The organism is Streptomyces sp. NPDC020747 (assembly GCF_044334695.1).
Lineage (GTDB): Bacteria > Actinomycetota > Actinomycetes > Streptomycetales > Streptomycetaceae > Streptomyces.
In genome coordinates this window covers 1-57,671 of sequence record NZ_JBIRTJ010000023.1, presented here as the reverse complement: position 1 = coordinate 57,671, position 57,671 = coordinate 1, and the positions used below count along the sequence as shown (strand labels likewise).

The window sequence follows — 57,671 nt, the reverse complement described above, 5'->3', positions numbered from 1 at the left end:
CGGCAACATCATGTACAACGCCGAGCGGCAGCGGACCGGCCTCGCGCTGCCCGAGGCGCCGGTGTACTTCGCGATGGCGCCGCTGTTCCACATCACCGGGATGGTCTGCCAGTTCGTCGCGTGTCTCAACAGCGCGGGCACGCTCGTCCTCGCGTACCGCTTCGAGTCGGGCGTCGTCCTCGACGCGTTCGCCGAGCACCGGCCCCACTACACGGTCGGCCCCTCGACCGCCTTCATGGCGCTGGCCGCGCACCCGTCCGTCACGCCGGACCACTTCTCCTCCTTCGTCAACATCTCCTCCGGCGGCGCGCCCGTGCCACCCGCGCTCGTCGAGAGGTTCCGCGCGGGCTTCGGGCCGTACATCCGCAACGGCTACGGACTCACCGAGTGCACCGCGCCCTGCGCCTCCGTGCCGCCCGGCCGCGAGGCCCCCGTCGACCCGGCCTCCGGGACGCTGGCCGTCGGTGTGCCGGGGCCCGACACGGTCGTCCGGATCATCGACGACCAGGGCGCTGAGGTGCCCTTCGGAGAGCAGGGCGAGATCCTCGTACGCGGTCCGCAGGTCGTGCCCGGCTACTGGCGCCGGCCCGAGGCCACCGCGGAGACCTTCCCGGACGGCGAGCTGCGCACCGGCGACATCGGCTTCATGGACGCGGACGGCTGGCTCTACGTGGTCGACCGCAAGAAGGACATGATCAACGCGTCCGGCTTCAAGGTGTGGCCGCGCGAGGTCGAGGACGTCCTCTACACCCACCCGGCGGTCCGTGAGGCGGCCGTCGTCGGCGTGCCCGACGGATACCGCGGCGAGACCGTCAAGGCGTACATCAGCCTCCGGCCGGGCGCCGATGAGGCCCCGGATACGTTCGCCGCGTACTGCAAGGAGAGACTGGCCGCCTACAAATACCCGCGCCAGGTCGAGATCCTGGCCGACTTGCCGAAGACGGCAAGTGGGAAGATCCTCCGTCGGGAGCTGCGTTCCCGGTCGCAGGACGGTCAGTAGACGGCCGGTGGGTGACCGCCGGGCGGCCGGCGGACCACGTACACAGAACTGCACATTGAACACTGGAAGGCAGGTGGCGGCAGTGCCCAGAACGACGGACGGGGACGGTACGCCCGTTCCGCGGCGGCTGTTGGCGGCCGCCACCCGGCTCTTCGCCGAGCGCGGCTACGACCGCACCTCGGTCCAGGAGATCGTCGAGGCGGCCGGAGTCACCAAGGGGGCGCTGTACCACTACTTCGGCTCCAAGGACGACCTGCTCCACGAGGTGTACGCGCGTGTGCTGCGGGTTCAGCAGGAGCGGCTCGACGCGTTCGCCGGTGCGGACGCGCCTGTGGAGGAGCGGTTGCGGGGGGCCGCCGCCGACGTCGTCGTCACGACGATCGACAACCTCGATGACGCGGCGATCTTCTTCCGGTCCATGCACCACTTGAGTCCCGAGAAGAACAAGCAGGTACGGGCGGAGCGGCGCCGGTACCACGAGCGTTTCCGTGCGCTGATCGAGGAGGGGCAGGAGGCCGGGGTCTTCTCCACGGCCACCCCGGCCGACCTGGTCGTGGACTACCACTTCGGTTCCGTCCACCACCTGTCCACGTGGTACCGCCCCGACGGCCCACTCCCTCCACAGGAGGTCGCCGACCACTTGGCGGACCTGCTGCTGCGGGCGCTGAGGCCGTAGTCGGGGGCTCCGCCCCCGAACCCCCGCTCCTCAAACGCCGGAGGGGCTAGATTTTTCGCGGCCTGGGCCGACACTTTCAGCCCGTCCGGCGTTTGAGGACGAGCGCGCCAGCGCGATACGGGGGTCTGGGGGCAGAGCCCCCAGGGACGGGACGGGTAGGGGCGGCGGGGGCGAGGAAAACCCTGCCCGCCCCGGCGGGTCAGACGTACCGCTTCAGTTCTCGGCGGGCCAGCGACCGCTGGTGGACCTCGTCCGGACCGTCGGCCAGCTTCAGCGTGCGCGCGCCGGCCCAGAGCTCGGCGAGGGGGAAGTCCTGGCTGACGCCACCGGCGCCGTGCAGCTGGACCGCCTTGTCGATGATGTCGACGACCGTACGAGGCGTGGCGATCTTGATGGCCTGGATCTCGGCGTGAGCGCCCTTGTTGCCGACCGTGTCCATCATCCAGGCCGTCTTGAGGACGAGCAGACGCAACTGCTCGACAGCCACCCGCGCGTCCGCGATCCAGTTGTGGACGACCCCCTGCTGCGCCAGCGACTTGCCGAACGCCGTACGGGACACCGCCCGCCGGCACATCAGCTCGATCGCCCGCTCGGCCATCCCGATCAGCCGCATGCAGTGGTGGATCCGGCCCGGACCCAGCCGCGCCTGCGCGATGGCGAACCCGCCGCCCTCCTCACCGATCAGGTTCGAGACCGGAACCCGCGCCCCGTGGAAGACCACCTCGGCGTGACCGCCGTGGGAGTGGTCCTCGTACCCGTAGACCTGCATCGCGCGCTTCACCTCGACACCGGGCGTGTCCCGCGGCACCAGCACCATCGACTGCTGGCGGCGGATGTCCGACCCGTCCGGATCCGTCTTGCCCATCACGATGAAGATCTTGCAGTCGGGGTTCATCGCGCCGGAGATGTACCACTTGCGGCCGGAGACGACGTACTCGTCTGTGCCGTCGGAGGCTCGCTCGATCAGCGTCGTGATGTTCGTGGCGTCGGACGAGGCCACCTCGGGCTCGGTCATCGCGAACGCCGAACGGATCTCACCGGCGAGCAGCGGCTCCAGCCACTGCTTCCGCTGCTGGTCGTTGCCGAACTGGGACAGCACCTCCATGTTGCCGGTGTCCGGCGCCGCGCAGTTCAGCGCGGTCGGCGCCAACTGCGGGGAACGGCCGGTGATTTCGGCGAGCGGCGCGTACTGGAGGTTCGTCAGACCGGCCCCGTACTCGGAGTCCGGGAGGAAGAGGTTCCACAGGCCCTGGCGGCGGGCCTCCGCCTTCAACTCCTCCACCACGACCGGGGTGTCCCACGGCGAGGCGAGCTGCTCGCGCTGCTCGTGGGCGACGGCCTCCGCCGGATAGACGTACTCGTCCATGAAGGCGAGCAGCTTGGCGCGCAGCTCCTCGGTGCGTGCGTCGAATGCGAAGTCCATGGCCGGTCAGCCTTCCTGAAGAGTGGTCAGGCCGTGCTCGATGAAGACGGGGACCAGGTCGCCGATACGGTCGAAGCCCGCGCCGACGGTCTGGCCGAGTGTGTAGCGGTAGTGGATGCCCTCCAGGATCACGGCGAGCTTGAACCACGCGAACGCCGTGTACCAGGCGACGGCGGACACGTCGCGCCCCGAGCGCGCGGCGTACCGCTCGATCAGCTCGGCCGGCTCCGGATGCCCGGCGGCCCTGGCCGTCGTGGAGACCGGCGAGTCGTGCAGGCCGAGCGGGATGCTGTACATCACCAGCAGCCCCAGGTCGGTGAGCGGATCGCCCAGCGTGGACATCTCCCAGTCGAGAATCGCCTTGATCTCGTCGTCCTCGCCGATCAGCACGTTGTCGAGGCGGTAGTCGCCGTGCACGACGGTGGCCGTGGGGGAGTGCGGCAGCTCGCGCCCCAGCGCTGCGTGCAGCTCGTCGATCCCCGCCAGGTCACGGTTGCGGGAGGCGTCCAACTGCTTGCCCCAGCGCCGCAGTTGCCGGTCCAGGAAACCCTCCGGCCGGCCGAAGTCGGCGAGGCCCACCTCGGCGGGGTCCACCGCGTGCAGCTCGACCAGCGTGTCCACCAGACCGAGTACCGCGCCGCGCGTGCGCTCCGGGCCGAGCGGGGCGAGCTGCTCGGCGGTCCGGTAGGGCGTGCCCTCCACGAAGTCCATGACATAGAACGGCGCACCCAGCACCTCCACGTCCTCGCACAGCAGGCGCGTACGCGGCACGGGTACGGCGGTCTCGTACAGCGCGCTGATCACCCGGTGCTCGCGCTTCATGTCGTGCGCGGTCGCCAGGACATGGCCCAGCGGGGGCCGGCGTACGACCCACTTCGAGGTGCCGTCCGTCACCGCGTACGTGAGGTTCGACCGTCCGCCCTCGATCAGCCGGCCGGTCAACGGGCCGTCGACCAGTCCGGGCCGCTCGCTGTCGAGCAGGCCGCGCAGCCGGTCGAGATCGAGACCTGGCGGGTGGTCTGAACTCATCGTGTTTCCTCCGTACGCCGGAAATCAGGACTTCCCCACATGATGCCGACCGGTCGGTATGCAGTCCAGTGCGGGGACAAAACGTGATCGGCGTCTCGGTCACGAAGAACCCCCCGAGTCGTCGATGGCGACTCGGGGGGTTCTTGGTCTTCCGTGCCCGGCGGTCGCCTAGTGGTCGTCCCAGTGCCCGTCGTGCTGGGCGTGGCGATGACCGTCATGAACGTAGTCCACGTGGTCGCCGTGCGTCACGGCCGGGTGCCCGCAGTCCGCGCCGTGCTCGTGGCCGTGCTCCTCGTGGGCGACGTGCCCGCCCGGCTCGCACTCGTCCCAGTGTCCCGAGTGCTGCCGGTGCAGATGTCCGTCGTGCGCGTAGTCGACGTGGTCGCCGTGCGGCACCTCGGCGTGCCCGCAGTCCGGGCCGTGGGCGTGCTCGTGGGCGGTGTGTTCCTGGTGGAGGGTGGTCATGGTGCTCACCTTCGGAGGAGGTGCTGAGTGTGACGCCGGTCAGGCTAGCCACATGAAAGCCAACATATCCGTCTAAATCGGTGCGCGTGTTGTCCGGATGTCCTGGAGGGGTGAGCGGGCGGGGTGCCTCAGCGGGGCGTCTCAGAGGACGAGGGCCACCGCGCAGGCCGCCAGCGCGACCGTGCAGAGAACGGCGGCGGTGGCGTGCCTGGGTGTGAGCGTGGTGGGCTCGCCGCCCTCGGCCAGTACGCGGATCCGGCGGTGTGCGACGGCGAGGAATCCCAGCCACAGCGCGCAGCAGAGCGCGGCCACCGCGATGCCCGCGGCGTCCGCCCCGCCGTGCAGTGCCGACTTCACTGCCAGCACGGCTGCCACGGTTCCCGCCAGGGTCGTACGCCGCCATGCCAGCCGTGTGCGTTCCGGCTGCAGGCCGGGGTCCCGGTCGTCCGTTGTGTCCTGATGGGGGTTCATCACCCCTCCCACCCGAACAGCACGACCACGATCATGGCGACGGCCACGACGGCCACGCCGATGCTCAGCAGTGCGGGAAACCGTGACACCGGCAGGTCCTCGCCGCGTCGCATCGCCTGCTCGCAGCGCACCCAGTGGTTCACGGCCCGCAGGGCGCACAGGACCCCGGCGCCGAGCAGGCCGAGCGCCAGGCCGGCACGCCAGGCCCACCGCAGATCCGGCAGGAACTGGTCCACGGCGAAGCCGCCGCCGATCAGTGCGAGTGAGGTGCGCAGCCATGCCAGGAACGTCCGCTCGTTCGCCAGCGAGAAGCGGTAGTCCGGCGTGCTGCCGTCCTCCTTGATCCGCTCAGGTGCGAACCACAACCGGATGTTCCGCCTGAAATCGATCACGCGGAGGACCTTACCCATGGCTGGGGTGGCGCCTGTTGTCGGTGGTGGGTGGGGCGGGGCCGTGCCGGTATGTCACGTTCGCGACTTCCGGGCGTACTGCCCTGAGTGCCATCGGCGGGCGTTCCCAGCGGGAGCCGTACGTCGCGAACGCTGACATACCGGCACGGCCCCGCCCCGCCTGCGTCGGCGGCTTGCGGCCCGACATTCACACAGTCGCCGACGAGGGGGGGCGGGGCCGGATCTCCCGTCGCGGCCCCGCCCCTCCACGGGGCCACAGGCCCACAATCGTGGTCCGCGGATGGACGGCGACCCCAGCCCCTCCCACCCAGGGGCGCGGGGAACTGCGCACCCAGCCTCCACCTGCCCGCAGGTGACACTCAGCCCCGTTCCCGCAAAGCCCGCAGCCGCGAATACGCCGCCAAGCCGTCCGGCACCCACTCCCACTCCGTCAAGCGCCGCCGTACCTCCGCCTCCGGCAGGAAGCCGTGCCAGGCGACTTCCTCGGCCTGGGGGTCCACCGGCAGGTCGCAGCGCACCTCGTACACCGCGGACCACCAGGTCCGCCCCGCCCCGTCGTCGTACAGGAACTTGAAGAGGAAGGTGGGGCGGGGAAGCCCGGAGACGCCTAGTTCCTCCTCGGCCTCCCGGAGCGCCGCTTCGTCGTACGTCTCGCCCGCGCCCACGACTCCGCCGACGAACATGTCGTAGAGGGAGGGGAACACCAGTTTGGTGGGGGTGCGGCGGTGGATGAACAGTCGGCCTTGTGCGTCTCTGACCTGGATGAAGGCGCAGCGGTGGCGCATTCCCTGTGTGTATACGTCCCCGCGTCTCGCCTGCCCGACTACCTCGTCGTTCGCGTCCACGACGTCGAGGATCTCGTCGGCGGAACTCATGCCCGGACCCGGACTCGTTCCTTGGGTGCCGCACCGCTCGGCATCGCGGGATGCATGCCCAGCAGCACCACGCCGACCACGATCCCGGCGAGGCCCAGGATCTCCCAGGTCAGAGCGCCCGCGTCGGCGCGCAGCCGGTCCCCGAGGAAGCCCACGCCGCAGGCGATACCGGCGAGCGGCTGCGCCGCGGTGAGCGCGGGCAGTGACATTCGCAGGGGTGCCGTCTCGAACGCGCTCTGGACCAGTACGAGTCCTGTGATGCCGAGCGCCACGACCCCGTAGACCTGCCATCCCGTGGCCAGCGCGAGCCATCCGCCGTCGGAGAACCGCTGGCCGCTCACGCGGGTGAGTGCGTCCTGGACGCCGTAGAGGAGTCCGGCTGCCACCCCGAGCAGTACGGGCCCTGCGCTCAGCAGGGAGCGCTTGGCGTAGGTGGTGAGGAGCAGGGCGAGACCGAGCACCGTGCCGATGATCAGCCACTGGCGGAACGGGTCCGTGCGGGCGTCGCCGCCCTGTGGCTGGCCGGCCACGATGAACGCCGTCACGCCGCCCGCGAGCAGCAGGAGCCCGGCCCAGCCCTGCCGTCCGAGCGGCTGCCGGGTCTGGCGGCGGGAGAGTACGAGTGCAAATACCAGGTTCGTCGCGAGCAGTGGTTCGACGAGGGAGATCTCGCCGTTCGCGAGGGCGATCGCGCCGAGCACCATGCCGGCGACCATCAGCCCGATGCCGCCCAGCCAGCGAGGCACCCGCACCAGGTCGAGGAGCAGGCGGGGGGAGAGGAAGTCGCCCAGTGGCGCGCGCGAGGCGGCGTTCTGCTGGAGGACGAAGCCGAAGCCGAGACAGCAGGCCGCGCCGACGGCGAGGAGGAGAACCGGAACCGACACGCTGCGTACCTCGGGGATTTCGGACGGTGGCGGGCGGGGTGCGGGTATCGACCGACTGTAGCCCGAGTGTGCGGAGCCCGGCAGTTGACTGGGTCACTCCGTTGCCCAAGGATCTGACCGACCAGTAACAAGCCGAGGAGGACCTGCTCATGGCGTACGACGCAGATGTGATCGTGATCGGGGCGGGCCTCGCCGGGCTCGCGGCGACCGCGGAGCTCGTCGACGCGGGGCGCAAGGTGATCCTTCTCGACCAGGAGCCGGAGCAGTCGATCGGCGGCCAGGCGCACTGGTCGTTCGGCGGGCTCTTCTTCGTGGACTCTCCCGAGCAGCGCCGGATGCGGATCAAGGACACTCACGCGCTGGCTCTCCAGGACTGGATGGGCACCGCGGGCTTCGACCGCCCGGAGGACCACTGGCCCCGGAAGTGGGCCGAGGCGTACGTCGACTTCGCGGCCGGTGAGAAGCGGTCCTGGCTGCACAAGCAGGGCGTTCGATGGTTTCCCGTGGTGGGTTGGGCGGAGCGGGGCGGATACGACGCCAATGGGCACGGCAACTCCGTGCCTCGGTTCCACATCACCTGGGGTACGGGGCCGGGGCTTGTCGCGCCCTTCGAGCGGCGGGTGCGGGCCGGGGTCGCGAGAGGTCTCGTGCAGTTGAAGTTCCGCCACCGGGTCACCGGGCTGTCGCGGAGCGCGGGTGCCGTGGACACCGTGAGCGGGGAGGTCCTGGAGCCGTCGGACATCCTGCGGGGTCAGGCCAGCGGACGTGGTGTCACCGGGGCCTTCGAGTTCAAGGCTCAGGCCGTGATCGTCACGTCGGGTGGTATCGGGGGCAACCATGATCTCGTGCGCGCCAACTGGCCCGCGCGGCTGGGGACTCCGCCTGAGCGGATGATCTCCGGGGTGCCCGCGCACGTGGACGGCGAGATGCTCGCGATCGCGGAGGGTGCGGGCGCGCGGCTCATCAACCGCGACCGCATGTGGCACTACACCGAGGGCATCCAGAACTGGAACCCCATCTGGGAGAAGCACGGCATCCGCATCCTGCCCGGGCCGTCGTCGCTGTGGCTGGACGCGCGGGGTAAACGGCTGCCGGTCCCGCTCTTCCCCGGCTTCGACACCCTCGGCACGCTCGAACACATCATGAGGACCGGGTACGACTACACGTGGTTCGTGCTCGACCAGAAGATCATCGGCAAGGAGTTCGCGCTCTCGGGATCGGAGCAGAACCCCGATCTGACGGGCAAGTCCGTCAAGGGTGTCTTCCAGCGGGCTCGGGCCGATGTGCCGGGGCCGGTGCAGGCGTTCATGGACAAGGGCGTCGATTTCGTGGTGGAGAAGGATCTTGGCGCGCTGGTGCGGGGCATGAACGCGCTCACCAAGGAGTCGCTCATCGACGAGGCTGCGCTGCGGCAGGAGATCACCGCGCGGGACCGGGAGATCGCCAATCCGTTCACCAAGGACCTCCAGGTCACGGCCATTCGCGGGGCCCGCGCCTACCTCGGCGACAAGCTGATCCGGACGGCCACTCCGCACCGGATCCTCGATCCCAAGGCCGGGCCTCTCATCGCCGTACGGCTCAATATCCTGACCCGCAAGACGCTCGGCGGCCTGGAGACCGACCTCTCGTCCCAGGTGCTCACCGAGGGCGGCGACCCGCTGTCCGGGGTGTACGCGGCGGGGGAGGCGGCCGGGTTCGGTGGCGGTGGAGTGCACGGATACCGGTCCCTGGAAGGGACGTTCCTCGGTGGCTGCCTCTTCTCGGGGCGTACGGCGGGGCGGGCGGCGGCGAAGGCCGTCGGCTGACGGTGGGGCGAAGGAGACCTCAACTCGGGGCCCTTGACGAGTTGTTGACGCGTGTAAAGCGCTGTCCGGGCTTGACGCGAACCGTTGGCTGGGGGTTGTCTGTCCGTAACTGGACCCTGACAGAATCCAACCTCAGGTAAATGTCAACCAGTTGCACAGAATGCCCACAGAATTACCGCGTCGTGTGAGGAAGTTCCGCGGTGTCTCCACCCCCACCCCCCCTGGGCCGCGGCCGCAAGCGCGCGGCTCAAGCCTTCGACGCCGCGCTCGACGACGCCGAACTCGTCGCCGCCCGCGCCGCGTTGGCCCAGGGCCGGTGGACGGCTGTACGCGGCCTGCTCGTCGCGACCGGCGACGACTGGGACCGCCGCGGTCATCGCCTGACCACCCTCGCGCAGGAGTCCAGCACCCAGGCCTGGGCCCGTGACTGGCTGGTCGCCGAGCCGGAGTCGGGCGACGCCTCCGTGCTGCTCGCCCTCGCCACCGTGCAGCGCGCCCTGAACGGCAAGGACAAGCCGGCCCGGGCGCGCGAGGCATGCCGGGTCGCGGCCGGACTGCTGCCCGCCGACCCCACGCCCTGGCTCGGGCTGCTGATGCTGGAGCGCGTGCTCGGCGGCGAGCAGGACGTGGTCCAGCTCTTCGACGAGGTGCGGCACCGGTACGCCGACCACCACCACGCCCACCATCTGATGGTGGCCCGGCTCGCCGAGCGAAGACCCGAAGCCGGGCAGGACCCGCTGCACGAGGTCTACGACTTCGCGACCTGGTCCGCCGAACAGGCGCCCGCCGACTCGCCGTTGGCCATTCTTCCGGTCGTCGCGCACGCCGAGCGCTATCGCGTCCTGGCCGCCGCCGGAATCGAGCCCGCCGATCCCGTGGCCTCCGGGCACTGGGTCGGGCGCCGGGCCCGCCAGGTGATGAAGGCCGCCTTCGACTGGTGGCTGGAGTGGGAGCGCGACGACCATCCGCGCAGCCAGCTCGACCTCAACTTCCTTGCCCACGCCAAGTTCTGCGAGGGCCGGGGCGCCGAGGCCGCCGCCCTCTTCCACCGCATCGGAACGTACGCGACCCCGGTGCCGTGGTCATACCCCGACCGCGACCCGCACAAAGCCTTCCGTACCGCACGCGACAGCGTGCTCGGCACGGTCTGAACAAACGCCCACACCGCAGCCACTGGAACATCCGAAAGGACAACCCCGCCATGACGACGGGCAGTTCGCATACCTCAAGTGCGTCGAGCACGAGCAGACAGACCGCCGCCGACAGCGGCATCAGCACCTTCAAGGGCCAGGACCGGGCCCTGCGTTCCGACCGGCTCGGAACGGGGGGCCTGCTGCTCTCCGTTCTCGCGGCGACCGCCCCGCTCATGGTGGTCGCGGGTGTCATGCCCACCACATTCGCGGTGATGGGCATCGTCGGCCAGCCGCTGCTCTTCGTCCTCCTCGGCATCGTGCTCCTCCTCTTCAGCGTCGGGTACGCCGAGATGAGCCGCCATGTCCACAACGCGGGCGCCTTCTACGCGTACATCTCCCGAGGCCTCGGCGGCACCGCGGGCTCGGGTGCCGCCGCGGTCGCGCTCGTCGCGTACAACGCGATGCAGATCGCCATCTACGGCATCTTCGGCTTCGAGGTGTCCGGCCTCTTCGCCACCTACCTCGAAGTCGAAGTCGCCTGGTGGATACCGGCGTTGGTGGCCGCCCTGGCCGTCGGAGCGCTCGGCTGGCTGAAGATCGACGTGAACGCGTGGGTGCTCGGCGTGCTGCTGGTCATCGAGGTCGCGCTCGTCGTCATCTTCGACATCGCGGCCGTCGCCGACCCCGCCAAGGAGGGCCTGTCGCTGCACGCCTTCAACCCGGACACCCTCACCGGGGCGGGCCTCGGCACCGCCCTGTGCTTCTGCATCGCCGCGTTCCTCGGCTTCGAGCAGGCCCCCGTGTACGCGGAGGAGACCAGCCGCCCGCACATCCTGGTCCCGCGCGTGATGTTCCTCGCCATCGGCTTCGTCGCCGTCTTCCTCGCGGTCAGCTCCTGGGCGCTGACCGTCGCCGCGGGGCCCTCCGCGATCGTGGGCGCCTCCCAGAAGCAGAGCGCCGGACTGCTGTTCTTCCTCACCGACGAACGGCTCGGCGGGACGTTCACCGACGTGCTCCATGTGCTGTTCGTGACCGGCATGTTCGCGGCGATGCTCAGTTTCCACAACGTCGTCGCGCGGTACGCCTTCGCCATGGGCCGCGAGGGCCTGCTGCCCTCCGTCTTCGGCCGGACCACGGGAGCGAGCGGCGCGCCCGGCACGGGATCGCTGCTGCAGACCGTCATCGCCGTGGTCGTCGTCGGGGCGTTCGCCGTCGCCGACGACAAGCCGACCGGCGACCCGACCACGCCCGTGCTGCAACTGTTCACCTGGGTGGGCAACGTCGGTGCCCTCGGCATCATCCTGCTGATGGCGACGGCCTCGCTCTCCGTCGTCGTGTTCTTCGCCCGCCGGGGCGCCGCGGGAGCCCAGGCCTGGCGCCTCGTGGCCTCCGTGATCGCCGGTGTCTCGCTGCTCGTCATCGCCGTCTACACCGTCAAGGACTTCGACGTCCTCGTGGGCGCGGGCCCCGGCTCCTCGCTGAGCTGGGTACTGCCCGGCATCATCGTGCTCGCCGCGGTGGCGGGCATCCTCCAGGGCCAGTACCTGAAGGCCCGCAAGCCCGAGGCGCACGCCAGGATCGGGCTCGGCAACGAGGCGTTCCAGCTGGAGAAGGCGGCCGAGGGCGACGTGTGAGCGGCTCGGGCAGCGGCATCCTGCCCGTTGGGCACTCGCTCTCGGCGCTCGGCCCACGGGTGCCGCGGTTCTGAGAAAGCCGTAAGAAGTGATTACGGAACTCTGACGGACACCCTTGGCCCCTGGCTTCCGGGGGCCAAGGATGTTCGAATCAGTAGGTGAACACGGAACAACCGACCGCTTCGGATCCGGAGGGGAGCGGCACCCCGGTGGGGCGGCGGCTCATGCTCGGGATGCTCGGACTCGGCGCACTCGGCGTGGCCACCGCGCCCACGCTCCAGAGCGGCCTGGAGTCCTTCCTGGGCAGCGCCGCGGACAAGGACCCGACCGGGCTGACCGGCCTGCTGCCCAACGGCGGCGGCTTCCGCTACTACTCGGTCACCTCGTCCGTCCCGCACAAGAACGAGGACAACTACCGCCTCAAGATCGACGGCCTGGTCGACCACCCCGCCACGTACACACTGGCCGACCTGCGTGCTCTGCCGCAGACCCGGATGGTGCGTGACGTCCAGTGCGTCACGGGGTGGAGAGTGCCGGACACTCCCTTCGAGGGCGTACGGCTGTCCCAGCTGCTGGACGCCGCGGGGGTGCGGTCCTCGGCCGGGGCGGTTCGGTTCACCTGCTTCGACGGTGCGTACTCGGAGAGCCTGACCCTGGCCCAGGCCCGCCGCGCCGATGTCCTCGTGGCTCTGCGTATGCAGGACAAGGATCTGAACCACTCGCACGGTGGTCCCGTCCGTCTCTATGTCGCCCCCATGTACTTCTACAAGTCCGCGAAGTGGCTCTCCGGTATCACCCTCACCTCGGACGTCCGGCCCGGCTACTGGGAGGACCGGGGGTACGACGTGGACGCCTGGGTCGGCCGATCGAACGGACGGGACGATGACGCGACCTGAGACCGAGGTCCCGGACGCGCCCGACCGGGCGGCGAACACCGGGGAGCGGTTCGCGAGTTCGGTACGGGTGCCGCGGTTCTCGCCCGCCGAGCGGTGGGTGCACCGGGCGACGGCGGTGCTGATGGGCGTGTGCGTGGCGACCGCTGCCTGTCTCTACCTGCCGCAGCTCGCCGAACTCGTCGGTCGGCGCGAGCTGGTCGTGCGGGTGCACGAGTGGTCGGGGCTGTTGATGCCGGTGCCCGTCCTTGCCGGGCTCGTCTCACGGGCCTTCCGGAAGGACCTGCGGCTGCTCAACCGGTTCGGGGCGCACGACGGGGTGTGGCTGCGGGCGGCGTTGCGGCGTGACGCCCGGCCCGAGTCCCGGCCGGCCGGGAAGTTCAACGCCGGGCAGAAGGTGTACGCGGCGTGGATCGCCGGGGCCGTTCTCGTCATGCTCGGGACGGGGTTGCTGATGTGGTTCACGCATCTCGCGCCGCTGGTCTGGCGTACGGGTGCGACCTTTGTACATGACTGGCTCGCTCTGACCATCGGCCTTGTTCTCGCGGGGCACATCGGGATGGCCATGGCCCGTCCGGAGGCCCGGCGGGGGCTCCGGACGGGGTCGGTCAGTAAGGAGTGGGCTGAGGAGGAGCATCCGCTCTGGCGGCCGTAGCAGGGGCTTCCCCGCGCCCCTTGATGGCGCTCCCCGATGAGAAGAGTGTGCCGCTGAAGGGGCGCCGCCTCCCGCGAGTTGTCAGGCTTCGGGTGTTCCGAAGTCCAGGAGTACCTTGCAGGACTCCGCGCGGTTCGCCGCCAGGGTGAAGGCCGATTCCGCCTCGCCGAGCGGGACCACCGCGCTGACCAGGTGGTCGAAGCGGGGCTCTCGGGCCAGGAGCGCGAGGGCGTCGTCGAACTCCGTGTCGAAGCGGAAGGCTCCCCGGAGCTCGATCTCGCGGCTGACGACGAGGTTGCCCGCGAAGGGGGACTGGCCCGGAGGCAGCATGCCGAGTTGGACCACGACCCCGCCACGGCGTACGAGGCGGAGGCAGGTGTCCAGGCCGGCGGCGACGCCCGAGGCCTCGATGGCCGTGTCCACCTCGGAGGGCCAGGCGGGAGCGGACGGGTCGTCCGCGCGCAGCGCCTCGTCCGCGCCCGCCGCCACCGCGTACTCCAGGGCGCGCGGGAGCAGGTCCGTGACCGTGACCCGTGCGGCACCCGCCGCCTTCGCCGCCGCGACGACCAGGCAGCCGATGGGTCCGGCACCGGTGACGAGTACGTGCTTGCCGGTCACGTCGCCGGCCCGTCGTACCGCGTGGAGCGCGACGGAGAGCGGCTCCGCCAACGCTGCCCGGCGCAGGGGGAGTCCGGCGGGAATCGGACGCAACTGCTCGGCCGGGACGACGACCTGGGCCGCGAAACCGCCCTGGACGTGGGGTGTGCGGGCCGCGCTGCCGAGGTAGCGGGTGTCGCGGCACACGTTCCGGCGGCCGTCGGAGCACTCCGGGCACACCCCGCACGGTGTCGCGGGGTGCACGGCAACGGGCGTACCGGGTGCGGGGCCTGACGGGCCGTCACCGTCGCCGTCACCGTGGAGAAGTACCGTCCCGACCACCTCGTGGCCGAGGACCATCGGCTCGCGGAGGCGGAAGTCACCGACGCCGCCGTGCCGCCAGTAGTGGAGGTCGGATCCGCACACACCGCCGTAGCGCACGGCGACGAGGGCCTCGCCGGGGCCGGGGGAGGGGACCGGGAGTTCGTCCACGCGCAGGTCGTCCTGGCCGTGGATCACGCAACCGAGCATCAGTACATACCCTTTCGGGGAACTCAGACTTCCGGACAACTCGGACTTTCGGACAGCTCAGGCATTCGGGCAACTCAGGCTTTCGGGCGACTCAGGCTTTCGGGCGACTCAGAGAACGCTGGTCATGCCGCCGTCGACGTACAGGATCTGTCCGCTGACGAAGTTCGCCGCCGGGGAGGCGAGGAACAGGACTCCGCCGACCAGGTCCTCCGTACGGCCCCAGCGGCCGGCCGGGGTCCGTCGGCGGACCCAGGCGCTGAACTCCGGGTCGTCCACGAGGGGTTGGGTCAGCTCGGTCTCGATGTAGCCGGGGCCGAGGCCGTTCACCTGGACGCCCTGCGGCCCCCAGTCGGCGCACATGCCCTTGGTGAGCATCTTCAGCGCGCCCTTGGTGGCGGCGTACGGCGCGATCCCGGGCCGTGCCACCTCGCTCTGCAGGGAACAGATGTTGACGATCTTGCCGTGACCGCGCGCGGTCATGCCGCGGGCGGCCTCGCGGCCCACCAGGAAGGCGCTGGTGAGGTTGGTGTCGAGGATGCGGTGCCAGTCGGCGTCGGCGAACTCCAGGAGCGGGGCCCGCAGTTGCATCCCGGCGTTGTTGACGAGGATGTCCAGCGGGCCCACCCGCTCCTCGACGTCCGCTATCCCGGCTGCCACCGACGGTCCGTCGGTGACGTCGAAGGCGGCCGTGTGGATGTCGCCGGGCAGTTCCGCGGCGGCCTTGGTGAGCCGGTCGGTGTCGCGGCCGTTCAGGACCACCGTGCAGCCTGCCTCGGCGAGGCCCCGGGCCAGCGCGAGGCCGATGCCCCGGCTGGAACCGGTGACCAGCGCCGTACGGCCCCTGATGTCGAAGAGAGGGTGAGTCATCGTCGTACTACTCCCGGAGAGCGAGCTAGATCACTAGGGACAGGAGGAGGACCAGGGCGCCGGCGACCACCGAGATGATGGTCTCCATGACCGACCAGGTCTTGATGGTCTGGCCGACGCTGAGGCCGAAGTACTCCTTGACCAGCCAGAACCCGGCGTCGTTCACATGGGAGAAGAACAGTGAACCGGCGCCGATGGCCAGCACGAGCAGTGCGGCGTGCGTGGTCGACATGTCGGCCGCGAGCGGGGCCACGAGACCGGCCGCCGAGATGGTGGCGACGGTCGCGGAACCGGTCGCGAGCCGGATCGCGACCGCGATCAGCCAGGCGAGCAGCAGCGCGGGTATCGACCAGTCCTTGGATATGTCCAGGATCATCTGGCCCACGCCGGAGTCGATCAGCGTCTGCTTGAAGCCGCCGCCCGCGCCGACGATCAGCAGGATGCCCGCGATCGGGGCGAGGGACTTCTCGACGGTCGAGGAGATCCGGTCCTTGGTGAACCCGGCCGCCCGGCCGAGGGTGAAGATGGCGACGAGCACGGCCGCGAGCAGGGCGATCAGCGGCGAGCCGATCACGTCGAAGACACGCTGCACCATGTTCTCGGGGTCGTCGACGACGATGTCCACCAGCGCCTTGGCCAGCATCAGCACGACCGGCAGCATCACGGTGGCGATGGTGACACCGAAGCCGGGACGCTTCTCCAGGTTTTCGGAGGCACGCTGGGCGGGGGTCTGGGGGGAACCCCCAGTTGAAAGCAGCATCTTCTCCGGCGCCGGTACGTCGACCCAGCGGGCCGCGTACCTGGAGAACACCGGGCCCGCGATGATCACGGTCGGGATGGCGACCAGGATGCCGAGGGCGAGGGTGACGCCGAGGTTCGCCCCGACCGCGTCGATCGCGACCAGCGGGCCGGGGTGCGGCGGGATCAGCCCGTGCATCACGGAAAGACCCGCGAGCGCCGGGATGCCGATCCGCATCAGGGAGTAGTTGCCGCGCTTGGCGACCATCAGGACGACCGGGATCAGCAGCACGATGCCGACCTCGAAGAACAGCGGCAGACCGATCACCGAGGCGATCAGCACCATGGCCCACGGCATCGAGCGTCCGCCCGCCCTGGCGAGGATCGTGTCGACGATCTGGTCGGCGCCGCCGGAGTCCGCGAGCAGCTTGCCGAGGATCGCGCCGAGCGCGATCAGTACGCCCACACCGGCGACGGTCGAACCGAGACCGGCCGAGAAGCTGGCTATCGCCTTGTCGAGGGGTGCTCCGGCGAAGGCGCCGAGCGCCAGCGACCCGATCGTCAGGGCGAGGAAGGCGTGCAGCCTGAACTTGGTGATGAGCAGGACGATGACGGCGATGCCCGCCAGTACGGCGATGCCCAGCTGAGCGTGGCCCGCCGAGGTGATCGGCTCGACCGGATCTGCTGCCAGCATCTCGACGCTGAGTCTGGTCACGGTGGTTTTCCTTGAGGGGGAGGGAAAGTCTGTGGGGGTTGAGCGTGGGTCCGTGGGGGGTTGCTCGTCGGGCCGCGGGAGTTAGTCGCGGGAATTACCGGTCGAGGCCGCTCAGCGCGGTCACGGCCCTGTCGGTGATCTCCTCGGGGCTGCCGGAGACGTCCACGGCGACCCCCGTCTCGTCCGCCTGGAGCGGCTGGAGGGTGGCGAACTGGGAGTCCAGGAGCGCCGTCGGCATGAAGTGGCCCTGGCGGTGCGCCATCCGGTCCTCGATGAGCTTCCGGTCACCCGTGAGGTGGACGAAGACGACTCCGGGAGCGGCCGACCTGAGCCGGTCCCGGTAGTCGCGCTTCAGCGCTGAACTGCTGACCACCCCGCCGAGGCCGGCCCGCCCGTGCGCCCAGGCGCCGATGGCGTCGAGCCAGGGCCGGCGGTCCTCGTCGGTCAGCGGTGTCCCGGCCGTCATCTTGGCGACGTTGGCCTCGGGGTGGAAGTCGTCGCCCTCGGCGTAGGGAACGCCGAGCCGCTGGGCGAGCAGGGGACCGATGGTGGTCTTGCCCGTGCCCGCCACTCCCATGACCACGACGACGTGGGGGGTGTTCATCACTGCCTCGCTGTCTTCCTCGACACTCGGATTCGGCTTCCCTGTGTCGACATCTCGATGCCGGATGTACGTCAGGTGCCGCATCCGTCACGACACTGAAACCCATAGGTCAGATGAATTCAAGAGTCTGTGACGTATAAGTCTGACTTTTTGTTCCCGCCGTTCGCCTCGTAGGCTGCACCTCATGAGCACACCGGGCCGGGGGCTGCACGGCCGTGTACTGGAGAGCCTCGGTCCCGCCATCACCGCGGGTGAGTACCCGCCGGGCAGCGTGCTGCGCACCGACGAGCTGGCGCAGCGTTTCGAGGTGTCACGTTCCGTGATGCGCGAGGCGGTCCGGGTCCTGGAGTCGATGCACCTCGTCGAGTCCCGTCGCCGGGTCGGCGTCACCGTACGTCCCGCGAACGAGTGGAATGTCTACGATCCCCAGGTCATCCGGTGGCGGCTGGCCGGCACGGACCGGCCGCGGCAGCTGCGCTCGCTGACCGTGCTGCGCTGTGCCGTCGAGCCGGTCGCCGCGGGGCTCGCCGCCAAGCACGCCACCGCCGAGCAGTGCGCCGAGCTCACCGAGTGCGCCCTCGGCATGGTGGCCAACTCGCGCGGCCACAGGCTGGAGGGGTATCTCGTCCACGACGTGGCCTTCCACCGGATCGTGCTGAACGCGTCCGGCAACGAGATGTTCGCGCGGCTCGGTGACGTGGTGGCCGAGGTTCTCGCCGGTCGTACTCACCATCAGGTCATGTTCGAGGACCCCGACCCCGCGGCGGTCACGCTCCACGTTCAGGTCGCGGAGGCGATTCGTGGGGGCGACGCGGTCCGTGCGGAGGAGTTGACCCGGGAGATCGTCGTGGGCGCGCTTCAGGAGCTGGACGTTCTGAGCCCGGAGGCCTGAACTTCTGGGCTTCGGGCGGGAGTTGTTCGGCCGCGGGTGCGTTGGGGCTGGTTGCGCCCACGCGGCGGAGCCGCAAATGTGCACAGCCCCCGCCCCTGTCGGGGCACTACTTGCTGATGTCTCCGTCCACGTACACCCACGCCCCCTCGACCCGCTCGAAGCGGCTGTGCTCGTGGAGCGAGCCGCCGGTGTACGACGCCCGGAAGGTCACCGTTCCGGTGGTGTGGAAGGCCGACCCCTCGCCCGTATCGAGGATCTCCAGGCCGGTCCAGCGCATGGCCGGATCGAACTCGACGCGGGGCGGGCGGGTGCGCGGATGCCAGGTCCGCAGCAGGTACGCCTCGTCGTGCTTCACGAATGCGCAGTAGCGCGAGCGCATCAGTGCCTCGGCGGTGGGGGCCGTGCCCTGACCCCGATGAAATCGGCCACAGCACTTTTCGTACGTCTCCGTAAGACCGCAAGGGCAGGAGGGGTTGTGCGCGGGGGCGGAACGGCGCTGGTTGCGGGATTGCGGGGTGCGTCGGGACATGCGCTCCATTCTGCTGCACCACGGGCTGTGGGGGATCCGTGAATCAGCCGTCCCGACACGAGTACATCGTGTGCGAGCTGTGCGCCGTGCTCTTCATCGAACCTCCTCCAGGCGTGGCGTGAACCTGCCTTGCATACGCAACTTCCCACACAGCACGGTGGATTGAGCACTTGAGCATCAGGAGTCACAAGCGTGCTGCTTGACCCCGGACGGCCGTCCGACCGGGGCACTGACGGGGGAAAGCTGATGCGGTGCCGCGGCCCGGAGCGTTCACGCGTGTCCGGAGGCCTCCGCGTGCGCCGTGAACGAGACGTCTCCCTCTGCCGCCTCTTGGTGCCTTTCACCCGGTGCCCGAGAACGGATTAGGAGGGGGAATGCCGATGACCGCGGTGAACACTGCCAGGCCGACGTATCCCGGCGTCTACGTCGAAGAGCTTCCCAGCAGCGCCCGGACCATCTCGACCGTCACCACCTCGGTGACCGCCTTCGTGGGGCACACCCGGCGCGGCCCGCTGAACGAGCCGGTTCGCGTCACGAGCTTCACCGAATTCGAGCGCCGCTTCGGCGGGCTGAGCTCGCAGAGCGCCGTCGGCTACGCCGTGCACCAGTTCTTCGGCAACGGCGGCACGGTCGCCGTGATCGTCCGCGTCGCCAGGGCGGGCAGCGGCAAGGCGGCCTGCGTCACCCTGGAGTCCACCGAGGGCCACAGCGAGAGCGCGGTCCTCGAAGTGCACGCCAAGGAGCCGGGCGTGTGGGGCAACGGCCTGCGCGTCGCCGTCGACTACGACACGCCTTGCCCGGACGAGACGTTCAACCTGCGGGTGTACGACGCCAAGGGCGAGGCCCGCGAGAGCTTCACCCGTCTGTCCATGGACGCCTCGCACGGCCGGCACGCGCCGACCGTGATCAACGCGGGGTCGCGCCTCATCCGCGTCGAGGCCGTGGGCGAGGGCCGCCCCGACCCGTCCGGCACCGTCTCCAAGCCGTTCGGACACGAACTGCCCGACCTCGCCGTCGATTTGACCGTCAAGATCGGTGAGGTCGAGCGCGAGTTCACGCTGTACGACCCCGACTGCGACGGCGAAGCCCCGTCCAACGTCGCCGAGTTGGCCCTGCTGCTCGAACGCAAGCTGCGGGCACTGCCCGACGCGCCCGGCAAGCACGCCTTCGCGGGCGCCGAGGTCACCGCCTTCGGCAAGCGCCTCCAGGTCGTCGCGGGCTCCACCGACCCCGAGGACGTCGTCCGTTTCGTCGGTGAGTGCGCCAACGACCTGGGCCTTGAGGCCTCCGTCAACCCGCCTGTCTTCCCGCTGGAGGGCGGCGAGGACGGCGAGGCGCCCGGACCGCGCGACCTCATCGGCGGTGAGGCAGACAAGACCGGCATCCAGGCGCTGCGCGGCGTCGCGGACGTCAACCTGCTCGTCCTGCCGGAGCTGGCGGCGTACGAGTCCACCGAGGACGCGATCACCGTCGTCTCGGCGGCCCAGCGGCTCTGCCAGGAGCGGCGGATCTTCCTCCTCGTCGACGCGCCGGGCACCTGGGTCAGCGTGGACACCGCCCGCGCCGGACTCGCGGCCTTCGACGCCGTACGCGGCAACCACGCGGGCCTGTACTTCCCGCACCTCCAGCTCACCGACCCGCTCACTGGCCGGCTGCGCTCCTTCCCGCCGTCCGGCGCGGTCGCCGGGGTCTACGCGCGCACGGACTCCGAGCGCGGGGTGTGGAAGGCCCCGGCCGGCACCGAGGCACGGCTCGCGGGCGTGCACTCCCTCACGGTCGACCTCACCGACCGCGAGACCGGGCTGCTCAACCCGCTCGGCGTCAACTGCCTGCGCACCATGCCGATGGTGGGCCCGCTCGTGTGGGGCGCGCGCACCCTTGAGGGCTCGGACGCGCTCGACAGCGAGTGGAAGTACGTGCCCGTGCGGCGGCTCGCGCTGCATGTGGAGGAGAGCCTCCAACGCGGCCTGCAGTGGGTCGTGTTCGAGCCCAACGACGAGAACCTGTGGCAGCAGATCCGCCTCGGCGCCTCCTCGTACCTGCACACGCTGTTCCGTCAGGGCGCCTTCAAGGGCGGCACGCCGCGCGAGGCGTACTTCGTCAAGTGCGACCACGACACCACGACGGACGAGGACATCGCGAACGGCGTCGTGAACGTCCTGGTCGGCATCGCGCCGGTCAGGCCCGCCGAGTTCGTGATCGTCAGGATCCAGCAGACGTCCGGGCAGTTCGAGCTCTGAGTTCGAGTTCCGAGTTCGAACTCTGAGTTCTGGCTCTGAGATCTACGACGGAGAACGTGAAGGAAACCGATGGCTGAGTTCACTGTCAACGCCCAGCGCTTCGACCCGTACAAGAACTTCAAGTTCCTTGTGCTGTGGGACGGTCGTACGGTCGCGGGCATCAGCAAGATCAGTCCGCTGAAGCGGACCACCGAGGTCGTCAAGCACCGGCACGGCGGCGACCCCAGCTCCCCGCGCAAGTCGCCGGGGCGCTCGGAGTTCGAGGGCATCACCCTGGAGCGCGGGGTCACGCACGACCCCGAGTTCGACCGCTGGGCCAACAAGGTCTGGCAGGTCGGGGCCGGTCTCGGCTCCGAGGTGTCCCTCGCCGACTTCCGCAAGGACATCGTCATCCAGGTCCTCAACGAGGCAGGGCAAGTCGCCGTCTCGCACAAGCTCTACCGGACCTGGCCGAGCGAGTACCAGGTCCTCGGCGAGCTGGACGCCAATGCCAACGCGGTGGCCATCCAGTCGCTGAAGCTGGAGTGCGAGGGCTGGGAGCGGGACTACGAGGTGCCCGAGCCGGAGGAGCCCTCGTTCCTCAACCCTGCCTGAACGGCGGCAAGTTGAACGACAGATGGGCCGCGGGGGCGGCGGGGCGGGTACGGAACGGGGGCGGGCATGACTAACACTCGGGCGGCTGAGCTGCTCACCACCTGGGAGACCGGGCTTGCCCAGGCCCCGTCCGGACGCGCCCTGTTGCTGCACCGAGCCGCACGCCCCGACACCGGCGGCGAGACGCTGTCCGCGTTGCCGGTCGGCGAGCGGGAGGCGGACCTCTTCACGCTGCGCCGGGCTCTGTTCGGCGAGCGGATGCAGGTGCGCCTCCCCTGCTCGGCCTGCGGCGAGGACATGGAATTCGACCTGGACGCAGGGGAATTGGCCCGGTCGACAGGCGCTCCCGCCGAGCCCTCGGTGCAGGTTGCCGAGGACGGCTGGGAGATCGAGTTCCGGGTGCCGGGCGTCGCCGACCTGACGGCGGCCGCCCGGCACCCGGATCCACGGCGGGCGTTGCTCGCCCGCTGCGTCGTCTCGGCGGTGCGCGACGGGGTGGACGTCCCCGCCGACGCGCTGCCCGAGACGGTGCAGCGGCGGCTCGCCGAGGCGGCCCAGGAGGCCGACCCGGGCGCCGACGTCACGCTCAACGTCAACTGCCCCGAGTGCGGCGCCGCCACCCGGGCCGAGCTCGACATCGCCTCCTACCTGTGGACCGAACTGGACGCCTGGGCACGGGACGTGCTCCTCGACGTCCACCTGCTCGCCACCGCCTACGGCTGGAGCGAGCCGGAGATCCTGGCGCTCAGCCCGCTGCGGCGCCGCTACTACCTGGAGCTGTGTGCGGATGTCTGACTCTGCGGGAGGACACCCCGTGAAGGAGGGGGACGTGGGGGCGCCCCGCGCGCCCGACTTCCTCGACCGGCTGCTCGCCCGGCACACCCCGGCCGCCGCGCCCCGCCCCGGTGTGGCGCGTGTACGGCCGCGACTCGCCGGACCCTTCGAGCGGGTCGAGGCGGTACGGGCCGGCGCACAGGAACCGGAGACGGCCGAGCCGCTGTGGCCGACTTCCGCCCAATCACCCACGTCCGACGGCGACTTGGCACGCCCGGCGGTCCGCGAGGTCCAGTTCCGTACGGAGCGAGAGCGGACCGTCGTACGGCCCGAGCGGACGCCGTCGGACGACCTCGCGCCCCAGTCGCCCGTGGCACGGGACCTGCCCGAGGCGCCGCTGCTCAGGCCCGCTGTGCCGGTGGCGCCGGGGCCGCGGCCCGTCCCCGACACCGCGCGGCGCTCCACCGGGCGGGGCGAGCCGGAGCGGTCCTCCTCCCCGAGCGCGGTGTCCGTGCCCCTCCCCTCGGGTGCGGCCACCGCTTCCCCCGCCGCCCTGTCCGCCGCGCTGCGACCCAGCTCGGCGGACACGGCGGCGGCCCGGGACGCCGTACGGCAGGCCGCGGGCCGACGGTCGGGCCGCGGGGGCGAGCAGGTGGTGCAGGTGCAGATCGGGCGGCTCGAAGTGACGGCGGCGGGTCCCGCGACCGCGGGCGGCGGGAGCCGGGGCTCCGCTGCCCCGGCGCGGCAGGGGGCGACGGTGAGCCTGGCGGAGTACCTGGCGAGGGGGCGCGAGTGAGGAACGTACGACGAGACGACCGCCGGAGCACCGAGGGCGGACCTGGTGGGACCGAGGAACTTGGGACTGAGGAACTGACGTCATGAGCAACGCACTTGCCATCGCCCACGTCACCCAGGCCCTCGCCCTGCTGATCGAGGCGAATCTCCAGCCCGAGATCGACATGGCCGTCAAGGTCGAACCGCGCAAGCCGTCGGCCGATCCGCCGGCCGAGCCCACCATCACCGTGTTCCTGTACCAGGTCACGCCCAACACCTCGCAGCGGAACAACGACCTGCCGACGCGCGCCTCCGACGGCACGCTGCTCAAGCGGGCCGCCGCGGCACTGGACCTGCACTTCCTGATCAGTGCCTACGGCGAGGAGCCGGAGCTGGTCGGGCAGCGGCTCATCGGTTCCGTGGTGCGCACGCTGCACGAGATACCCGTCCTGCCGAAGGACATCATCGAACTGGCCGGGGAGAAGCCCTACTTGGCGAGCAGCGACCTGGCCGAGGCGGCGCAGCGGGTGCGGTTCTCACCGACGGTGATGGACATCGACGAGACCTCGAAGCTGTGGGGGATGCTCCACCAGACCCCGTACACGTTGTCGGTCGTGTACCAGGCCGCCCTCGTCTTCATCGAGGGACGCGAGGTGCCGGTTCCGGCGAAGCCGGTGGAACGGGCTGGGGTGCGGGTGTTGCCGTTCGGGGCGCCGGGAGCGCCGGTTCCGCCCGGCGCCTCCGCGAATGGATCCGCGTCCCCGGAAGGCGGGGCTTCCGAAGAGACGTCCGGTGAGGCGAGGACGAAGGCTGCCGCCAAGACGCCCGCCAAGCCTGGAGCCGAGGCCGAGGCCGAGCCTGCCTCGAAGGCCGCGGCCAAGACACCGGCGAAGGCTCCCGCGAAAGCACCGGTGAGGGCCGCCGCCAAGGCGCCGGCTCGCGCCCGTAAGGAGGGACAGCCCAACAAGGCTGCCCAGTCGGGCAAGTCGGCCCAGTCCGGCAGGTCGGCGCGCGGTGCGGCCAAGAGCACGGGAGCCGCGACCTCTGCGTCAACCGGGTCCTCCGCGGATGCCTCGACGGTCGGCGAGGGCTCCGAGGGCCACGAGGGCACGGAGGACTGAGGCGGCGTGGGAACGACGGGGGCAGGTGAGGGCATGAGGACGAACGAGGCGGGCACACCCGGCACGGCCGGCGGCAGCACGACGCTGACCGCTGAGATCCGGCGCGTCCTGGCCCGTGTCGACGCCCATGCGGCCCGGGGGGCGGCCCACGCGGCTCATGCGGCCCGGGCCACCGAGTCGGGGCCGGGTACGGAATCCGGTCCGGGTACGGAATCCGGCTCGGGAACCAGTTCGGAGGCGGGATCCGGTCCGGGAGCGGGCTCGGCGCCAGAGTCCGACGACGGCTCCGGCCTCGGCTCCGAGCCCGGCTCTGGCTCCGAGCCCGGCCCCGGTGGGCCGGTGGACGCCGGTCACCCCGTACAGCACCCCGCGGGCCCCGCCACCGCGCCCCTCGACGCGCTCGTCGCCTGCTTCGGGCTCAGCGCCTTCGAGCGGGACCTCGTACTCCTCACCGCCGCCTACGAGTTGGACGCCACGGCCGCCGCCCGGTGTGCCGCGGCGAGCGGTGACCCGGAGCGCGCGTACCCCACGTTCTCGCTCGCGCTGGCCGCTCTCGCCGAACCGCACTGGAGTGCGCTGACCCCGGTGGCGCCCCTGCGGCGCTGGCGGATCGTGGAGCTGGACGACGACTCGCGGCTGACGCTGTCCCGGCTGCGGCTCGACGAGCGCATCCTGCACTTCCTGCTCGGCTCGCCCTACCTGGACGCCCGCCTGCACGGCCAGTTGCGCCGCACGCCGGTGCCGGACGAGCTGCCGCCGTCGTACGACCAGGCCGCGAGCCGCGTCGCCACGGGCTGGACGACCGGCGCGCGGCCGGACGCGCCCCTGCTCGTCGAGGTGGTCGGCGGCGATCTGCGCAGCCGCGCCGACATCGCCGCCGCGGCCGCCGCCCGCTCCGGGCTCGGGCTGTACGCGATGAGTGCCGAGGACATTCCCACGGACCCCGCGGACCGCGACCGGCTGGCCCGGCTGTGGCAGCGCGAGGCGATCCTGCTGCCCGCCGCCCTGCTCGTGGAGGCCGGTGAACTCGACCGTGACCAGCACGCGGCCACCGACGCGTTCCTCGCCGGAGCCGCCGTCCCCGTCGTCGTGTCGAGCGCCGACCCGCGCCAGACGGACCGGCCGCACGGCGAACGGGTGGCCGTGCCGCGACTGGACGACGAGGAGCAACTCGGCCTGTGGACAGGCGCGTTCGAGGGCGTCGCCGAGATCCCCGAAGGCGAACTGCGGTCACTGGTCGCCCAGTTCCAGCTGCCGCCCCATGTCGTACGTGCCGCTGCCGCCGCCGTACGACGTGATCTGCCCGGCGAGGACGAAGTGGACGCCGGTCGACTCGCCTGGCGGGCCGGAATGAACGAGGCCCGTGTCGGCATGGACGACCAGGGCCGCCGTATCGAGCCCGAGGCGGGCTGGGACGACCTCGTGCTGCACGAGCGGCAGACGAGTGTGCTGCGCGAGATCGTCGCGCACGTGCGGCAGCGGGCAACTGTCCACCAGGAGTGGGGATTTGCCGCGACTCTGCGCCGAGGGCTTGGCGTGACGGCCCTGTTCGCGGGCGGTTCGGGAACGGGTAAGACGCTCGCCGCCGAGGTCATGGCCAAGGAACTCGGCCTCGACCTCTTCATCGTCGACCTGTCCCAGGTGGTCAGCAAGTACATCGGTGAGACCGAGAAGAACCTGCGCAAGGTGTTCGACGCCGCCGAAGCCGGTGGCGCGCTCCTCCTCTTCGACGAGGCCGACGCCCTCTTCGGCAAGCGCAGCGAGGTCAAGGACAGTCACGACCGGTACGCCAACCTCGAAGTCAGCTATCTGCTGATGCGGATGGAGGCCTACCGGGGGCTCGCGATCCTCACCACCAACATGAAGAAGGCCCTGGACACGGCGTTCATGCGCCGGATCCGCTTCGTCGTGGACTTCCCCTTCCCGGCCGAGCACGAGCGCGCCGAGATCTGGCGCCGGGTCCTGCCCTCGCGGACCCCGACGAAGGGCATCGAGCCGGAACTGCTGGCCCAACTGACCGTCGCCGGCGGCTCGATCCGCAACATCGCCCTGTCCGGCGCGTTCCTCGCGGCCGAGGAGGGCGACCGGCTGCAGATGCGGCACATGCTCGCGGCGGCCCGCACCGAGTACCTCAAGCTGGAGCGCTCCCTGACGCCGGGGGAGGTCCGCGGATGGGTGTGAGCAGGGACGCGGGCAGCGGCACCAGCAGGGACGCGGGCAGGGAACCTGGCGCGATCCGGGTGAACGTCGGCGAACTCGTCCTCGACGGCTTCCGCGTGGACCCGGACCGGGTGTCGGCCGCGTTCGAGCACGAACTCGCCCGGCTGGTACGCGAGCGTGGCGTACCGCTGGCGGCGGACGGCGCGATGAGCGTGGACGCACTGTCCGGGCTGCCGCCGCTGCCCGCCGGGCTGTCCGCGCGGCGGCTCGGCCAGGAGTTGGCACGCGCGGTGCACGCGGGACTCTCCGGCCGTGGGGAGGTGACCCCTTGAGCGGCAACTCCCGGACACAGCACGGCCGTTCGGAGCAGGCCGCCGAGGAGCGTCGCCGCAAGCGCAAGGAGCGTGCGGCCAAGGCCCGTACGCCCGAGCCGAAGGACATCGTCAGCGGCGCCGGACAGCCTCTCGACGTCGGCGTACGAAGGGAGTTGGAGGAACAGCTCGGCCACGACCTCGGCCGCGTACGCCTGCACACCGGGCGGGACGCCGGGCAGTTGACCGAGCTGCTGGGTGCGGACGCGGTCGCGGTCGGCCAGGACATCTTCTTCCGCGAGGGCGCCTACCGTCCCGGCACCGCGGACGGCCAACGCCTGCTCGCCCACGAGCTGTTGCACACCGTGCAGAACCCGGACGGCCTCGGAGCGCTGCGCGCCGGCCGCGACCCGGGCGCGGTGAGCCTGCCCCAGCAGGCCATCGAGCGCGAGGCGGAGTCGGCCGCCCAGGATCTCGTACGTCCGGCCGCCGCTCAGGAATCCGCGCCGGAGGTGGCGGAGGGCCGGGCCACACCCGGCTGGCTGAGGTACGCCACCGTCGACGCCGACCGGAACCGGCTGGAGCAGATCGACCCCGCCACCCTCGTCGACCGTCTGACGAACTCGGTCGTGCGCTCGCTGCGAGGCGACCCGGAGGACCGCTCGAAGCGCACACGCAGGCAACTCGCCCGGCTGCCCGAGGAGTTGCTGGACGGCGTCCTCGACCGCCTGGAGGACCGGCTGCTCGGTTCGGAGCACGACCGGGTGCTCGACCTGGTCGAGGAGATCGAGGCCGACGGGGATCTTCCGGAGGAGACGGACTCGTACGACGCCCCGGCCGTCGAGCCGGACGCGGCCGAGGAGTCGCGGGTCGAGCGGGAGAGCGAGCAGCGTTCGGTCGAGGAGGACCGGGCAGAGGAGCGGAAGCCCGGGGCGGCTCCAGGGCCGGAGAAGGAACCGGCCGGTTCGGAGGGAGCTGGTTCGGAGGGGGCGGCCGGGTCGACGCCGGAGAACTCGGCGCCGGGGAACGGGAGTACCGCACCGGGTGGTGATCGGGAGCCGAGCCCCGGTGCCGGTGCCGGTGCCGGCACCGGCAAGGAGAGCGAGGGCGCGGGGCAGCCTTCGGGCGGCGGTACGGCCGAGAGCGCGCAGCAGACCGGCGGGAAGACGACCGCGGGCTCCGCGCAGGGCGAGGCGGCGAAGTCCGAGCAGGGCAAGGGCGAGAAGAAGGCAGCCGGGGAAGGCAAGGCCGGCAAGGAGGACAAGGGAAGTCAGGGGGAGAAGGAGGGCAAGGGAGGCGAGGAGGCTTCGGAACGGCAGGAGGCTCCCGCAGCCGGCAAGGAGGAATCCGCGGCCAGGAATCGCCCGGGCGCGGTCGATGCGCTCGTGGCGAGCCAGAAGGTGAAGCCGCAGGACAAGGCCGGGCAGCCGAAGCCGACGGGTTCCCCCACGACGGCGGGCAAGGGCGGGCCGCAGTCCGGCCCGCTCAGCAGGCTCGACGGTGTGCGCAGCCAGGATCTCGAAGGCCCCGAGGAGACGGACGACGAGGACCCGTTCGGCTCCGGCAGCGAGTCGGAGGTCGAGGTCGGCGGCGGGGAGAAGAGCGCCTGGGACGTCAAGCTCCAGCCCGAGGACTTCATCCCGGAGCAGGATCCCGACGTATCCGGCGTACCGACCGCGGACGAGGCGGATCCGGCCTCCGCCGCCGGGGCTGCCGTACCGTCGTCCGCCGCGCCTCCGGCCACGAAGGCCGACAAGGTGCAGGCGGAGCGGGATGCCGAGGACGCGGAGGACGCGGCCTCTGAGTCCGAGTCCGAGGGCGACGCCGACCGGTCCGCCGACACGGAGGCCGCGCCCGAAGGCGAGGAAGCCACTGTCGGGGACGGGCCGCTCGGCGATCTCGCGCTGGAGAACGCCGCCGCCCCGCCTCCCGTACCGGGCTCGCTGTCGAAGGACCCGAAGAGCGGCGCCGACCCCAAGGCCGGGCCCGTGTCCGCGCAGACGGCGGTGCAGGAGGCGCCGGGCAGGTCCGAGGACGGTGGTGAGGCGCAGGAGACGGCCGCCAAGGAGGAGAAGGGCACGCCGGCCGCGGGCGACAAGTCGGCCGGTGCACAGGAGAAGGCGTCTCCGCAGGCGGGCGGCGCCCAGTCGGGCGGGTCCGAGGCCTCGGGCCGACAGGAGCAGAAGAAGTCGGAGTCCGGTCAGGCGACCGCGGCTGCGGGCGGGCAGACTCAGGGGTCCTCGCCGTCCTCGACCTCGTCGACCGGGTCGGCTTCCGGGGGTACGGCGGGCAGGAGTGAGCCGGCGTCGGAGGCTTCGAGTGCTTCGAGTGCTTCGGCCGCGAGGGACAGCCATGTCTCCGGCGGCTCGTCCGGAGGAGGCGCCCAGAGTCAGTCGTCGGGCGGGGGGAGTACGGGGAGTGCGGCTCCGCAGGCGCCGGCGGTGCAGGAGCCCGCGCCCGCTGCTCCGGAACCCGTCCAGGCCCCCGAGCCGTCGGCGCAGGAGGAGGCCGGCCCGGCCGCCGCGCCCACTCCCAAGGCCGCTGCGGCGCCGAAGGCGACCAAGTCGTCTCCCGCTGCCAAGGGTTCGCGCGGTGGCGGCGGTGGCGGCGGTCGTGGTGGCGGCAGCGCGGCCGTGCCGGCTGCCAAGGGCAAGGGCAAGAAGGACTCGGGCCCGGCCCCGAACCTTTCCCAGGTGGCCCCGGAGGCGGGCCTGTCCACGGCTTCAAGTCTCAAGCCCCACAAGGCACTTGAGGCCATGGGAGGCGTGGGCGGCTCGGTGGACCGTACCGTCGGCGACGAGCACAAGGCGCTCGCCGCCGCGCCGCCGTCGATGCAGCGTCCCGCCGGTGCGCCCCAGACGCTCCAGGGCAAGCCGAAGGCCGACGCGCCCGCCCAGTACTCCCAGGACGCGGCGCAGAAGTCCGAGGCGCCCGAGGAGGAGAAGGCCGAGGTCAAGGGCGCCAAGGAGCCCGAGGGCCAGATCGAGGCCGAGAAGGCGGAGGAGCCGAGCGGCTGGGACACGTTCAAGATGGCCCTCGGCTTCGGCATCGGCTGGATCGCGGACAAGCTGGGCTTCGAGGTGGACGCGCAGGAGCTGGCGGCCAAGTTCGCCGGGCTGCCGACGAAGGACGAGGCGCTCAAGCAGGCCCAGGCGGGCAACGCGCCGGGTGTCGAGCTGCAGGGCGAGGCGGACCGGACGGCGGGCGAACAGGGTGGCGCGGTCGACACCAAGGGCCAGGAGACCGTCACGACCGGCCGTGACGACGCGGCCCGCCCGATGGGCGAGAACCAGGTCTACCCCGACGCGCCCAAGGAGCAGCTGAAGGCGAAGGTGCCCGGCCCCGAGGGCGGCAAGGGCGGGGTGCCGGAGGGCGGCGCGTCCACGGGGGCCGTGCCCGCGGAGGCCGCGTCCGAGGTGGCGGAGCACGACCGGGGGCCGCAGTTCAAGGCCGCGTTCAGCGATGGCCAGAAGGGCATGTCCGAGGGGCGGCAGACCAAGGACCGCGACTTCCGCGACTCGCAGGCGAAGCACAAGCAGAAGGTCGACGACGAGGTCGCGGCGAACACCGAGAGCCAGAAGGGCGAGCGCGAGAAGGCCCTCGGCGATGTCACCGCGCAGCGTGCCGACTGGCGCAAGGAGCAGGACGAGGAGCTCAAGAACCTCGGTACGAAGAAGAGCGAGCGGCACGACAAGGTCCGTAAGGACGTCCAGGACAAGGAGAAGAAGACCGACGACGACGTCGACAAGGAGAAGGAGGACGGCGACAAGAAGATCCAGGACGAGAACACCAAGGCCGAACAGGACGCCGAGAAGAAGCGCGACGACAGCGTCAACGACTCGGGCAACTGGATCAGCAAGGCCTTCGACTGGATCAAAGAGAAGGTCATCGAGATCAAGAACTCGATCGTCCGCGTCATCAAAGCGGCGCGTGACGCGGTCGTCGGTTTCATCAAGAACTTCAAGGACACGGTCGAGCGCTGGATCAACGAGGCGCGAAAGTTCATCGTCGAAGCGATCAAGAACCTCATCGACGACCTGATCGAATTCGCCAAGGCGCTGGTCCGGGGGATCATCGAACTGGCGAACCGTATCCGGAAGTTCATCAGTGGGCTGATCTCGGCGGCGATCGCCATGGTGAACCGGCTGGCGAAAATGCTGAAGCAGATCATCACGGATCTGCTGCACGCCATCGGGAAGCTGCTGGGCAGCATTCTGAGCATCCTGAAGAAGATGCTGCTGGATGTCATCAAGGCAGTCGTCGCCGCGGTCAAGACGGTCCTGGAATACGCCTCCAAAATCCTGGGCGCGCTCGGCGAGTTCATGATGATCGCCGTCGATTTCCTCTCCGACCCGGGCGGTTGGCTGAGCGGCGCCAAGAACTCCGCCGTGGACGGGGCGAAGAACCATCTCTTCCGCGAGGTGCAGGCCGCCGTCAAGCAGTGGTTCCAGTCGAAGATCGAGGAGATCCTCGGCATTCCGAAGGCGATGATCGACAAGCTCATCAAGGGCGGCTTCACCCTGGAGCGCATCGTCAAGGAGACGTGGGACGCGATCGTCCCCCAACTCCCCTTCATCATCGGCGAGATCGTCATAACGAAGGTCATCGCGAAGCTCATCCCCGGCGCGGGCTGGGCGATGGCGGTCATCGACGCCATCCGCACGGCCATCGGCGCCCTCAGCGAGATCCTCCGCGCGATCGGCGCGGTCATCACCTGGCTGAAGGCGGTCCGCCAGGGCGGCGCGGGCATCCTCTTCGCGAAGGCGGTCGCGGCCGGCATCGTCGCCCTCCTCGAACTCGCCTACGAGTTCCTGCTGAACGGCATCGGCAAGTACGTCGCCAAGGTGGGCCGCCGCCTCAGGAGCGTGGCCATGAACCTGGGCAAGGAGAAGCCTGGCGGGGGCAGGAGCCCGGCGGGCCAGGGCTCGGACGACAGGGGCGGCGACAAGAAGACCCGCCCGCAGCCGGACACCGCGACCAGCCCCACCTCCGGCACACCGACCACGCGCCCGACAACCAGCCGTCCGGCAACTGGCCGCCCGACGACGAGCCGCCCGACGACCGCCGGGCCGCGCCCGGGTGGGACGCCCGCCCCGAAGAAGCCCGGGACCACCACCCCGGCGAGGCCCACGTCACCCGGCGCCCCCGCCAAGGAAGGCACCAAGCCCGGCCCTGGCGCTCCCAAGACCCCGGCCGACACCCGGAAACCCACGGGCAACGACAAGAACGGCCGCCCGAAGGACAAGGAAGACGACAGGCCGGACACCCGCCCGACCCCGTCCCCGAAGCCCAAGCCCCAACCGGCCCCCCGGCCGAAGCCGAAGCCCGAACCGGACACGAGGCCTCGCCCGAAGGACGACGCTCCGGGCAGGCCCAAGGAGGACGCGGGCTCCAACCCCAAGGCCGACGACAAGACGCCGGACAGGCCCAAGGAGCAGGACCCGAACGGGCTCACGGACAAGGACGGCGACAAAGACGGCTCAGGAAAGCCCAGCACGGACAAGGACGCACCCGGCAAACCGAAGTCCGACAAGGACGGCAACAAGCCCGGAAATTCCAAGGAAACGGACGGGCAGAATCCCAGGCACAGCAAGGAAAACGACGGGAAGCAGAAAGGAAAGGACCCGGACAGGGTCAAGCAGGAGAAGCAGAAGAAGAGGGACGAGCGGAAGCGGCAGGAGGACTCGAAGGAGTCGAAGGAGGAGCGTCTCGAGGAGATCGTCGCGAGGATACGTCGAACCCTCAGGCGGAAGCTCAAGGGCGACGGGATCTGGGAGACGCAGTTCCACGAGCTACTGAAGCAGCAGCGTCTGTGGTATCGCCTGTCCGCCCTCGAAGCGACCGGAAATCCGGACGTCGTGGTAACCGCTCGCCTCAACCCACAGGCTCTCGTCATCGTGGGTGAGCGGGTCAATCAAAGGGTCCAGCTCGACAAGGTGGAGGAAGACGGCCTGCCCGAGCCGGACTTCCCGACCTTCCATCAAGGGAAGGCGGATCACTTGGTGGCCAAGTTCCTGAGTAAACACGTAAAGGGAACCGGCCAGATCGCCAGCGCCGCAGAGAAGGGGAACCATCCGCACGGATGGAAGTATGTCAAGGACCACCGGCTGTCGGACAACACGGCCTGGGTGCGAATGCATCTGCTCCCTGAGGCCATTGGTGGTATGGCAACTGACAACAATCTCGTCCCTGCCCGAAACGTCATGAACGGCGATTTCAAGAACGGCGTCGAGCGGCCGGCGCATGATGCCGTCCCGCAACCGGAAGAGATGATCTGGTTCTCATCGAGTGTGAAGTTCCACACCGGCGGCCAACCCAACTCTGTCGACGGATACCCGGACGGTTTCCCCAGTTCGATGGAGTCGAGTTATGGCGGATATCGCAAGATAGCCGGAGAGCCTCGTCACAAGCGAAGCGCCTGGCTCCCGGAACGTGCAAAGCAGACGGTGCGGCGCAGTAATATTCCGCTTCCTGTCCAGGGTGAACACAATAAGCTTTTCATCAACCAGGCCGGCGAGGACGGTATCTATGTTGCATCGGGAAGAATATCGATGACCGTTGCACGCTACATCGCAGGTAAGGATGCCGATGGAAAGTCGATCGGCACCCGGCCTGTCTACAACAGCATCGCGGACATCGGCAGGACGGTCCTTGCTGCTCGTCCCCGTATGCGCCCCGACACCAAGAGGGATCTATGGCGATCGATCGTGAACCTCAAGAAGATGGAGAAGAACATCGATTGGCGGACCTTCAGGTGAGCAAGGAGTAGCGCGCTATGTCGACCAATGAAGGCTTTGCTGCACGCAGTGCCGACGCTCTAAGGGAACTGGGTGAGCTGGACGGGATTGAAATCGAGACCCGCCCGTCCGATCCCTCGATCGTGCTGCCCTCCGACTCGGCCGAAGTGCGGGCGGCTCTGTCGGAGTACATCGACCCATCGATTGCTGCGGGTCTACAGGAGTACTATTTTCCGGCGGAGGAGTTGCATGTCTCGTGGAATTCGACAGGCGATCCTCGTGTCGATGGAGAGCTCTGTCTGATCAATATTCACACCTGTTTGACGCGTTGGCAGCCGCCGCTCGAAGATGTCACGCTCACCTCTTCCGAGCAGAGCGTTCTTGCGGACTTGAAGGTGATGGACCAGGAACCTTTCGCGGGCACGGGACGGGCAACCGGTCTTCGCGTAACGAGCCGGAGCCAGGAACCGGAGGTGTGGTTCTACGACCTGTCTCGGTCGCGGCTGGACCGTCTCGACCTGGACTACGGCACATACATGGAAACCGCGCTTGTCATGAAGGGAGCCTTCGGTTGGCAGTACCTCTTTACGGACGTCGAACTGGAGCGGCCTGAATTCCATGAGATTTCCACTAATTTGACTGAGGCGCTCGCCCTGTTCTCGATGGCTTTTCCCGAGTATGCCTATGCGGATCTGCGGAACCGCCTGGAGGCCCGCCAATGACCCGCTACGCAGACATCCCCAAGCCCATCCGGTCCGGAATAGTCGTCGTCGATCCCGACCGAGGCACGCCCCAGCGAATTATCGTGCTCCAGTTCAACCCCGACACCCTCGAACGCAGTCTCAGCCCCCAGTCGGCGGGAGGCAGTGGGGACTCCGGTGGAGGTGGCAGTGGGACCGGGGATCGTAACGAAGCGCTCCGGCTCAAGGGCCCCGCTCAGGAGACCTGGAAGTTCACCGCGGAGATCGACGCGACCGACCAGTTCGAGGTCGCGGCACCTGACGGAATTCACCCGCAACTCGCCACCCTGGAAATGCTGGTGCAGCCCACGACCCAGCAGATACGGGACGCCTCGCGGCTCTCGCAGAAGGGGACCATCGAGATCAGCCCGATCGAGATGCCGTTGACGCTGTTCACATGGGGGAGCAAGCGGGTGATGCCCGTGCGGCTGACCGAGCTGTCCATCAACGAGTCCGCCTTCGACGTGAACCTCAACCCGATCAGGGCCTCGCTCGGCATCGGGCTCAAGGTGCTCACCGTCAGCGACCTCCCGGCCGGGCACCGAGGCGCCGACCTCTACATGGCCCACCTCGCCCAGAAGGAACGCCTCGCGGCGGCCGCCCGCCGGGGCAGCCTCGGCGGACTCGGCCTCACCGGCGGGGACATCGGCGGCACGGCGACACTGAGCGGAAGGGGCTGAGGAAGAAGCCATGGCCGACATCGAGCCCTACGAGAACGCCCTGGACGCGATCCCGGGCGCCCACCCCTACCCCCGCACCAGCCGCTACCACGACGCCGAGATCGGCATCCACCGCCAGCCCGACGGCACCGAAGTCCGTTACACCAAGCGCCGGTTGCTCCCACCCCTCGCCGAGACCGCGAGTGCGACCGGGAGCGGGCCCGGGAGCGACGACGAAACCCAGAGCCACACCGTCCGCAGCGGCGAACGCCCCGACCTCCTCGGGCAGCGCTACTTCGGCGACACCGCCCAGTGGTGGCAGATCGCGGACGCCAACCCCGTACTCGATCCGCGGGAGTTGACCGACGAGGCGGGCAACGTCATCGAAGTCCCCCTCGCCGGCGGCTTCCCGCGCGCGCACCGGGGAGACCGGCGTGTCTGAACTCCCCGTGGGCCGGGGCCCCGTACACATCACCCTCCAGATGGGACCGAAGCTCACCCGGCCCGTCCCCGCGGAGGTCACGGAAGCCCTGCTCTCCGCCCAGATCACGGCCACCGCGGGCGAACGCAGCGGCTTCCAGCTCGCCTTCGACCTCACCAAGAACGGGCTGATCAACCGCACCCTGCTCCCGGAGGGATTCTTCGACCCGAAGACCCGCGTCGTCGTCTCCGTGAGCGTGAAAGGCACGCCCGAGGTGCTCCTCGACGGCCTGATCGTGCGGCAGGAGGTCGGCGCCAGCAACCAGCCGGGCCACTCCACGCTCACCGTCACCGGCGAGGACCTGAGCCTCCTCATGGACCTGGAGGAGCGGACCGACCGCTACCCCAACCTCCCTCCCTCCCAGCGCGTCCTGGCCATCCTGCGCCGCTACTCCGACTACGGCATCCGGCCGGACGTCTACACGGAGAAGGTGTCCCAGCCCCCGCACCAGGACCTCCGCGTCCACTACCAGACAGGCACCGACCTCCAGTACGTCAACGAGCTGGCCCGCGCCAACGGCTACACCTTCTATCTGGAGCCCGGCCCCAACCCCGGCCAGTCGTCAGCCCGTTGGGGCCCCGAGGTCAGGCTCGGCATCCGCCAGCACGCGCTCAACGTCAACATGGACAACAACTCCACCGTCGACCAGCTGACGTTCGCGTACGACGGCACGGCGCGGGAGGAACCGCAGGCCCGCTGGCAGGACCCCGGCACCCGGCAGTCCACGCTCCTTCCGCAGCCGCCGATCAGCCCGCTGCGCCCGCCCCTCGGCAAGCGGCCCACCCCGGCGCTCAAGCGCCGGACCCTGGCCGGCACCGCCAAGCAGCAGCGCGAGCAGGCCGAGGCCGAACTCCTCGCCAGGGCCGCCGTGTCCGCCGACGTCATCTCGGGCTCCGGTTCGCTCGACGTCAACCGGCACGGATATCTCCTGCATCCCCGCCAGTTGGTCGGTGTGCGCGGCGCCGGACGGGCCTACGACGGCGACTACTACGTCAAGTCCGTCACGCACACCCTGCGCCCGGGCTCGTACCAGCAGAACTTCACCCTCTCCCGGGAGGGCCTCGAAGCCCGCAGCGCCTACGTCAGGCCCTGACCCGCCACAGCACGCACCGCCCGGCATACGCAGCAGTACTTCACCCCGCACCACCCAGCAACACCCCACAGAGCAGGAGCAGTTCAGCATGGCGGCACCCAGCAATCGCTACCTCGGCAAGTTCCGCGGCCGGGTGATCGACAACAACGACCCGCTGCACATCGGGCGGATCACCGTCGAGGTCCCGGACGTCCTCGGCGACGAGCCGTCGACGTGGGCGCTGCCCTGCCTGCCGTTCACCGGGCCGGAGGCGGGGCAGTTCGTGGTGCCGCCACCGGGAGCGGGTGTGTGGGTCGAGTTCGAGCAGGGTGACCCCAGTTTCCCTGTGTGGACGGGGTGTTGGTACGGCGAGCAGAGCGAGCTGCCGCCGGACGCGCGCCGCCTCGTCCAGCCCGCCTCGCAGGCCAAGCCGGTCGTGGTGCAGACGCCCGGGGCGCACAAGATCGTGATGAGCGATCCGCCGGGCGGTGACCAGGGAATCCTGCTCCAGGCCCAGGGCGGCGCCTACATCCGCATCACCAAGGAAGCCGTGGTCATCGCGACCGGCGCGGGCGCCGAGGTCCTGCTGCGCGGTGACCAAGTGACGATCAACGAGGGCCAGTTGACCGTGCTCTCCAAGCGATAGAAGACGGGGGACGAATCAAGTGTCCAGCGCAACAGGGGCATCCGGCGGTCTGCTCGGCACCGGTGCCGTGATCAGCTGCCCGCACGGCGGGCGTGCCACCGCCGCCACCACATCCACCTCCGCCGTGCTCATGGACGGTGTGCCCGTCGCCACGGCCGAGCACGGGTACGTCGTCACCGGCTGCCCGCACACCGTCGACGGGGTGCCCGTGCCGTGCGTCTCCGTCCGGTGGACGGTCGACGGCTCCGGCGTCACGGTCGACGGCGCGTCCGTGCTGCTCGACACCTCGGCGGCCGAGTGCTTCACCGCGGCCTTCGTGCCGCAGGGGCCGCCGGTCGTCCGGGCCGAGCGCCGAAGGGTGGCCGTCCGATGAGCCCACGCACCCGCCCCCGCAGCGACATCGCGTTCCCCTTCCGGGCCGACCGCCGTGGCCGCACCGCGCACGCCCGCCACGACGAGCACGTCCGCGACCTGATCGAGCAGGTGCTGTTCACCAGCCCCGGCGAGCGCGTGATGCGTCCCGACTTCGGCTGCGGACTGCTCGACCTGGTGTTCGCGCCCAACAGCCCCGAACTCACCAGCACCCTCGAACTCTCCGTGCAGGCCTCCTTGCAGCGCTGGCTCGGCGACCTCATCGACGTGGAGGACCTCGACGTGGTCAGCGAGGACAACGCCGTCCGCGTGCATCTCTCGTACGCCGTGCGCTCCACCGGAACGCGCCGCGACGACGTCTTCGAAGGGAGGCCCGCGGCATGACGAGCACGGGTACGACCACCATCTCCCGCCGGTCGAAGGTAAGGGCAGCCCAGCTCAACGGAGTTGACGCGGTCGAGGTCGGCGACGACGGCCGCACGCTCACCGTCACCTTCCTCGGCAAGGCCCCGCACGGCCTGTGCGCCGAGAACGTACGCATCGACGGCGGCCGCCGCATCACCGGCATCCAGGCGGTCGACTTGAGCGTCGAGCGCGAGGACGACCCCGAACTCGACGACCGGCTGTACGTCACCCTCGACAAGTCCGGCGACACCTCCCGTTACCGGCTTTCCCTCGTGGAGACCGACCCGTACGGACGCCCCGGGACCGAGCCGTACCGAGGCTTCGACCAGCGCTACCACAGCGCGCACTTCGCCTTCGGGCCAGACTGCCCGACGCCCTTCGACTGCGTGGAAGAGCCTCACGGGGCGCGGGAGTTCCCCGAGGCGCCCGTCGTCGACTACACCGCGCGCGACTACGAGACCATCCGCAAGCTGCTCCTCGACCGGCTCGCGCTCACCACCCCCGACTGGATCGAGCGCAACCCCGCCGACCTGGGCACGACGCTCGTGGAGCTGCTCGCGTACACCGGCGACCAGATCAGCTACCAGCAGGACGCGGTCGCCACGGAGGCGTACCTCGACACCGCGCGCCGCCGGGTCTCCGTACGCCGCCATGTCCGGCTCATCGACTACGCGATGCACGACGGCGCCAACTCCCGCGCGTACGTGACCGTGCAGACCGCGGGCGAGCACACGCTGCTGCCCGGCACATACCGCTTCGCCTCCGTCGACGTACGCACCCTCGACCCGCACGACCGCCCGGAGCCCGGCACGGTCATCGACGACGGTGAACTCGCCGAACTCGACGAGCGCGGATCGGTGGAGGTCTTCGAACCGGTCGTGTCCGCCGACCCGTTGGAGCTGCGGGCCGCCCACAACGCGATCCGTCTGTGGACCTGGGGCGGCGAGGTGTCCTCCCTGCCGAAGGGAGCGACCGCCGCGACCCTGCGCGACGAGTGGCGTGACGCGGAGACGTGCGAGGAGCGCCGACTCGATCTGAAACCGGGCGACTTGCTCGTACTGGAGGAGGTGAAGGGCCCGCGCACCGGCACCCCGGGCGATGCCGACCCCGCCCACCGGCAGGTCGTGCGCCTGACCTCCGTCACCCCGGCGGTCGACCGGATCGAGGACCAGCCGGTCCTGGAGGTCACCTGGTCCGCGGGGGACGCGCTCCGCTTCCCGTTCTGCCTCGCCACCCGCGGTGGACGCGACTGCGAACCCGTCGGGGACGTGACACTCGCACGCGGCAACGTCGTCCTCGTCGACCACGGCCGCTCCCTGAACTGGTGCGGCGACGGCCTGCCGGAGACGGTGACCGTGCCGCCCGTACCCGCCGTCGTCGGCTCCTGCGATCCCCCGGCCTTCGGCTGCCGGGACCGCGACGAGGGCAACGCGCCCGCCCGGCTCATCAACTCCCTTACGGACAAGGCCGAATGCGGCAATCCGCTCGCCCCGGACGACGTCCGTGAGCTGTTCGACGTCGTCGGCGAGGACGCGACCGTACGCGCCGGTCTTGGCCTGGAACTCGCCGGGCAGCGGCAGGAAAGGGTGGTGCCGGGCACGGCGTACGCGCAGGTCGCGGCCCTCAGGACCCTGCTAGCCCAGTCCGTCTACCCCGGTATCGCGGCCCGCTTCCGGCCGGTCCTCGGCCGCTCGCCCGTGGCGCAGACCGTGCCGTTCCCGGACCCGCGGACGGTCGCCGACGGCCAGGCCGAGCGGATCGCCGCCATCCCCGGACGGGTCAGGCAGCGCCTCGTCGAGCTGTGGCGCAGCGCCCGTGACCGGGACGGGCTCGGCGAGCAGGAGATCGCCGAACTCACCGTGATCTACGGCCTGAAGACCCTGGAGCACCTCGAACTCCACCTCCACCCGGTTCGCGCCCTGCGTGAACTCCTCTTCCGCAGCGACCAGTTGCTCGACACCAAGCTGCGCCGCGTCGAGGTGCTCACGGCACGGGCCCGGGCGGGCACGGTCCTCGACGGCCACATCGCCTGGGAGATCGCGCACAGTTGGGGACCGGCGTACGCGGCCGGACTGCACCCGGACGAACTCGTACTGCGCGGCCCCGCCTCGGCGGCGCTCCGCCACGACCCGCGCCAGGCGCTGCCCGCCGTACGTCTCCACGACAGCGACGGCGACGGCGACGGTCATCATGACGTGACGTGGGAGCCGCGCCGCGACCTGCTCGACAGCACGCCCCGCGACCGGCACTTCGTCGGCGAACTGGAGGACGACGGACGCCTCGCCCTGCGCTTCGGCGACGGCCGGCACGGCGCCCGTCCCACCCCCGGCGCCCGCCTCGAACTCCGCTACCGGCTCGGCGGCGGCACCGCCGGAAACGTCGGCGCGGAGGCCATCAATCACCTCGTCCTCTGCAATGACAGCGATGGCGGCGACCGCGCGGAGCCACCCGTGGCCGGCGTACGCAACCCGCTGCCCGCCGTCGGTGGCACGGAGCCCGAACCGGTCGAGCAGGTACGCCAGTTGGCCCCGCTCGACCTGCGCCGCACCCGCCTGCGCGCGGTCACCGCAGAGGACTACGCGGCCCTCGCCTCCGTCCTGCCCGGGGTGCAGCGAGCCGCCGCCGCGATCCGCTGGACCGGCAGCGTCCAGGAGGCCCACATCGCCGTCGACCCGTACGGCACCGGCGCCCCCTCGCAGAGGCTGCTCGCCGAGGTGGCCCAGGCCCTGGAGGAGTACCGGCGCATCGGCCACGACCTCGTCGTCGGGCCTGCCCGGCTCGTGCCGCTCGACATCGCGCTGAGGGTGTGCGCCAAGCCTGGCCACCAGCACGGGCAGATCCTGGCCGAGCTGCACCGCGTACTCGGCGGCGGCCGTCTCCAGGGCGGGCGGCTCGGCTTCTTCCACCCGGACGCGCTGACCTTCGGCGAACCGGTCCGGCTCAGCCGTCTGGTGGCCGTCGCGGCCGCGGTGCCCGGTGTCGAGAGCGTCCAAGTCACCCGGCTGCGAAGGCTGTTCCACGAGGACCGAGGAGAGAGGGAGGACGGCGTGCTGCGGCTCGGCCCGCTGGAGATCGCCACCTGCGACAACGACCCCGACCGGCCGGAGAACGGCCGCCTTGCGATATCCCTCGGAGGTGCCCGATGAACGACGACGACTGCACCTGCGGCGGCGCGTGCGGCGACTGCGGGTCCGGCGGTACGTGCGGCTGCGGTGGCGCGTGCGGCGGCCACGACGAGCGCCTCGCCCCCGCCCCGCTCCACAACCCTCCCGGCCGCACCGCCCTCGACTACCGCGTCGGCGAGTACGGGTCCTTCCTGGCCGCCCAGCTCGACCGGCTGGCCTCGCCCGCGTACCCGGCCCTGAAGGGGCTCACGGTCCGCACCCCGGACGACCCGGCGATCGGCCTGCTCGACGCCACCGCCGTCCTCGGTGACCTGCTCACCTTCCACTCCGAGCGGATCGCCGACGAGGCCTACCTGCGCACGGCCAACGAGCACCGCTCGCTCGCCCTGCTCGGCCGACTCGTCGGCCACCGGCCGCGCCCCGGTGTCGCCGCCTCCACTCACCTCGCGTACAGCCTCGAACGCGATCCGCGCGCCGAGACCCTGCCCGTGGTGATCCCGCGCGGGGCACAGAGCCACAGCGTGCCCGCGTCGGCCGACGAGGAGTCGCAGACCTTCGAGACGAGCCGCGATCTGACGGCCCGCTGGGACTGGAACGAGCTGAAGGTCCGGCGCCGCCGCCCGTCCCTCGTCACCCCGGCGGACCTGGAGCGACGCTCGGAGCTGTTCGTCGAAGGCACGGCCAACTCCCTCCGGACCGGCGACCAGTTGCTCTTCGTCTTCGGCGAACAGGCGCGCGTCGAGCCGAAGTTGCTGCCCGTCGCGAGGGTGCGGATCGACCGGGACGACGAGATCACCGCGATCGGCCTGGCCCGGTCGGCCCCGCCCACGCTCCGGGAACTCGTCGACGAGGTACGGCGCTGGACCTCCGAGCCCGAGGGGCCGGGCGACCCCGGCGACGAACCGCCCACCCCGGAGGTCCCCAACCCACGCCCGGTCAGCCGCCTGATCGAGGACGTCGACGACCAGGTCCTCGCCCCCCTGCGTGCCGACCTGGACGGGATCAAGACCCCGGAGAGCCTCGCGTCCCGCCTCGCCGAGCCCCTGGCACGCCTCGGTGAGGCCCAGATCCTCGCGACGCCGTACGAGGATGTCGCGGCGTGGTTCGAGCAGCTGGAGGCGGTACTCGCCGAACTGGCCGAGCGCGCACTGGAGTTGGCGCCCTCGCAGCCGGTGCCGCCGACGGACGAGCAGGCCTGGACGGCGGCCTCGGGCGACCAGGGCCCGGCGGAAGCCATCGGCCAGGGCCGGGCATCGGCCGCCCCGAGCCCGACTGTCCTCGCCACCCCGAGCCGGACAACCCTCCCCGCCCCGACGGCCTCCGCCACCCCGCCCCCCCTAGGCCCCCGCGAAGCCGCCCTCCAAGCCCTCGGCTCCGTCCTCCCCGCCCTCCGCGGCAAGGTCCCGGCGCCGACCACCGGCGCCGAACAGCCCCGGCGCCCAGGCGCGGACACGGCCCGGCTGCTCTCGGCCCTGAACCCTGGCCTGACCGGCCTGCACCGGGCCTGGCGGACGGCCGCAGTACCCGGCACCCCGCAACTCCTGCGGGAACTCCTCGCGATGCGCGTGACCACGGCCCCCTTCGGAGCCATGGCCCCGCTCAAGCCGGTCCAGGACGACCGGGGCCGCGTCATCCGCACCGCGGACTGGCCCCTGACCGGTGCCGCCCTGGTCAGCATGCGCGTCGTGTTCGACACGGCGGGCAAGGTCCCGGTGCGAGCGGAGTTCCAGTACGTCGAGGGCAGCAGCTCCGACCAGCGCGCGGAGAACCTGCCGGTCGCGGTGCCGGTCACCTTCCGCCTCGGCGCGGGCGAGGTGGACCTGTCCACCCGCGCCGGCCAGGACCGCGAGCTGAGCTGGCTCAACCGGCGCCCCACCGACTCCCAGGAACCCGGCGTCACCGCGGTCCTCCGCGAAGGGCTGCCCAACCGCACCCTCTTCGTGTCCCGCCCGGACGAGGACGGCCTGGTCCACGTGGGCGTGCACAACGGCACGTCCGAGCAGGTCGCCCTCCGGCCGGGCGTCCCGGAGCGGTTCACGCACGGCGAGTACGAGGTGAGCCTCACGTACACCGTCGGCAGCGCCGCGCCGAACGTGGAGGTGGTCATCGCCTCGAAGCCGGAGCCCACCAACCGCCGCGTCCTGCAGCTGGACCGGGTGCACGACGGCATCACGGTCGGCAGCTGGGTCGCGATCCAGCGGCCCGGCAAGGGAGTTGAGGGCGGCGTCCCGGGCGACAAGAAGCTCGCGTTCGTCACCACGAAGGTGGTCGCTGCGCGGACGGCCGCGTACACCAACTACGGCATCACCGGACGCGGCACCGAACTCGTCCTGGCCGACCCGTGGTTGGACGAGTTCGACGTCCTGCTCTCGCACATCCGCGACACCACCGTCCACGCGGACGGTGAACCGCTGCGCCTGGCCGACGAGCCGCTGGGTGAGGACGTGCACGGCAACGAGATCGAACTCGCCGAGCTGTACGACGGATTGAGGCCGGGCCGCACGCTGGTCGTCGCGGGCGAGCGCAGTGACATCCCGGGCGTGGCGGCCGTCCAGGCCACGGAGGTCGTCACCATCGCCTCCGCCGCCCCGGCAGTCGATCCCCAACTGCCCGGAGACCACGTCCATACGAGGCTGACGCTCACCGCGGACCTCGCGTACCGCTACCACCGCGACTCCGTGCGGATCCTCGGCAACGTGGTCGAGGCGACCCACGGCGAAGGCAGGGACGAGCCGATCGGCAGCGGCGACTCGGACCGTACGAACCAGACGTTCGCGCTCTGGCAGTCCCCGCTCACCTGGCTCGCCGACGACAACCCCCTCGGCGCCACCCCCGTCCTGGAGGTGAGGGTCGACGGGGTGCTCTGGCACGAGGTCGACAGCCTTGCCGGGCGCGGCCCGCGTGAGCGCGTCTACATCACCGGGACCACCGCCGACGGCCGCACGACCGTGACCTTCGGCGACGGCGTCCACGGCGCCCGACTGCCCAGCGGCCACGAGAACATCCGCGCCCGCTACCGCTTCGGCACCGGCAGGGCCGCCAACGTGGCGGCCGGCCGCATCACCCAGGCATTCACCCGCCCTCTCGGCGTCACCGCGGTCACCAACCCGCGCTCCGCCACGGGCGGCGCCGACGCCGACGGACCCGGACTCACCCGGCGAACGGTCCCGCTGGCCGTCTCGGCCCTGGACCGCCTGGTCTCGGAGGTCGACTACGAGGACTTCGCCCGCTCCCGGGCCGGCATCGGCCGGGCCACCGCACGCGAACTCTTCGACGGACGGCGGCGCGTGCTGCATGTGACGGTCGCGGGAACGGACGACGTGCCCATCGCCGAGGACTCGGATCTCCTCCGCGCCCTGCGCGGCGCGCTCACCGAGTACGGCGACCCGAACCTCCCGGTCCGCGTGGACGTACGCGAACTCGTCGCGCTCCTCGTCGCCGCGAGGGTGAAGGTGGCGCCAGACCACACCTGGCAGGTCGTCGAACCCCGCCTGCGCCAGGCACTCCTGCGCCGACTCGGCTACGAGGGAAGGGAGTTGGGGCAGCCCGCCCGCCTCTCCGACATCCTGGCCACGGCCCACCAGGTGCCCGGTGTCGACTACGTGGACGTCGACGTCTTCACCGGCGTCCGCGCCTCCGCCACCGCCGAGGAACTCACGAAGCTCCTCGCGAACCCGGGCCCGCCGAAGGCATCGGTACCGGCACGCGGAGCCACGTACGACGAGAAGACGTACACCGTGCGTGCGAAGGACGGCGAGACCCTGTCGGCGATCTGCGCCCGCCACGGTGTCCCGCTCGCCGAACTCCTGCGCCTGAACCCCGACATCAACGACACCCGCCGCCTGGCGAAGGGCCGTTCGGTGTACGTCTTCCGCGGCATCCGCCCGGCCCAGCTCACGCTGCTGTCGCCGAAGGCCGCGGACACCCTGATTCTGACGGAGGTCAAGTGATGGCGGCGATGTCTGTGACGTTCCCGGACGTCCAGTTCGAGACGGAGGCCGTGTGATGTCCAGGGAACCGGACGGACTCGCCGAGCTGCTGCCCCAGTGGCACCGGCTGCGCGACGCCCAGGAGGGCGAACCGCTGCGCGCCCTGCTCGCCGTCATGGCCGAGCAACTCGACCTCGTACGCAATGGAGTCGAGCAGGGCTACGAGGACCTGTTCGTGGAGACGGCGGCCCCCTGGGTGCTGCCGTACCTCGGCGACCTCGTCGGCTACCGGACCCTCCCGGGTTACGAGCGCGTCCTCACCACCGGTCTGCGCGGCGGGAGTTCGGCCGCGCTCACCGAGGCCGTCGCACCGCGCCGAGATGTCGCCGCGACCGTAGCCAACCGCCGTCGCAAGGGCACTCTCCACCTCCTCGAAGAACTCTCCGAGCGGGTGGCGGACTGGCCCGCACGCGCCGTCGAGCTCTCCCGTCACGTCTCCCACCAGCAGCCGGTGAAGCTGTACGGGACCGGAGGGGGTGGGGGCGACCGGCGCGGGACTCGTGGCCGCACGGTCGACCTCAGGGACGGCTCGGCGCTCGACCTGGCCGGCGGCCCCTTCGGCGCGGTGGCCCGCTCGGTCGACGTACGCAGGGCCGACTCCCGCCACCGGCAAGGGGGTTGGAGCCCGGCGGGCGTCGGACTCTTCGTATGGCGGCTGAAGGCGTACTCGCTGACGTCCACACCGGCGTACTGCGTCGACCGGGCCCGCAACCTCTACACCTTCTCGATCCTCGGCAACGACACCCCGCTGGTGACCAAGCCGGTCCCGGAGCCGTCGCCGACCCACATCGCGACCATCGACAACGTCCCGGCCTTCGTCCGCCGCCGTCAGCTCCATGACCGCCTCGCCGACTACTACGGCCCCGGCAAGAGCTTCGTGATCCGGCGCGACGGCGAGGACCGGCCCGTGCCGCCCTCCGACATCGTGGTCGCCGACCTGTCCGACTGGCGCTACCGCCCCAAGCGCGGCCAGGTCGCCGTCGACCCGGAGCTCGGCCGGATCGCCTTCGGCGCCCGCACCGCGCCCCGCAAGGGCGTCTGGGTCGACTACCACTACGCGTTCGCCGCCGACATGGGCGGCGGCGAGTACGTACGCGACCGGGAGCCGCGCCCGGACGCCACCGTGTTCCGGGTCGGCCCCGGCGAGACGTACCGGCAGATCATGGACGCCTACCGGGCCTGGCAGAACGACCGGCGGGCAGGCCGCTGCGGTCCCGAGGGCATCATCGAGATCACCCACAGCGGCGCCTACCAGGAGCAGTTGGACTTCGACCTCGACCCGGGCGACCGGCTCGAACTGCGCGCGGCCGAGGGCACCCGGCCCGTGATCCGGCTGCTCGACTGGTACAGCAACCGCCCCGACGCCCTCAACATCCGTGCGGTGTCCGAGGACTGCGCTCCCGGCGAGCGACCGCGGATCGTGCTCGACGGACTGCTCGTCGCGGGTCGCGGCATCAATGTCACGGGCCCGATGGGCGCCGTCGTCGTACGCCACTCGACGCTCGTGCCCGGCTGGTCCCTGGAGCCGGAGTGCGACCCGCACTCGCCCGAGGAGCCGAGCATCGTCCTGGAACGCACCACCGCGTGCCTCCAGGTCGAGCACAGCATCCTCGGCACGATCGAGGTCATCGGCGACGAGGTCTCCGAGGAACCCCTGGACATCCACCTCCGCGACAGCGTCCTGGACGCCACCGCCGACGACCGCGAGGCGCTCTCCGCCCCCGACTGCCGGCACGCCCACGCCGTCCTGCACCTGCACCGGACGACCGTGATCGGCGAGATCCACACGCACGCGGTCCGGATCGCCGAGAACTCGGTCTTCACCGGACGGCTCCACGTGGCCCGCCGAGGCATCGGCTGCGTCCGCTTCTCGTACGTGCCCACCGGCTCCCGTACGCCACGCCGCCACCGCTGCCAACCGGACCTGGTGGGCCCCGAACAGGCCTCCCGCGTACGGCCGTTGTTCACCTCCCAGCGCTACGGGACGCCCTGGTACGGGCTGTTGGCCGACCGGAGTGCCGAGGAGATCCGGCGCGGCGCGGAGGACGGGGCCGAACCGGGCGCCTTCCACGACCTGTACCGGCCGCAGCGCGAGGACAGCCTGCGGGCACGGCTCGCGGAGTACACGCCCGCGGGGACGGACGCGGGGATCTTCTTCGTGACCTGAGCCTCGCGGTGACCTGCCCCCGCGCCCCACGCGCACTCGACGCGCCCCAGAACCCGCACGCAATTCCTGAACCAGGGGGATCCCCTTCATGCACGCAGACCTCTCCCGCTCCACGTTCCGCCCGGAGCGGCACTACTCCGCGGTCATCGCACAGCAGGGCCGCGTCCAGCTCGACGCCGACGCCAACGAACAGACCGCGATCCAGCTCCACCAGGCCCGCGCGCTCACCGCCGACCTGATCGGCCCGCACGGAGGCCCGCGCGACGCCGCCGGCTTCCGCATCGAGTACGTCGGCGGCAAGCACGACATCGACACCCTGCACATCCACGGCGGCCGCTACTACGTCGACGGCATCCTGTGCGACGCGGACCGCCCGGCCCCCGGAGTCCCCGTACCGGACGAGGGCGACGAGGAGACTGCGAAGGAGAATGCGCAGGACTCCGTGCGGCCGCCCGCCCACTGGACCTACTGGGACCAGCCCGACGGCTACCGCGACCCGGAGAAGCCCGGCGACCGGCTGCCCTCGCCCGCGCAGGCCCCCTTCGTCGTCTACCTCCAGGTGTGGGAGCGCTCGGTCACCGCGGCCGAGGACCCGGCGCTGCGTGAGGTCGCGCTCGGCGCGGCCATGCCGGACACGGCCGCCCGCGCCAAGGTCGTCTGGCAGGTACTGCCGCTGGCCCTCGACGAGCTGGAGACCGAGGAGACCGAACCGTCCAAGGAGGTCGTCCGCGCCGCCTTCGCGCGCTGGGCGCAGAAGCAGGCCGCGCCCTCTGCTCGGCTGGCCGCCCGCGCCCAGCGGCCCGACCACGCCGACGAGGACCCCTGCCTGGTCAAGCCGGACTCCCGCTACCGCGGCCCCGAGAACCAGCTGTACCGAGTGGAGGTCCACGAGGGCGGCGCGGCGAGCGAGGGGACCAAGGGGAACGGGGCGAAGGACGCCACCTTCAAGTGGTCCCGCGAGAACGGCTCCGTGGTCTTCCCGGTCGACGAACTCGACGGCACCTGGGTCCAGTTGGCGTCCCTCGGCCACGACGACAAGCTGGACCTGGACGTCGGCGACCGGGTCGAGTTCACCGACACCGCGTACGCCTCCCGCCTCGAACCCCTCCCGCTGCTGAGGGTCGAGGAACTGGACCTGCCCGGTCGCCGCGTACGCCTGTCCGCCGAGCCGGAGCCGGGCGTCGGACGCCTGCCGCACCTGCACCCGTTCCTGCGCCGCTGGGACCACCACGAGGGCCCGAGGCGCAAGGGCCGGTCAACCACCTTGCGGGGCGGGGCAGTTCCGGTCACCGAGGGGGAGTGGCTGCCCCTGGAGGACGGTGTCGAGGTCTACTTCGCCAAGGGCGGCACGTACCGCACAGGCGACCACTGGATCGTCCCCGCCCGTACGGCCACGGGCAGTGTCGAGTGGCCGGTGGACCAGGCGCGTCGACCACTACTGCGGGGTCCGGCAGGCATCGCCCGCCACTTCGCGCCGCTCGCCCTGGTGAAGGGCGAGGGGGAGGCCCTGGACCTGCGGCTCGCCTTCGGCCCGCTCGCCAGCAGCATCCCGGCGGCGGACGAGGCGACGCTCGCGGCGGAGACCCGGGCGCGACAGGAGGAACAGGCGGCGGAGTCCGACCCCTCCGGCGGGCGGTCGCAGACCACCGCCGAGGCGGAGGCGGCCGTGGAAGGAGACAAGTAATGGCGAAGCCCCTGACCGCGTCCAAGCTGGTGGAGATCCTGCGCGCCGAGGGCCTGACGGTCCACGAGGTACGCAACTGGCGTCGCCACAACCGCAATTCGAAGGGCCCCTGGGGTCCGATGAACGGCGTGATGATCCACCACACCGTCACCTCCGGCACCGACGCCTCCGTCGACATCTGCTACGACGGCTACTCGGGCCTGCCCGGCCCCCTGTGCCACGGCGTCATCGACAAGAAGGGCCAGGTCCACCTGGTCGGCAACGGCCGCGCCAACCACGCGGGCCTCGGCGACGGCGACGTACTGCGCGCGGTGGTCAACGAGTCGAAGCTGCCGTCCGACAACGAGGCCGACACCGACGGCAACCGCCACTTCTACGGCTTCGAGTGCATCAACCTCGGTAACGGCAAGGACCCCTGGCCCGAGGCCCAGAAGGAGGCCATCGAGAAGGTCTCCGCGGCGATCTGCCGCGCCCACGGCTGGACCGAGCGCTCCGTCATCGGCCACAAGGAGTGGCAGCCGGGCAAGACGGACCCGCGCGGCTTCACGATGGACGGCATGCGGGGGCGCATAGCCGAGCGGCTGCGGGGCAAGGGCGACAGCGGCAAGCCCGCCCCCGACCCGAAGCCCGCGCCCAAACCGTCGTACGAGCCGTTCCCCGGCGGCGGCTTCTTCCACATCGGCCAGAAGTCCCCCGTCATCACGGCCATGGGCCGCCGCCTCGTCGCCGAGGGCTGCGGCCGCTACGAGGAGGGCCCCGGCCCCGACTGGACCGAGGCCGACCGCAAGTCCTACGCGGCCTGGCAACAGAAGCGAGGCTTCAAGGGCAAGGACGCGGACGGCATCCCGGGCAAGGTCACCTGGGACGCGCTGAAGGTGCCCGGGTCAGGGGGCTGAGGGCCGCTGAAGGTGCCCGGGTCGGGAGGCTGAGGGCGGTGACCGCGTACGGCCGAGTGCTGGGCGGGCGGGGCGCCGGGTCCGAGAGGGCATTCGCCCCCGCCGGGCCCGTACGCCTTCGGGACTACTGCCCTTGAGACCGTTGGGCCGGTGACCGTCAGGTGCGGACGGTGTCCTTCGCGGGAAGCAGATGCGCCGTGCGCAGCACCTCCGCCATCCGCTTCGCGTCGCCGAACCGGCCCTTGCCGCATACGTAGCCGTCCGGCCGCACCAGTGCGAAGTCCCCCGCCCGGGCCCCGAAGTCCGCGCGCAGCCGGCCGTCCGGGTCGGCCAGCGGGTGGAGGGCGTCGACCGGCGGATCGGCCACGGCGCACACCGTCCGGATGGAAACCGCCGTGCCGTAGCCCTCGTCCAGCCGTTCCAGATCGGACCGCAGTTCACCGGCCTGCTCACGGCCGTCCGTGAACACCAGCAACGCCCAACGCCGATCGGCGAGTTCGGCGCACATCTCGCGCCAGCCCGGGGAGGACCGTTCGGTCTGCGCCGAGCACCCGACCCGGTGCCCCGGCGCGATCCCCGCCACCTTGCCGTCCGCCGCCGCGGCCATCGTCAGCGGGCTCTCCGCGTAGTTCAGGAGCAGGCCGGACATGCCGGCCATCATCTTGCGTTCGACCTTCCGCTTCAGCGGCTTGACGGCCCTGAGGAAACCCAGTCCCAGCGGAAGGGCCACCGGGGCGGCCGCGTTGCGCAGGGCGACCAGCCCCGTTGCGGTCCTGGTGGAGTTCAGGAGCGTCTCACCGATCGGGACCCGCTCGGCGGCGTAGGTGTCCAGCAGTTCGTCGGCGGCGTGCCCGTGAATCACGTCGGCCAGTTTCCAGGCGAGGTTGCAGCCGTCCTGGATCCCGGTGTTCATGCCCTGTCCCGAGGCCGGGCTGTGCACGTGCGCCGCGTCGCCCGCCACGAAGCAGCGCCCGGACCGCATCCGCCTGACCATGCGCTGCTGGATGGTGAAGACCGAGATCCAGGTGGGCGTGCGTACGACAACGTCCTGACCGAGCGCCCGTGAGATCTTGCGGGCGAAGCGGGCGGAGATCACGTCCGGCCGACCCGCGCCGTCCACGTCCCTGGTGTCGAGCAACCGCCACTTGCCGGGCTCGGGGAACGGCACCAGCAGAATCGTGCCGCCCTCCACGTGCAGCCAGTGCAAACTGTCGCGCGGGAGATCGGCCTCGAGCACCGCGTCCGCGATGAGCCAGGTCTCCGTGGAGTCGCCGAGCAGTTCGAAACCGAGTTGCTTGCGCACCATACTGTGTCCGCCGTCGGCACCGACCAGCCATGGCACGGAGACCTCCTCCACCGTGCCGTCGTGGTGTTCGAGACGGGCGTCGACGCCGTCCGTCCGGGGCGTGACCCGCGTGAGCGCGACACCCCACTCCACCTCGACCCCGTAGTCACGCAGCCGGTGTCGCAGCACCTCCTCCGTGATCACCTGGTCCACCTGAAGAGTGAAGGGAAACCTGGTGGGCAGCGTGGAGTAGTCGGTGTCGAACCTGATCAGTTCGCGGCCCGCACGGTGCATGGTGAAGTGCTCGGCACGCTGGCCGCGGGACAGGATGTCGTCGAGTATGCCCATCTGGTAGTAGGTCTCCAGCGTGCGGGCGTGGTTGGCGGTGGCGCGACTGGTCACGGCCGGACCCGCCGCGCCGTCGATCAGACGCACCCGGACACCGCGTCGGACCAGTTCGTGCGCGGCGGTCTGACCCGCCGGTCCGGCGCCGATCACGAGCACGTCCGGTGTCGGCACCACGTCGTCGGACGATTGCATCGGACTCCCTCGACTCGGCTGTTGGTTCCCCGGGTCCGTCGGAACACCGGCCCGCCTCGCGGACCGGGACGACAGACCGGCCCCACCGTGTCCGCGGCCGCTCGAACACCGCCGGAATCCCGGTGGAGCCGTCCGCGCCTTCCGGCGGCGGCAGCCGCTTCGGCCCGCGGGAGGCACCCGGATCAGCTCGGTAAGGGCGTCCGCGTCAGGCCGGTCAAGCGTCCGAGTCGCCGCTCCACCGCGGGTCGAGCCGGAACCGACACGTTTCGGCGACGCTCCTGACCGCCCGATTCCCGATTCCCGATTCCCGATCCCGAACCCGAACCCGAACCGAAGGGCGGTCTCCATGACCGGCACCACCACCGGGATATCCACCGCGGTCAGGCAGCTGCGGGACCTCTCCCTCAGCGCCGCCCGTGCCGCGGCGCTCCGCGCGGCCACCCGACTCGGCCTGGCCGACGCCATCGACGACACACCGGTCCCGTTGGCGGAGCTCGCGGCGGCCGTCCACGCCGAACCGGGAGCCCTGCGTCGACTGCTGCGCACGTTGACCTGGCAGAACGTCTTCACCGAGCTGGACGACGGCACCTACGCGCACACGGACATGTCCCGGCTGCTGCGGGAAGGCACCCCGGACAGCCTCAGGGACATCGTGTTGTGGAGCACCGAACCCTGGACCTGGGAACTGTGGCCGCACCTGGAGAGCTCCGTACGCAGTGGCAAGGCCGCCTTCCCACAGCTGCACGGTGACGACTTCTTCGGCTACCTGCGCACCGAGGCGCCCGAGTCGGCCGGCGTGATGGACCGGGCGATGACCCAGTCCAGCAACCTCTCCGAGCGGGCGATCGTCGAGGGCCTGGACCTGACCGACGCCGTCAGGGTGGTCGACGTCTGCGGCGGACGGGGACACCTGCTCGCCGCGCTCATGACCAAGCACCCCCACATCCAGGGCGTGCTGTTCGACACCCAGGAGGCGCTGGACAACGCCGACGGACGGTTGCGCGCGGAGGCGGTACCGGCCGGCCGGGCGAGTCTGGTCGCCGGTGACATCCGGCAGTCGATACCGGTCGAGGCCGATGTCTACATCCTCAAGAACATCCTGGAGTGGAACGACGAGAACGCCGTCGCCGTGCTCCGCAGCGTCGCGGCCGCCGCACCGCCCGGAGCCCGGATCGTCGTCATCGGCAACGCGGTCGACGCCAGCCCCGAGGTCACCTTCACCACCTCGGTGGACCTGATGCTGCTCCTCAACGTGGGCGGCGGCCGACGCACCATGAGCGAGCTGCGCACCCTGATCGAGAAGGGCGGACTGCGCGTGGAGTCCGACCGCCCGGTCGACGCCTATCTGGCCCTGCTGGAGTGCCGGGTGGCGAGTTGACCGTGTCGGACGTCGTGCTTCTGCTGCCCGGGCAGGGTGCACAGCACGGTGGCATGGCCGTCGACCTGTACACGGGCGAACCAGCCTTCGCGGCGGCCATCGACCCGCTGTTCGAGCACCTCGGCGAGGAGGGCCGACGGCTGCGAGACCTGTGGCTGTCCGGCCGGTCCGGTGACGCGTTGGACGAGGCAGCGGTGGCCCAGCCGCTGCTCTTCGCGATCGGCTACGCGCTCGGACGCTGCCTTGAGCGGTACGGGATCAAGCCCGTCGCCTACCTCGGGCACAGCGTGGGAGAGCTGGCGGCTGCCGCCCTGGCGCGTGTCTTCGACGGTGCGGATGCCTTCGACCATGCGGGCGCCGCCCGGGTGATGGCCGCCCGCGCGCACGCCGTGGGCACCCTGCCCGACGGCGGGATGCTCGCGGTGGCGGCCACCCCCGCCCGACTCGAACCGTTCGTCGATCCCCCGGACCGGGCCGACGCCGTCGTGATCGCCGCGCAGAACGCGACGACGCACACCGTGCTGGCCGGCCCGCGGCCACGACTGTCCCGGGTGGGGGAGGCGCTCCGGGAGGCCGGCATCGCCTGGCGCCCGGTACCCGCCAGGCAGCCCTTCCACAGCCCCGCCGCACGACCCGCGGCCCTCACCTTCGAGCGCGACCTCGGACGGTTCCCGCTACGGGCACCGGACACGACCGTCTGGTCGACCCGGACGGCCCGCCCCGTACGTCCCGAGGAAGCCGTCGACCCCGGATTCTGGGCCGGGCAGCTGGCCGAACCGGTGCTCTTCCGCCAGGCTCTCCACGCGCTGCTCACCGAGGGCGGCCCGCTGCCCCGGTCCGGCGCAGGCCCGTACCCCCGAGCCGGCGGGACCCCGCTGATCCTCGTGGACGCGGGACCGTCGCAGAGCCTCGCCGTGTTCGCCCGGCGGCATCCGGCGGTGCGCGGGGGCAGCGGCGTGGTGGTCCCGCTGCTGCCCCCGGGCCGGGAAGGAACCCCGGACACCTGGAAGAGCGCCCTGGACTACCTCGGCAGATCGTCGCGGTAGACCTGACGCCGCCGCACCAGCAGCCGGCCTTCCTCCCGTACGAGAACGTCGTCGCAGGTGCAGCTGAGGAGCACCTCGGGCACACCGCCCCGCGGGGTGTTGACGATCAGCGCGTACGTCTGGGCCAGCACGCTGCCGTCGTCCCGTTCCTCCACCTCGAGCATGCCCAGCCAGTGCCGGCGCCGGACGCCCTGCTCGGCCAGTTGCGCCGAGGTCTTCTGCGCGGCGGTCTCGATCGCGGCCCGACCGATCTGGGGCTCGGGGTGGGCGTTGGCCCGGAACACCCCGTCCTCGGTGAAGGAGCCCGCCCATTCCCGCGTGGCACCGCTGTCGAGCCAGCGCATCTGGCGTGCGTAGAAGTGCTGTACCTCCTGATAGAGCGTCATGCCCGCTTCCCTTCGCCGGTATTGGAGTCAGGCCGAGCATCGCCTCGCCGAGTCGAAGACCCATTGAGCTCGGCTTGACCGGCCGTCGACACCGCTCCGGCAGCGTGGCCCGCGCGGCAGGTCACCCGGTGGCCCCGGAAGGAGCGGCAGGGGACCGTGCTCGCGCACCTCGGGAGAGAACACGCACATCGGGAGAGAGGGAGGCCGATGCCGGACACGGCAGGCTCACACATCGGTCCGCAGGAGGTCTTCGCGACCCTGACGGGCTTCAAGAGAACGGCGATGCTGCGCACCGCGCTCGAACTGGGGGTGTTCGACACCGTCGACACCATCGGCGACGGAGCGTCGGCCGTCGAGATCGCCGAGCGTCTGGGTACCGACCCGCGCGCGACCGCCTTTCTCCTCGACGCCCTGGCCTCCGGCGGACTGCTGGCCGCCCGGGAAGGCGACTACCGGCTGCTGCCGGGCTCCGCCCCGCTGTTCACCACCGCCGGTCCGCGGTACGTGGGCGGGATCGCCAGGATCGCCGCGAGCCATGGCGAATGGGACGTCTTCGGACGGCTCACCGAGACCGTGCGCACCGGGAAGCCCCTGGCCGGAGTCGACGCCCGCACACCGGACTTCGCCTACTGGACCGACTTCGCGGAGCACACCACCCCGGCCACCGCGAAGGGCGCGGCCATGGTCGCCGACCTCCTCCAGCCGTGGCTCCACACCCTGGAGGCCCCCGACGTGCTGGACGTCGGCTGCGGCTCCGGCGCCTTCGGCCTCACCCTCGCCGCCCGCCACCCGCGGGCCCGGGTGACCATGCAGGACTGGCCGGCCGTGCTTCAGGTCGCCCAGCGCCGGGCCAAGGCCGGCGACGTCGCCGACAGGGTGACGCTGTCGCCCGGCGACGCCTTCGGGGCGGGGCTGCCGCACGGCTCGTACGACCTCGTCGTGGCCGGCAACCTGCTCTTCCTGTTCGACCCCGAGCGGGCCGCGGCACTGGTGCGCCGGCTGGCCGGGGTGCTCAGGCCCGGCGGGCGACTCGTCGTCGCGCAGTTCATGACCGGCGACGGCACCACCGACGCGGAACACGCCCACCTGCTCAATCTGCTGATGCTCTCCTGGACCCACGGCGGCGAGCTGTTGTCACCACGGGCGTACCAGGACATGGCCACGAAGGCCGGGCTCACCGATGCCCGTGCACACCGGCACGCGGGCGTACCGCTCCAGGCCGTCGTGGCGAACCGGCCCACGAGGGAGGAACGTCCGGCATGACACGCACACGGTTCACCACCACCCACGAGATCACCGCGGCCGCCGAGCCCGAAAGACTCTTCGACCTGGTCGCCGACCCGGCGGGCGCCCCACGCCACGCCCCTTCGCAGATGCATGCGGAGCTCCTCGAACACGGGGCGGGCGAGGACGTCATCAAGCGCTGGGTGTACGCCGAACGGGGCATGCGCGCCTGGACGTTCCGGCGCAGGGTCGACCGCGCCGCCCTGCGCGTCGTCTTCACCCATGTGGACCCCGTGCCACCGGTGCTGGACCAGCGCGGCACCTGGACCTTCGAGGCCACCGCCGGGGGCGGCACACTGGTTCGGGTCCAGCACGTGATCGTGTTGTCCGACGCGGCGGCCGAGGCCGGGCTGCGGGCGGGGTTCGACCAGCAGGTCCCGGCCCAACTCGCCGGATACAAGGCGGTCGGGGAGCTGGGCGCCGACCTGGCACGCCGATACGTCACCGGTGAGGAGTCCGCACTGGTGGCCGGAACCGCGGACGACGTCCGCGCCCGGCTGGTCGGCACCGGCCTTTGGGCTGTGCACCATCCGGAGGCGACCGGTGTGACGGTGACTGAACTCGGCGACGACGCCGCACTGCTGGAGGTCACCGGAGCGGCGGCCCGCTACTTCTGGCTGCGGCCCAACGACACGGACATCGTCTACAAGTCCCTGAACCCGCCGGAGGGACTGCACGCGCAGACCGGCCGCTGGCGCATCACCCAGGTGGCGCCGGACAAGGTGGAGGTGGTTCTCCGCCACACGGTCACTCTGCCGCTCGCGGGCGCCGGCCCCGACCCGGAGACCCTGCGCGAACCGGTCCGCGCGGAACTGCGCCGACTGCTGTCCGCGCTGGGCGGGACCCCGGCCCCGGCCACCGGAGGTCGTGCGTGAGCGCGGCCCCCCGGTTCCAGGAGGTCGCCGACGGCGTTCACGCGTTCGTGCAGCCGGCGGGCGGCTGGTGCCTCAACAACGCCGGGGCGATCGTGGGCGGCGAGGCGACGGTGGTGGTGGACACGGCAGCCACCGTCGCCCGCGCCCGCCTGCTGCGGGCCGAGGTCGAGAAGGTGTCGCGGGCCGCCACGCTCGGCGTCGTCAACACCCACCAGCACGGTGACCACACCTTCGGGAACTGCGTCTTCGCCCCCGCGGCCACGATCATCTCCCACGAGCAGGCCCGGCGGGAGATGGCCGAGTCGGGACTGGGACTGCAGCAACTGTGGCCCGACGTGGAATGGGGCGAGGTCGCCCTCACCCTGCCCACGGTGACCTTCTCCGAACGGATGACCCTGCGCACGGGCGAGGACGACGTGCACCTCATCCATGTGGGACCCGCGCACACCAGGGGCGACACCGCGGTCTGGGTGCCCCGGAGCAGGGTGCTGTTCTGCGGCGACCTGGTGATGAACGGGGTCACCCCGTTCTGCCTCATGGGGTCGGTGTCGGGCTCGCTGCGGGTCCTGGAACAGCTGCGTGGCCTCGGCGCGACCACCGTGGTGCCGGGGCACGGCGAGGTGGGCGGCCCGGAGATCCTCGACGCCTGCGAGGGCTATCTCCGCTGGATCCAGCGGCTCGCCGCCGAGGGCCTGGCCGAGGCCCGTACGCCACGGGAGGTCGCCACGACCGTCGAGTGGAGGGAGTGGGGCGCGCTGCTCGACCGCGAGCGGATCGTGCCCAACCTGGTCCGGGCGTACGCCGAGGCGCGCGGCGGCGAACCGGGCGAACCGCTCGACGAGATGGACGCCTTCGGGCAGATGCTGGAGTTCCACGGAGGGCTGCCCGTCTGTCATGCCTGAGCCCGTCCGCCACGCGTGAACCCGCCCGTCATACGTGAGCTCCTCTGTCGCACACGAAGTCGCACATGAAGAGGCGGGGGGGGGGGGGCCCCCCCCCCCCCCCCCCCCCCGCCCCCCCCGCCCCCCCCCCCCCCCCCCCCCCACAAACACCCCCCCCCCCCCCCCCACACCCCACCCCCCCCCCCCCCCCCCCCCCCCCCCC

The 57,671-nt window shown here is 71.0% G+C and carries 47 protein-coding genes (1 of these 47 running past the window's edge); 33 read left to right on the top strand and 14 right to left on the bottom strand.

Annotated features, from left to right (window positions below; translation table 11 throughout):
• Nucleotides 1–1,000, top strand: the 3' portion of a protein-coding gene (locus ACH4YP_RS43020) for a class I adenylate-forming enzyme family protein (protein ID WP_398496681.1). The gene continues 668 nt to the left of window position 1, outside the view; only the last 1,000 of its 1,668 coding nucleotides appear in the window; its start codon lies off the left edge, out of view; the stop codon is at nt 998–1,000.
• Between the two features lie 82 nt (nt 1,001–1,082).
• Nucleotides 1,083–1,676, top strand: a complete 594-nt coding sequence (locus ACH4YP_RS43015) for a TetR/AcrR family transcriptional regulator (RefSeq protein ID WP_361068966.1) — start codon at nt 1,083–1,085, stop codon at nt 1,674–1,676.
• Between the two features lie 199 nt (nt 1,677–1,875).
• On the opposite strand, the gene ACH4YP_RS43010 is transcribed toward ACH4YP_RS43015, so the two are convergent.
• The 7 genes from ACH4YP_RS43010 to ACH4YP_RS42980 all read right to left on the bottom strand — a co-directional run bounded on the left by ACH4YP_RS43010 (nt 1,876) and on the right by ACH4YP_RS42980 (nt 7,233).
• Entirely contained in the window at nt 1,876–3,099 is a 1,224-nt protein-coding gene (locus tag ACH4YP_RS43010; protein WP_361073250.1) for an acyl-CoA dehydrogenase family protein, read from the bottom strand.
• 6 nt (nt 3,100–3,105) lie between these two features.
• Nucleotides 3,106–4,128, bottom strand: a complete 1,023-nt coding sequence (locus ACH4YP_RS43005; protein WP_361073247.1) for a phosphotransferase family protein — start codon at nt 4,126–4,128, stop codon at nt 3,106–3,108.
• A 168-nt stretch (nt 4,129–4,296) separates the two neighbouring features.
• Nucleotides 4,297–4,593 (bottom strand): hypothetical protein, encoded by a 297-nt coding sequence (locus tag ACH4YP_RS43000; protein ID WP_361073244.1) that lies wholly within the window; start codon nt 4,591–4,593, stop codon nt 4,297–4,299.
• A 141-nt stretch (nt 4,594–4,734) separates the two neighbouring features.
• A complete protein-coding gene (locus ACH4YP_RS42995) occupies nt 4,735–5,064 on the bottom strand; it encodes a DUF202 domain-containing protein (protein ID WP_361073241.1) in 330 nt (109 codons plus the stop codon).
• Nucleotides 5,064–5,456 (bottom strand): DUF202 domain-containing protein, encoded by a 393-nt coding sequence (locus ACH4YP_RS42990; protein WP_361073238.1) that lies wholly within the window; start codon nt 5,454–5,456, stop codon nt 5,064–5,066. The genes ACH4YP_RS42995 and ACH4YP_RS42990 overlap by 1 nt, the downstream gene beginning before the upstream one ends.
• A gap of 377 nt (nt 5,457–5,833) precedes the next feature.
• Nucleotides 5,834–6,349, bottom strand: coding sequence for an NUDIX domain-containing protein (locus ACH4YP_RS42985; protein WP_361062143.1), 516 nt, complete (start codon nt 6,347–6,349; stop codon nt 5,834–5,836).
• A complete protein-coding gene (locus ACH4YP_RS42980) occupies nt 6,346–7,233 on the bottom strand; it encodes a DMT family transporter (protein ID WP_361062140.1) in 888 nt (295 codons plus the stop codon). The genes ACH4YP_RS42985 and ACH4YP_RS42980 overlap by 4 nt, the downstream gene beginning before the upstream one ends.
• Nucleotides 7,234–7,382: 149 nt before the next feature.
• Here ACH4YP_RS42980 and ACH4YP_RS42975 point away from each other — a divergent pair, with 149 nt between their 5' ends.
• The 5 genes from ACH4YP_RS42975 to ACH4YP_RS42955 all read left to right on the top strand — a co-directional run bounded on the left by ACH4YP_RS42975 (nt 7,383) and on the right by ACH4YP_RS42955 (nt 13,353).
• On the top strand, nt 7,383–9,038 hold the full coding sequence (locus ACH4YP_RS42975) for an FAD-binding dehydrogenase (RefSeq protein ID WP_361062137.1): 1,656 nt from the start codon (nt 7,383–7,385) through the stop codon (nt 9,036–9,038).
• A gap of 200 nt (nt 9,039–9,238) precedes the next feature.
• On the top strand, nt 9,239–10,189 hold the full coding sequence (locus ACH4YP_RS42970; protein WP_398496677.1) for a hypothetical protein: 951 nt from the start codon (nt 9,239–9,241) through the stop codon (nt 10,187–10,189).
• 50 nt (nt 10,190–10,239) lie between these two features.
• Nucleotides 10,240–11,805 (top strand): APC family permease, encoded by a 1,566-nt coding sequence (locus ACH4YP_RS42965; RefSeq protein ID WP_398496676.1) that lies wholly within the window; start codon nt 10,240–10,242, stop codon nt 11,803–11,805.
• 158 nt (nt 11,806–11,963) lie between these two features.
• Nucleotides 11,964–12,701: a molybdopterin-dependent oxidoreductase gene (locus ACH4YP_RS42960; protein WP_398496674.1), complete on the top strand. Its 738-nt coding sequence runs from the start codon at nt 11,964–11,966 to the stop codon at nt 12,699–12,701.
• The gene (locus tag ACH4YP_RS42955) at nt 12,688–13,353 is read left to right on the top strand and encodes a cytochrome b/b6 domain-containing protein (RefSeq protein ID WP_361062128.1); all 666 of its coding nucleotides are present in this window, start codon (nt 12,688–12,690) and stop codon (nt 13,351–13,353) included. Before ACH4YP_RS42960 ends, ACH4YP_RS42955 begins: the two co-directional genes overlap by 14 nt.
• Before the next feature lie 81 nt (nt 13,354–13,434).
• Here ACH4YP_RS42955 and ACH4YP_RS42950 read toward each other — a convergent pair whose 3' ends face one another.
• From ACH4YP_RS42950 to ACH4YP_RS42935, 4 genes are all read right to left on the bottom strand, one after another.
• Entirely contained in the window at nt 13,435–14,481 is a 1,047-nt protein-coding gene (locus ACH4YP_RS42950) for an L-idonate 5-dehydrogenase (protein ID WP_361062125.1), read from the bottom strand.
• A 108-nt stretch (nt 14,482–14,589) separates the two neighbouring features.
• Nucleotides 14,590–15,348, bottom strand: a complete 759-nt coding sequence (locus ACH4YP_RS42945) for an SDR family oxidoreductase (protein WP_361062122.1) — start codon at nt 15,346–15,348, stop codon at nt 14,590–14,592.
• 25 nt (nt 15,349–15,373) lie between these two features.
• Entirely contained in the window at nt 15,374–16,801 is a 1,428-nt protein-coding gene (locus tag ACH4YP_RS42940; RefSeq protein WP_361062118.1) for a gluconate:H+ symporter, read from the bottom strand.
• A 94-nt stretch (nt 16,802–16,895) separates the two neighbouring features.
• Entirely contained in the window at nt 16,896–17,405 is a 510-nt protein-coding gene (locus ACH4YP_RS42935) for a gluconokinase (RefSeq protein WP_361062115.1), read from the bottom strand.
• Between the two features lie 184 nt (nt 17,406–17,589).
• On the opposite strand from ACH4YP_RS42935, the gene ACH4YP_RS42930 reads away from it, so the two are divergent.
• A complete protein-coding gene (locus tag ACH4YP_RS42930) occupies nt 17,590–18,297 on the top strand; it encodes a FadR/GntR family transcriptional regulator (protein ID WP_361062112.1) in 708 nt (235 codons plus the stop codon).
• 106 nt (nt 18,298–18,403) lie between these two features.
• On the opposite strand, the gene ACH4YP_RS42925 is transcribed toward ACH4YP_RS42930, so the two are convergent.
• Nucleotides 18,404–18,826: a YchJ family metal-binding protein gene (locus ACH4YP_RS42925; RefSeq protein ID WP_361062109.1), complete on the bottom strand. Its 423-nt coding sequence runs from the start codon at nt 18,824–18,826 to the stop codon at nt 18,404–18,406.
• A 374-nt stretch (nt 18,827–19,200) separates the two neighbouring features.
• Between ACH4YP_RS42925 and ACH4YP_RS42920 the strand changes: the two genes are divergently transcribed.
• The 20 genes from ACH4YP_RS42920 to ACH4YP_RS42825 all read left to right on the top strand — a co-directional run bounded on the left by ACH4YP_RS42920 (nt 19,201) and on the right by ACH4YP_RS42825 (nt 49,773).
• Nucleotides 19,201–21,066 carry a phage tail sheath C-terminal domain-containing protein gene (locus ACH4YP_RS42920; RefSeq protein WP_361062106.1) on the top strand — a complete coding sequence of 622 codons (1,866 nt, stop codon included), beginning with the start codon at nt 19,201–19,203 and terminating at the stop codon, nt 21,064–21,066.
• A 69-nt stretch (nt 21,067–21,135) separates the two neighbouring features.
• The gene (locus ACH4YP_RS42915; RefSeq protein WP_055614510.1) at nt 21,136–21,660 is read left to right on the top strand and encodes a phage tail protein; all 525 of its coding nucleotides are present in this window, start codon (nt 21,136–21,138) and stop codon (nt 21,658–21,660) included.
• A 66-nt stretch (nt 21,661–21,726) separates the two neighbouring features.
• Entirely contained in the window at nt 21,727–22,455 is a 729-nt protein-coding gene (locus ACH4YP_RS42910; protein WP_361062103.1) for a hypothetical protein, read from the top strand.
• 34 nt (nt 22,456–22,489) lie between these two features.
• A complete protein-coding gene (locus ACH4YP_RS42905; protein WP_361062100.1) occupies nt 22,490–23,230 on the top strand; it encodes a hypothetical protein in 741 nt (246 codons plus the stop codon).
• An 82-nt stretch (nt 23,231–23,312) separates the two neighbouring features.
• A complete protein-coding gene (locus tag ACH4YP_RS42900) occupies nt 23,313–24,329 on the top strand; it encodes a Pvc16 family protein (protein ID WP_398496669.1) in 1,017 nt (338 codons plus the stop codon).
• A 33-nt stretch (nt 24,330–24,362) separates the two neighbouring features.
• Nucleotides 24,363–26,510 carry an ATP-binding protein gene (locus tag ACH4YP_RS42895; protein ID WP_398496667.1) on the top strand — a complete coding sequence of 716 codons (2,148 nt, stop codon included), beginning with the start codon at nt 24,363–24,365 and terminating at the stop codon, nt 26,508–26,510.
• Entirely contained in the window at nt 26,501–26,821 is a 321-nt protein-coding gene (locus ACH4YP_RS42890) for a hypothetical protein (protein WP_361062091.1), read from the top strand. The genes ACH4YP_RS42895 and ACH4YP_RS42890 overlap by 10 nt, the downstream gene beginning before the upstream one ends.
• Nucleotides 26,818–33,558, top strand: a complete 6,741-nt coding sequence (locus ACH4YP_RS42885) for a DUF4157 domain-containing protein (protein WP_398496665.1) — start codon at nt 26,818–26,820, stop codon at nt 33,556–33,558. The genes ACH4YP_RS42890 and ACH4YP_RS42885 overlap by 4 nt, the downstream gene beginning before the upstream one ends.
• A gap of 17 nt (nt 33,559–33,575) precedes the next feature.
• The gene (locus tag ACH4YP_RS42880; RefSeq protein WP_398496663.1) at nt 33,576–34,259 is read left to right on the top strand and encodes a hypothetical protein; all 684 of its coding nucleotides are present in this window, start codon (nt 33,576–33,578) and stop codon (nt 34,257–34,259) included.
• Nucleotides 34,256–34,957, top strand: a complete 702-nt coding sequence (locus tag ACH4YP_RS42875; protein ID WP_266504234.1) for a hypothetical protein — start codon at nt 34,256–34,258, stop codon at nt 34,955–34,957. Before ACH4YP_RS42880 ends, ACH4YP_RS42875 begins: the two co-directional genes overlap by 4 nt.
• A gap of 10 nt (nt 34,958–34,967) precedes the next feature.
• Nucleotides 34,968–35,378: a hypothetical protein gene (locus tag ACH4YP_RS42870; protein ID WP_361062082.1), complete on the top strand. Its 411-nt coding sequence runs from the start codon at nt 34,968–34,970 to the stop codon at nt 35,376–35,378.
• Complete coding sequence (locus ACH4YP_RS42865) at nt 35,371–36,510, top strand: hypothetical protein (RefSeq protein ID WP_361062079.1); 1,140 nt, start codon at nt 35,371–35,373, stop codon at nt 36,508–36,510. Before ACH4YP_RS42870 ends, ACH4YP_RS42865 begins: the two co-directional genes overlap by 8 nt.
• Before the next feature lie 88 nt (nt 36,511–36,598).
• On the top strand, nt 36,599–37,135 hold the full coding sequence (locus ACH4YP_RS42860; protein ID WP_361062076.1) for a phage baseplate assembly protein V: 537 nt from the start codon (nt 36,599–36,601) through the stop codon (nt 37,133–37,135).
• Nucleotides 37,136–37,154: 19 nt separating this feature from the next.
• Entirely contained in the window at nt 37,155–37,508 is a 354-nt protein-coding gene (locus ACH4YP_RS42855) for a hypothetical protein (protein WP_398496660.1), read from the top strand.
• Complete coding sequence (locus tag ACH4YP_RS42850; protein WP_266504243.1) at nt 37,505–37,891, top strand: GPW/gp25 family protein; 387 nt, start codon at nt 37,505–37,507, stop codon at nt 37,889–37,891. The genes ACH4YP_RS42855 and ACH4YP_RS42850 overlap by 4 nt, the downstream gene beginning before the upstream one ends.
• Entirely contained in the window at nt 37,888–41,058 is a 3,171-nt protein-coding gene (locus ACH4YP_RS42845) for a putative baseplate assembly protein (protein WP_398496658.1), read from the top strand. Before ACH4YP_RS42850 ends, ACH4YP_RS42845 begins: the two co-directional genes overlap by 4 nt.
• Entirely contained in the window at nt 41,055–44,987 is a 3,933-nt protein-coding gene (locus ACH4YP_RS42840; RefSeq protein WP_398496656.1) for a putative baseplate assembly protein, read from the top strand. The genes ACH4YP_RS42845 and ACH4YP_RS42840 overlap by 4 nt, the downstream gene beginning before the upstream one ends.
• A 55-nt stretch (nt 44,988–45,042) precedes the next feature.
• On the top strand, nt 45,043–47,193 hold the full coding sequence (locus tag ACH4YP_RS42835) for a hypothetical protein (protein ID WP_398496655.1): 2,151 nt from the start codon (nt 45,043–45,045) through the stop codon (nt 47,191–47,193).
• Between the two features lie 88 nt (nt 47,194–47,281).
• Nucleotides 47,282–48,877 (top strand): DUF6519 domain-containing protein, encoded by a 1,596-nt coding sequence (locus ACH4YP_RS42830; RefSeq protein ID WP_398496653.1) that lies wholly within the window; start codon nt 47,282–47,284, stop codon nt 48,875–48,877.
• Nucleotides 48,877–49,773: a peptidoglycan-binding protein gene (locus ACH4YP_RS42825; RefSeq protein WP_361062058.1), complete on the top strand. Its 897-nt coding sequence runs from the start codon at nt 48,877–48,879 to the stop codon at nt 49,771–49,773. The genes ACH4YP_RS42830 and ACH4YP_RS42825 overlap by 1 nt, the downstream gene beginning before the upstream one ends.
• A gap of 157 nt (nt 49,774–49,930) precedes the next feature.
• On the opposite strand, the gene ACH4YP_RS42820 is transcribed toward ACH4YP_RS42825, so the two are convergent.
• Nucleotides 49,931–51,598: an FAD-dependent oxidoreductase gene (locus ACH4YP_RS42820; protein WP_361062055.1), complete on the bottom strand. Its 1,668-nt coding sequence runs from the start codon at nt 51,596–51,598 to the stop codon at nt 49,931–49,933.
• 346 nt (nt 51,599–51,944) lie between these two features.
• On the opposite strand from ACH4YP_RS42820, the gene ACH4YP_RS42815 reads away from it, so the two are divergent.
• Complete coding sequence (locus ACH4YP_RS42815) at nt 51,945–52,976, top strand: methyltransferase (protein ID WP_361062052.1); 1,032 nt, start codon at nt 51,945–51,947, stop codon at nt 52,974–52,976.
• Nucleotides 52,977–52,978: 2 nt separating this feature from the next.
• A complete protein-coding gene (locus ACH4YP_RS42810) occupies nt 52,979–54,022 on the top strand; it encodes an acyltransferase domain-containing protein (RefSeq protein WP_361062146.1) in 1,044 nt (347 codons plus the stop codon).
• Here the strand turns inward: ACH4YP_RS42810 and ACH4YP_RS42805 are convergent.
• Nucleotides 53,998–54,408 (bottom strand): nuclear transport factor 2 family protein, encoded by a 411-nt coding sequence (locus ACH4YP_RS42805; RefSeq protein WP_361062049.1) that lies wholly within the window; start codon nt 54,406–54,408, stop codon nt 53,998–54,000. The genes ACH4YP_RS42810 and ACH4YP_RS42805 overlap by 25 nt on opposite strands.
• Nucleotides 54,409–54,615: 207 nt before the next feature.
• Here ACH4YP_RS42805 and ACH4YP_RS42800 point away from each other — a divergent pair, with 207 nt between their 5' ends.
• Genes ACH4YP_RS42800 through ACH4YP_RS42790 form a run of 3 tightly spaced genes read left to right on the top strand, consistent with a single transcriptional unit; the run spans nt 54,616 to nt 57,469 of the window.
• Nucleotides 54,616–55,671 carry a class I SAM-dependent methyltransferase gene (locus tag ACH4YP_RS42800; protein ID WP_361062046.1) on the top strand — a complete coding sequence of 352 codons (1,056 nt, stop codon included), beginning with the start codon at nt 54,616–54,618 and terminating at the stop codon, nt 55,669–55,671.
• Nucleotides 55,668–56,567 carry an SRPBCC family protein gene (locus tag ACH4YP_RS42795; RefSeq protein ID WP_361062043.1) on the top strand — a complete coding sequence of 300 codons (900 nt, stop codon included), beginning with the start codon at nt 55,668–55,670 and terminating at the stop codon, nt 56,565–56,567. The genes ACH4YP_RS42800 and ACH4YP_RS42795 overlap by 4 nt, the downstream gene beginning before the upstream one ends.
• A complete protein-coding gene (locus ACH4YP_RS42790; protein ID WP_361062040.1) occupies nt 56,564–57,469 on the top strand; it encodes an MBL fold metallo-hydrolase in 906 nt (301 codons plus the stop codon). The genes ACH4YP_RS42795 and ACH4YP_RS42790 overlap by 4 nt, the downstream gene beginning before the upstream one ends.
• The last annotated feature ends 202 nt before the right edge of the window (nt 57,470–57,671 follow it).

Excerpts from the sequence above, each read along its gene's own strand:
- ACH4YP_RS43010 (WP_361073250.1), bottom strand. The coding sequence starts at position 3,099 with ATGGACTTCGCATTCGACGCACGCACCGAGGAGCTGCGCGCCAAGCTG.
- ACH4YP_RS43005 (WP_361073247.1), bottom strand. The coding sequence starts at position 4,128 with ATGAGTTCAGACCACCCGCCAGGTCTCGATCTCGACCGGCTGCGCGGC.
- ACH4YP_RS43000 (WP_361073244.1), bottom strand. The coding sequence starts at position 4,593 with ATGACCACCCTCCACCAGGAACACACCGCCCACGAGCACGCCCACGGC.
- ACH4YP_RS42995 (WP_361073241.1), bottom strand. The coding sequence starts at position 5,064 with ATGAACCCCCATCAGGACACAACGGACGACCGGGACCCCGGCCTGCAG.
- ACH4YP_RS42985 (WP_361062143.1), bottom strand. The coding sequence starts at position 6,349 with ATGAGTTCCGCCGACGAGATCCTCGACGTCGTGGACGCGAACGACGAG.
- ACH4YP_RS42975 (WP_361062137.1), top strand. The coding sequence starts at position 7,383 with ATGGCGTACGACGCAGATGTGATCGTGATCGGGGCGGGCCTCGCCGGG.
- ACH4YP_RS42965 (WP_398496676.1), top strand. The coding sequence starts at position 10,240 with ATGACGACGGGCAGTTCGCATACCTCAAGTGCGTCGAGCACGAGCAGA.
- ACH4YP_RS42955 (WP_361062128.1), top strand. The coding sequence starts at position 12,688 with ATGACGCGACCTGAGACCGAGGTCCCGGACGCGCCCGACCGGGCGGCG.
- ACH4YP_RS42950 (WP_361062125.1), bottom strand. The coding sequence starts at position 14,481 with ATGCTCGGTTGCGTGATCCACGGCCAGGACGACCTGCGCGTGGACGAA.
- ACH4YP_RS42945 (WP_361062122.1), bottom strand. The coding sequence starts at position 15,348 with ATGACTCACCCTCTCTTCGACATCAGGGGCCGTACGGCGCTGGTCACC.
- ACH4YP_RS42935 (WP_361062115.1), bottom strand. The coding sequence starts at position 17,405 with ATGAACACCCCCCACGTCGTCGTGGTCATGGGAGTGGCGGGCACGGGC.
- ACH4YP_RS42930 (WP_361062112.1), top strand. The coding sequence starts at position 17,590 with ATGAGCACACCGGGCCGGGGGCTGCACGGCCGTGTACTGGAGAGCCTC.
- ACH4YP_RS42925 (WP_361062109.1), bottom strand. The coding sequence starts at position 18,826 with ATGTCCCGACGCACCCCGCAATCCCGCAACCAGCGCCGTTCCGCCCCC.
- ACH4YP_RS42920 (WP_361062106.1), top strand. The coding sequence starts at position 19,201 with ATGCCGATGACCGCGGTGAACACTGCCAGGCCGACGTATCCCGGCGTC.
- ACH4YP_RS42915 (WP_055614510.1), top strand. The coding sequence starts at position 21,136 with ATGGCTGAGTTCACTGTCAACGCCCAGCGCTTCGACCCGTACAAGAAC.
- ACH4YP_RS42910 (WP_361062103.1), top strand. The coding sequence starts at position 21,727 with ATGACTAACACTCGGGCGGCTGAGCTGCTCACCACCTGGGAGACCGGG.
- ACH4YP_RS42900 (WP_398496669.1), top strand. The coding sequence starts at position 23,313 with ATGAGCAACGCACTTGCCATCGCCCACGTCACCCAGGCCCTCGCCCTG.
- ACH4YP_RS42895 (WP_398496667.1), top strand. The coding sequence starts at position 24,363 with ATGAGGACGAACGAGGCGGGCACACCCGGCACGGCCGGCGGCAGCACG.
- ACH4YP_RS42890 (WP_361062091.1), top strand. The coding sequence starts at position 26,501 with ATGGGTGTGAGCAGGGACGCGGGCAGCGGCACCAGCAGGGACGCGGGC.
- ACH4YP_RS42880 (WP_398496663.1), top strand. The coding sequence starts at position 33,576 with ATGTCGACCAATGAAGGCTTTGCTGCACGCAGTGCCGACGCTCTAAGG.
- ACH4YP_RS42875 (WP_266504234.1), top strand. The coding sequence starts at position 34,256 with ATGACCCGCTACGCAGACATCCCCAAGCCCATCCGGTCCGGAATAGTC.
- ACH4YP_RS42870 (WP_361062082.1), top strand. The coding sequence starts at position 34,968 with ATGGCCGACATCGAGCCCTACGAGAACGCCCTGGACGCGATCCCGGGC.
- ACH4YP_RS42860 (WP_361062076.1), top strand. The coding sequence starts at position 36,599 with ATGGCGGCACCCAGCAATCGCTACCTCGGCAAGTTCCGCGGCCGGGTG.
- ACH4YP_RS42850 (WP_266504243.1), top strand. The coding sequence starts at position 37,505 with ATGAGCCCACGCACCCGCCCCCGCAGCGACATCGCGTTCCCCTTCCGG.
- ACH4YP_RS42845 (WP_398496658.1), top strand. The coding sequence starts at position 37,888 with ATGACGAGCACGGGTACGACCACCATCTCCCGCCGGTCGAAGGTAAGG.
- ACH4YP_RS42840 (WP_398496656.1), top strand. The coding sequence starts at position 41,055 with ATGAACGACGACGACTGCACCTGCGGCGGCGCGTGCGGCGACTGCGGG.
- ACH4YP_RS42835 (WP_398496655.1), top strand. The coding sequence starts at position 45,043 with ATGTCCAGGGAACCGGACGGACTCGCCGAGCTGCTGCCCCAGTGGCAC.
- ACH4YP_RS42830 (WP_398496653.1), top strand. The coding sequence starts at position 47,282 with ATGCACGCAGACCTCTCCCGCTCCACGTTCCGCCCGGAGCGGCACTAC.
- ACH4YP_RS42825 (WP_361062058.1), top strand. The coding sequence starts at position 48,877 with ATGGCGAAGCCCCTGACCGCGTCCAAGCTGGTGGAGATCCTGCGCGCC.
- ACH4YP_RS42820 (WP_361062055.1), bottom strand. The coding sequence starts at position 51,598 with ATGCAATCGTCCGACGACGTGGTGCCGACACCGGACGTGCTCGTGATC.
- ACH4YP_RS42815 (WP_361062052.1), top strand. The coding sequence starts at position 51,945 with ATGACCGGCACCACCACCGGGATATCCACCGCGGTCAGGCAGCTGCGG.
- ACH4YP_RS42805 (WP_361062049.1), bottom strand. The coding sequence starts at position 54,408 with ATGACGCTCTATCAGGAGGTACAGCACTTCTACGCACGCCAGATGCGC.
- ACH4YP_RS42800 (WP_361062046.1), top strand. The coding sequence starts at position 54,616 with ATGCCGGACACGGCAGGCTCACACATCGGTCCGCAGGAGGTCTTCGCG.
- ACH4YP_RS42795 (WP_361062043.1), top strand. The coding sequence starts at position 55,668 with ATGACACGCACACGGTTCACCACCACCCACGAGATCACCGCGGCCGCC.